The organism is Thiocapsa sp. C2-2m (assembly GCF_041903745.1).
Classification (GTDB): Bacteria; Pseudomonadota; Gammaproteobacteria; order Chromatiales; family Chromatiaceae; genus Thiocapsa; species Thiocapsa roseilacustris.
Genome location: NZ_JBBWVD010000033.1, coordinates 1 through 55,658 on the forward strand (window position 1 = coordinate 1; position 55,658 = coordinate 55,658).

57 protein-coding genes, 1 tRNA gene and 2 pseudogenes (1 of these 60 running past the window's edge) are annotated in these 55,658 nt (G+C 64.4%); 26 read left to right on the forward strand and 34 right to left on the reverse strand.

Annotated elements, in window-relative coordinates; all coding sequences use genetic code 11:
* The first annotated feature begins 383 nt into the window (after positions 1-383).
* Genes AADX97_RS21845 through AADX97_RS21855 form a run of 3 tightly spaced genes read left to right on the forward strand, consistent with a single transcriptional unit; the run spans position 384 to position 1,450 of the window.
* On the forward strand, positions 384-512 hold the full coding sequence (locus AADX97_RS21845; RefSeq protein ID WP_374238729.1) for a twin-arginine translocase TatA/TatE family subunit: 129 nt from the start codon (positions 384-386) through the stop codon (positions 510-512).
* A gap of 11 nt (positions 513-523) precedes the next feature.
* Positions 524-1,252, forward strand: a complete 729-nt coding sequence (locus AADX97_RS21850) for an FAD:protein FMN transferase (protein WP_374235379.1) — start codon at positions 524-526, stop codon at positions 1,250-1,252.
* Positions 1,253-1,261: 9 nt separating this feature from the next.
* Positions 1,262-1,450, forward strand: coding sequence for a hypothetical protein (locus tag AADX97_RS21855; protein WP_374235380.1), 189 nt, complete (start codon positions 1,262-1,264; stop codon positions 1,448-1,450).
* A 473-nt stretch (positions 1,451-1,923) separates the two neighbouring features.
* Here AADX97_RS21855 and AADX97_RS21860 read toward each other — a convergent pair whose 3' ends face one another.
* The 6 genes and pseudogenes from AADX97_RS21860 to AADX97_RS21885 all read right to left on the reverse strand — a co-directional run bounded on the left by AADX97_RS21860 (position 1,924) and on the right by AADX97_RS21885 (position 6,623).
* Entirely contained in the window at positions 1,924-2,325 is a 402-nt protein-coding gene (locus AADX97_RS21860) for a hypothetical protein (protein ID WP_374235381.1), read from the reverse strand.
* An 86-nt stretch (positions 2,326-2,411) separates the two neighbouring features.
* A pseudogene (locus tag AADX97_RS21865) lies at positions 2,412-3,067 on the reverse strand (ATP-dependent RecD-like DNA helicase); the annotation flags it as partial.
* 291 nt (positions 3,068-3,358) lie between these two features.
* Positions 3,359-4,099 carry an acetoacetyl-CoA reductase gene (phbB, locus tag AADX97_RS21870; protein ID WP_374235382.1) on the reverse strand — a complete coding sequence of 247 codons (741 nt, stop codon included), beginning with the start codon at positions 4,097-4,099 and terminating at the stop codon, positions 3,359-3,361.
* Positions 4,100-4,279: 180 nt separating this feature from the next.
* Positions 4,280-4,645, reverse strand: a complete 366-nt coding sequence (locus AADX97_RS21875) for a phasin family protein (RefSeq protein WP_374235465.1) — start codon at positions 4,643-4,645, stop codon at positions 4,280-4,282.
* Between the two features lie 154 nt (positions 4,646-4,799).
* Positions 4,800-5,324: a polyhydroxyalkanoate synthesis repressor PhaR gene (gene phaR, locus AADX97_RS21880; RefSeq protein WP_374235466.1), complete on the reverse strand. Its 525-nt coding sequence runs from the start codon at positions 5,322-5,324 to the stop codon at positions 4,800-4,802.
* Positions 5,325-5,438: 114 nt separating this feature from the next.
* Positions 5,439-6,623 carry an acetyl-CoA C-acetyltransferase gene (locus tag AADX97_RS21885; protein ID WP_374235383.1) on the reverse strand — a complete coding sequence of 395 codons (1,185 nt, stop codon included), beginning with the start codon at positions 6,621-6,623 and terminating at the stop codon, positions 5,439-5,441.
* A 202-nt stretch (positions 6,624-6,825) separates the two neighbouring features.
* Here AADX97_RS21885 and phaE point away from each other — a divergent pair, with 202 nt between their 5' ends.
* The 7 genes from phaE to AADX97_RS21920 all read left to right on the forward strand — a co-directional run bounded on the left by phaE (position 6,826) and on the right by AADX97_RS21920 (position 16,201).
* Positions 6,826-7,902, forward strand: coding sequence for a class III poly(R)-hydroxyalkanoic acid synthase subunit PhaE (gene phaE / locus AADX97_RS21890; RefSeq protein WP_374235384.1), 1,077 nt, complete (start codon positions 6,826-6,828; stop codon positions 7,900-7,902).
* 97 nt (positions 7,903-7,999) lie between these two features.
* The gene (locus AADX97_RS21895) at positions 8,000-9,070 is read left to right on the forward strand and encodes a class III poly(R)-hydroxyalkanoic acid synthase subunit PhaC (RefSeq protein ID WP_374235385.1); all 1,071 of its coding nucleotides are present in this window, start codon (positions 8,000-8,002) and stop codon (positions 9,068-9,070) included.
* A 309-nt stretch (positions 9,071-9,379) separates the two neighbouring features.
* On the forward strand, positions 9,380-11,554 hold the full coding sequence (locus tag AADX97_RS21900) for a transglutaminase family protein (protein ID WP_374235386.1): 2,175 nt from the start codon (positions 9,380-9,382) through the stop codon (positions 11,552-11,554).
* Positions 11,551-12,522: an AAA family ATPase gene (locus tag AADX97_RS21905; RefSeq protein ID WP_374235387.1), complete on the forward strand. Its 972-nt coding sequence runs from the start codon at positions 11,551-11,553 to the stop codon at positions 12,520-12,522. The genes AADX97_RS21900 and AADX97_RS21905 overlap by 4 nt, the downstream gene beginning before the upstream one ends.
* Before the next feature lie 21 nt (positions 12,523-12,543).
* On the forward strand, positions 12,544-13,911 hold the full coding sequence (locus tag AADX97_RS21910) for a DUF58 domain-containing protein (RefSeq protein WP_374235388.1): 1,368 nt from the start codon (positions 12,544-12,546) through the stop codon (positions 13,909-13,911).
* 240 nt (positions 13,912-14,151) lie between these two features.
* A complete protein-coding gene (locus AADX97_RS21915; protein WP_374235389.1) occupies positions 14,152-15,660 on the forward strand; it encodes a hypothetical protein in 1,509 nt (502 codons plus the stop codon).
* A 16-nt stretch (positions 15,661-15,676) separates the two neighbouring features.
* Positions 15,677-16,201, forward strand: a complete 525-nt coding sequence (locus AADX97_RS21920; protein WP_374235390.1) for a hypothetical protein — start codon at positions 15,677-15,679, stop codon at positions 16,199-16,201.
* Positions 16,202-16,279: 78 nt separating this feature from the next.
* Here the strand turns inward: AADX97_RS21920 and lipB are convergent, their stop codons facing one another.
* From lipB to AADX97_RS21990, 14 genes are all read right to left on the reverse strand, one after another.
* Entirely contained in the window at positions 16,280-16,903 is a 624-nt protein-coding gene (gene lipB, locus AADX97_RS21925; protein ID WP_374235467.1) for a lipoyl(octanoyl) transferase LipB, read from the reverse strand.
* 220 nt (positions 16,904-17,123) lie between these two features.
* Positions 17,124-17,414: a YbeD family protein gene (locus tag AADX97_RS21930; protein WP_374235392.1), complete on the reverse strand. Its 291-nt coding sequence runs from the start codon at positions 17,412-17,414 to the stop codon at positions 17,124-17,126.
* Positions 17,415-17,505: 91 nt separating this feature from the next.
* Positions 17,506-18,648 carry a D-alanyl-D-alanine carboxypeptidase family protein gene (locus AADX97_RS21935; RefSeq protein ID WP_374235393.1) on the reverse strand — a complete coding sequence of 381 codons (1,143 nt, stop codon included), beginning with the start codon at positions 18,646-18,648 and terminating at the stop codon, positions 17,506-17,508.
* 127 nt (positions 18,649-18,775) lie between these two features.
* The gene (mltB, locus tag AADX97_RS21940; RefSeq protein ID WP_374235394.1) at positions 18,776-19,780 is read right to left on the reverse strand and encodes a lytic murein transglycosylase B; all 1,005 of its coding nucleotides are present in this window, start codon (positions 19,778-19,780) and stop codon (positions 18,776-18,778) included.
* 255 nt (positions 19,781-20,035) lie between these two features.
* Positions 20,036-21,178 carry a rod shape-determining protein RodA gene (gene rodA / locus AADX97_RS21945; RefSeq protein WP_374235395.1) on the reverse strand — a complete coding sequence of 381 codons (1,143 nt, stop codon included), beginning with the start codon at positions 21,176-21,178 and terminating at the stop codon, positions 20,036-20,038.
* On the reverse strand, positions 21,168-23,033 hold the full coding sequence (mrdA, locus tag AADX97_RS21950) for a penicillin-binding protein 2 (protein ID WP_374235396.1): 1,866 nt from the start codon (positions 23,031-23,033) through the stop codon (positions 21,168-21,170). The genes rodA and mrdA overlap by 11 nt, the downstream gene beginning before the upstream one ends.
* A gap of 305 nt (positions 23,034-23,338) precedes the next feature.
* A complete protein-coding gene (gene mreD, locus AADX97_RS21955) occupies positions 23,339-23,827 on the reverse strand; it encodes a rod shape-determining protein MreD (protein WP_374235397.1) in 489 nt (162 codons plus the stop codon).
* Positions 23,824-24,753, reverse strand: a complete 930-nt coding sequence (gene mreC, locus AADX97_RS21960; protein WP_374235398.1) for a rod shape-determining protein MreC — start codon at positions 24,751-24,753, stop codon at positions 23,824-23,826. Before mreC ends, mreD begins: the two co-directional genes overlap by 4 nt.
* Complete coding sequence (locus tag AADX97_RS21965; protein ID WP_374235399.1) at positions 24,719-25,765, reverse strand: rod shape-determining protein; 1,047 nt, start codon at positions 25,763-25,765, stop codon at positions 24,719-24,721. The genes mreC and AADX97_RS21965 overlap by 35 nt, the downstream gene beginning before the upstream one ends.
* A gap of 484 nt (positions 25,766-26,249) precedes the next feature.
* A complete protein-coding gene (locus AADX97_RS21970; protein ID WP_374235400.1) occupies positions 26,250-26,522 on the reverse strand; it encodes an oxidative damage protection protein in 273 nt (90 codons plus the stop codon).
* Positions 26,519-27,625 carry an A/G-specific adenine glycosylase gene (gene mutY, locus AADX97_RS21975; protein ID WP_374235401.1) on the reverse strand — a complete coding sequence of 369 codons (1,107 nt, stop codon included), beginning with the start codon at positions 27,623-27,625 and terminating at the stop codon, positions 26,519-26,521. Before mutY ends, AADX97_RS21970 begins: the two co-directional genes overlap by 4 nt.
* A 43-nt stretch (positions 27,626-27,668) precedes the next feature.
* Positions 27,669-27,995: a DUF2007 domain-containing protein gene (locus AADX97_RS21980; protein WP_374235402.1), complete on the reverse strand. Its 327-nt coding sequence runs from the start codon at positions 27,993-27,995 to the stop codon at positions 27,669-27,671.
* A gap of 55 nt (positions 27,996-28,050) precedes the next feature.
* Positions 28,051-28,124 (reverse strand) — tRNA-Gly (locus AADX97_RS21985).
* A 153-nt stretch (positions 28,125-28,277) separates the two neighbouring features.
* The gene (locus AADX97_RS21990) at positions 28,278-30,095 is read right to left on the reverse strand and encodes a long-chain fatty acid--CoA ligase (RefSeq protein ID WP_374235403.1); all 1,818 of its coding nucleotides are present in this window, start codon (positions 30,093-30,095) and stop codon (positions 28,278-28,280) included.
* A 389-nt stretch (positions 30,096-30,484) separates the two neighbouring features.
* On the opposite strand from AADX97_RS21990, the gene AADX97_RS21995 reads away from it, so the two are divergent.
* Complete coding sequence (locus AADX97_RS21995) at positions 30,485-31,558, forward strand: efflux RND transporter periplasmic adaptor subunit (RefSeq protein ID WP_374235404.1); 1,074 nt, start codon at positions 30,485-30,487, stop codon at positions 31,556-31,558.
* Positions 31,551-34,796 carry an efflux RND transporter permease subunit gene (locus AADX97_RS22000; protein WP_374235405.1) on the forward strand — a complete coding sequence of 1,082 codons (3,246 nt, stop codon included), beginning with the start codon at positions 31,551-31,553 and terminating at the stop codon, positions 34,794-34,796. The genes AADX97_RS21995 and AADX97_RS22000 overlap by 8 nt, the downstream gene beginning before the upstream one ends.
* Positions 34,797-34,864: 68 nt before the next feature.
* On the opposite strand, the gene AADX97_RS22005 is transcribed toward AADX97_RS22000, so the two are convergent.
* The 3 genes from AADX97_RS22005 to AADX97_RS22015 are packed head-to-tail and all read right to left on the reverse strand — an operon-like array spanning position 34,865 to position 36,248.
* Entirely contained in the window at positions 34,865-35,206 is a 342-nt protein-coding gene (locus tag AADX97_RS22005) for a glucosamine--fructose-6-phosphate aminotransferase (protein ID WP_374235406.1), read from the reverse strand.
* A 33-nt stretch (positions 35,207-35,239) separates the two neighbouring features.
* Entirely contained in the window at positions 35,240-35,626 is a 387-nt protein-coding gene (locus AADX97_RS22010; protein WP_374235408.1) for a thioredoxin family protein, read from the reverse strand.
* Positions 35,627-35,672: 46 nt separating this feature from the next.
* Complete coding sequence (locus AADX97_RS22015; protein WP_374235409.1) at positions 35,673-36,248, reverse strand: Uma2 family endonuclease; 576 nt, start codon at positions 36,246-36,248, stop codon at positions 35,673-35,675.
* A gap of 202 nt (positions 36,249-36,450) precedes the next feature.
* Here AADX97_RS22015 and hemB point away from each other — a divergent pair, with 202 nt between their 5' ends.
* The 4 genes from hemB to AADX97_RS22035 all read left to right on the forward strand — a co-directional run bounded on the left by hemB (position 36,451) and on the right by AADX97_RS22035 (position 40,326).
* Complete coding sequence (hemB, locus tag AADX97_RS22020) at positions 36,451-37,464, forward strand: porphobilinogen synthase (RefSeq protein WP_374235410.1); 1,014 nt, start codon at positions 36,451-36,453, stop codon at positions 37,462-37,464.
* A 154-nt stretch (positions 37,465-37,618) separates the two neighbouring features.
* Positions 37,619-38,440, forward strand: coding sequence for a shikimate dehydrogenase (gene aroE / locus AADX97_RS22025; protein WP_374235411.1), 822 nt, complete (start codon positions 37,619-37,621; stop codon positions 38,438-38,440).
* 5 nt (positions 38,441-38,445) lie between these two features.
* A complete protein-coding gene (locus AADX97_RS22030; protein WP_374235468.1) occupies positions 38,446-39,321 on the forward strand; it encodes an NAD(P)-dependent oxidoreductase in 876 nt (291 codons plus the stop codon).
* 318 nt (positions 39,322-39,639) lie between these two features.
* Positions 39,640-40,326, forward strand: coding sequence for a hypothetical protein (locus AADX97_RS22035; protein ID WP_374235412.1), 687 nt, complete (start codon positions 39,640-39,642; stop codon positions 40,324-40,326).
* Between the two features lie 162 nt (positions 40,327-40,488).
* Here the strand turns inward: AADX97_RS22035 and AADX97_RS22040 are convergent, their stop codons facing one another.
* A complete protein-coding gene (locus AADX97_RS22040) occupies positions 40,489-41,559 on the reverse strand; it encodes a helix-turn-helix transcriptional regulator (protein ID WP_374239319.1) in 1,071 nt (356 codons plus the stop codon).
* 50 nt (positions 41,560-41,609) lie between these two features.
* Here AADX97_RS22040 and AADX97_RS22045 point away from each other — a divergent pair, with 50 nt between their 5' ends.
* The 7 genes from AADX97_RS22045 (at position 41,610) to AADX97_RS22075 (ending at position 47,184) form a co-directional block, all read left to right on the forward strand.
* Positions 41,610-42,035: a hypothetical protein gene (locus AADX97_RS22045; protein ID WP_374235414.1), complete on the forward strand. Its 426-nt coding sequence runs from the start codon at positions 41,610-41,612 to the stop codon at positions 42,033-42,035.
* Between the two features lie 2 nt (positions 42,036-42,037).
* The gene (locus tag AADX97_RS22050; protein ID WP_374235415.1) at positions 42,038-44,197 is read left to right on the forward strand and encodes an AAA family ATPase; all 2,160 of its coding nucleotides are present in this window, start codon (positions 42,038-42,040) and stop codon (positions 44,195-44,197) included.
* 332 nt (positions 44,198-44,529) lie between these two features.
* Positions 44,530-44,781, forward strand: coding sequence for a DUF433 domain-containing protein (locus AADX97_RS22055; protein WP_374235416.1), 252 nt, complete (start codon positions 44,530-44,532; stop codon positions 44,779-44,781).
* Positions 44,778-45,128, forward strand: coding sequence for a DUF5615 family PIN-like protein (locus AADX97_RS22060; protein ID WP_374235417.1), 351 nt, complete (start codon positions 44,778-44,780; stop codon positions 45,126-45,128). Before AADX97_RS22055 ends, AADX97_RS22060 begins: the two co-directional genes overlap by 4 nt.
* A 347-nt stretch (positions 45,129-45,475) precedes the next feature.
* Entirely contained in the window at positions 45,476-46,036 is a 561-nt protein-coding gene (locus AADX97_RS22065) for a hypothetical protein (RefSeq protein ID WP_374235419.1), read from the forward strand.
* 3 nt (positions 46,037-46,039) lie between these two features.
* Complete coding sequence (locus tag AADX97_RS22070; protein WP_374235420.1) at positions 46,040-46,654, forward strand: hypothetical protein; 615 nt, start codon at positions 46,040-46,042, stop codon at positions 46,652-46,654.
* 407 nt (positions 46,655-47,061) lie between these two features.
* Positions 47,062-47,184, forward strand: coding sequence for a hypothetical protein (locus AADX97_RS22075; RefSeq protein ID WP_374235422.1), 123 nt, complete (start codon positions 47,062-47,064; stop codon positions 47,182-47,184).
* Between the two features lie 302 nt (positions 47,185-47,486).
* Here the strand turns inward: AADX97_RS22075 and AADX97_RS22080 are convergent, their stop codons facing one another.
* Entirely contained in the window at positions 47,487-47,846 is a 360-nt protein-coding gene (locus AADX97_RS22080; RefSeq protein ID WP_374235423.1) for a hypothetical protein, read from the reverse strand.
* A gap of 159 nt (positions 47,847-48,005) precedes the next feature.
* Between AADX97_RS22080 and AADX97_RS22085 the strand changes: the two genes are divergently transcribed.
* Positions 48,006-48,293 carry a hypothetical protein gene (locus AADX97_RS22085; protein WP_374235424.1) on the forward strand — a complete coding sequence of 96 codons (288 nt, stop codon included), beginning with the start codon at positions 48,006-48,008 and terminating at the stop codon, positions 48,291-48,293.
* A 225-nt stretch (positions 48,294-48,518) separates the two neighbouring features.
* Here the strand turns inward: AADX97_RS22085 and kdsB are convergent.
* The 5 genes and pseudogenes from kdsB to AADX97_RS22110 all read right to left on the reverse strand — a co-directional run.
* Positions 48,519-49,040: pseudogene (kdsB, locus tag AADX97_RS22090) on the reverse strand (3-deoxy-manno-octulosonate cytidylyltransferase); the annotation flags it as partial.
* 69 nt (positions 49,041-49,109) lie between these two features.
* Positions 49,110-49,595, reverse strand: coding sequence for a DUF3368 domain-containing protein (locus tag AADX97_RS22095; RefSeq protein ID WP_374235425.1), 486 nt, complete (start codon positions 49,593-49,595; stop codon positions 49,110-49,112).
* Positions 49,585-49,839 carry a UPF0175 family protein gene (locus AADX97_RS22100; RefSeq protein ID WP_374235426.1) on the reverse strand — a complete coding sequence of 85 codons (255 nt, stop codon included), beginning with the start codon at positions 49,837-49,839 and terminating at the stop codon, positions 49,585-49,587. Before AADX97_RS22100 ends, AADX97_RS22095 begins: the two co-directional genes overlap by 11 nt.
* A gap of 122 nt (positions 49,840-49,961) precedes the next feature.
* Positions 49,962-50,246, reverse strand: a complete 285-nt coding sequence (locus tag AADX97_RS22105; protein ID WP_374235427.1) for a type II toxin-antitoxin system Phd/YefM family antitoxin — start codon at positions 50,244-50,246, stop codon at positions 49,962-49,964.
* A 151-nt stretch (positions 50,247-50,397) separates the two neighbouring features.
* Positions 50,398-50,724 carry a hypothetical protein gene (locus AADX97_RS22110; RefSeq protein WP_374235428.1) on the reverse strand — a complete coding sequence of 109 codons (327 nt, stop codon included), beginning with the start codon at positions 50,722-50,724 and terminating at the stop codon, positions 50,398-50,400.
* 127 nt (positions 50,725-50,851) lie between these two features.
* Between AADX97_RS22110 and AADX97_RS22115 the strand changes: the two genes are divergently transcribed.
* Positions 50,852-51,844, forward strand: a complete 993-nt coding sequence (locus tag AADX97_RS22115; protein ID WP_374235429.1) for a hypothetical protein — start codon at positions 50,852-50,854, stop codon at positions 51,842-51,844.
* Positions 51,845-51,900: 56 nt separating this feature from the next.
* Here AADX97_RS22115 and AADX97_RS22120 read toward each other — a convergent pair whose 3' ends face one another.
* From AADX97_RS22120 to glpK, 4 genes are all read right to left on the reverse strand, one after another.
* Positions 51,901-52,233 carry a PP2C family serine/threonine-protein phosphatase gene (locus AADX97_RS22120; protein WP_374235430.1) on the reverse strand — a complete coding sequence of 111 codons (333 nt, stop codon included), beginning with the start codon at positions 52,231-52,233 and terminating at the stop codon, positions 51,901-51,903.
* A 63-nt stretch (positions 52,234-52,296) separates the two neighbouring features.
* Complete coding sequence (locus tag AADX97_RS22125) at positions 52,297-52,479, reverse strand: hypothetical protein (RefSeq protein ID WP_374235431.1); 183 nt, start codon at positions 52,477-52,479, stop codon at positions 52,297-52,299.
* A 102-nt stretch (positions 52,480-52,581) separates the two neighbouring features.
* Positions 52,582-53,337 carry a hypothetical protein gene (locus AADX97_RS22130; RefSeq protein WP_374235433.1) on the reverse strand — a complete coding sequence of 252 codons (756 nt, stop codon included), beginning with the start codon at positions 53,335-53,337 and terminating at the stop codon, positions 52,582-52,584.
* 292 nt (positions 53,338-53,629) lie between these two features.
* On the reverse strand, positions 53,630-55,141 hold the full coding sequence (gene glpK, locus AADX97_RS22135) for a glycerol kinase GlpK (RefSeq protein WP_374235469.1): 1,512 nt from the start codon (positions 55,139-55,141) through the stop codon (positions 53,630-53,632).
* A 405-nt stretch (positions 55,142-55,546) separates the two neighbouring features.
* Between glpK and AADX97_RS22140 the strand changes: the two genes are divergently transcribed.
* Positions 55,547-55,658, forward strand: partial view of a cupin domain-containing protein gene (locus AADX97_RS22140; protein WP_374235434.1) — the beginning only. 284 nt of this gene lie beyond the right edge of the window; 112 of the gene's 396 nt are visible here — the first part of the coding sequence; it begins with the start codon at positions 55,547-55,549; its stop codon lies beyond the right edge, outside the window.

Genomic DNA, 55,658 nt, shown 5'->3' on the forward strand with positions numbered 1-55,658 from the left:
AGGCCCCAGGTGACCGGCACGAGAAAGAGGTGCAGAACCCGGTAGCTCAGGAACAAGAGTCCGATCAAGAACGCGGTGAGTGCGATCCGTCCGCCGAGTGCTCCGGTAAACCCTTTGTCGGACATGGCACGAGGACGCCCTCATTGCGCGAAGAAATGGTGATGGTCTCGAACGATACGCGATATCGAGCTGTGGAGCCGACGCCGTTCGCAGCGCAGTTGCGGTGTTCGCAAGCGGCGCCTGATCCGTAGAGCGAGTCGACACGTCATTCGGAGCGGCTGCTACAATCGCGCCTTCGCTCCGATGTCGATGGAGTTTAGGTTCAAGGGGCGGCGGTCGCGCCCGTCTTCATGAGCAGTGCTTCATTCACGAAGTGATTCGACATGGGTGTTTCCGGCATGGGTGTCTGGGAGCTTCTACTGGTGCTGGTTGTGGTGCTGCTCCTGTTCGGATCCAGGCGACTTCCAGGTATCGCGTCGGAACTGGACTCCGCCTCCGCTCGGCAGCCGTGAAGGAGGTATGGATGTCCTCGTTCCGGTGTGCTCGGCGCGGTCCGGCTGCTGTCGAAGCCCAAAAGGCCGCGAGACGCATGGAGTCGATCCTCGATCAGGTCATCGCCGAGATCTCGACCTACGAGCCGACCTCCGAGCTGTCCCGGCTCAACGCGAATCCCGGCACGGATTGGATTCCCATCTCGCCCGAGCTTCATGCCCTAATCGCGGAAGGCCAGCGGATCGCTGATCTGAGCAACGGTGTCTTCGATATCACGGTCGGACCCCTGGTCAACCGCTGGGGTTTCGGACCCGAGTCCCGACCGGACGAGCTTCCCACCCCCGAGCAGATTCAGGCCGCGCGCGAACGCGTCGGCTGGCGCAAGCTGGAGCTGCGCGCCTCCCCGCCGGCCCTGCGCAAGGCCCGGGGCGATGTCTACATCGATCTCTCCGCGCTCGGGGAGGGGTACGATGCGGACCGCGTCGCCGCGGCGTTGGATGCGCTGGGAGCGACCGATTATATGGTCGCGGTGGCCGGCACGATCCGCGCGAAGGGGCTTAACGCCAAGGGTCAACCCTGGGCCATCGCGATCGAGGAGCAGCTGCCTGATCAGCGCGCCGTGCACCGCGTGGTCCCGGTATCCGACCAGGCGATCTCGACCTCGGGCGACTATCGCAACTTTTTTGAGAAGGGCGGCAAACGCTTTTCGCACGAGATCGATCCCGCGACGGGTGCTCCGATCGAGCGCAATCTGGGATAGGCGACCGTCGTGGGTGACCGCGCGACCGTCGTGGAAGGACTTGCTACCGCCTTCATGGTTCTCGGCGAGCAGCGTGCGCCGGCGCTTGCGGCATCCATGGGGATTGCTGCCTATTTTATCGTTCGCGAGTGCGACGCGCTGCGGGGGGTCGCGAGCCCGGCTTTCGAGGACGATCTCGCCCGCTCCAGGTCGGAATAAGCCGCTGCCACCGGCCGCGGGGCCAGGCGAGTCGGGGCATTCATCGCCGAGCCCAGGTACGCGCCGGCCGGTCGGGGAAAGCAGTCCCAACTGGGCGGGGTATTCCGGACCTTGATGGAGGCGGCCCAATCGCATGAAAATCATGATCCTCGGTGCCGGCCAGGTCGGTAGCTCGGTCGCCGAAAGCCTGGTCTCGGAGGACAATGCAGATCGTTTTCCACGCCCCACTAATCGCCCGTGGCGCGTCGGATGTCGGCCACACCGGTGCCGATGTTGCCGATGAAAAAGCGCGTTTCGCTCGCTCACCGACGAGACCATCGTTTACGAGTACGCCGTGCTGGTGACCTCGTTGCCCCACGAGTCACCATCAGCCATCCCCACGCCGAGGCGGCGTGGGTGGAGGCGACCTGCCGCGACATCGCGGCCTTCTTCAAAACGCTGCGCCGCACTGCGGAGCAGTTCAGTCCCCTGCACTACTGGTACCGGATGCTCTCGCGTGCGCTGGAAAAGCACCTCACCGGCCGCCAATTGGATTTGCCGGCCATGCTGCCGGCCCCGGCGTAGCCGCCGAACCGCCCGCATGGCGAAGAAAGAAACTTCTCCGATTCGTTCGCCGTGGAATCGGCGGCGGTGTCCGTCTCCCCAGTAACGACATACGATCCGAACAACTGCCCCACCAGGGTGCCGAAGGTCTTGGTCGAAGCATCATCGCGGCGCGCTGCACGGATTTTCTCCAGCGCATGCACGGACCCCGAGAGGTCGTGGTGCGCGACGATGACCTTCATCAGGCGCTCGTACTGCTGCAGGCGCAGCAGGCAGCGACCCAGTGAACGTTGAACATCGCGCTGCTGTGCTTGCAGTTCCTGATCGTTCACGGCGGGCTGGAAAGCGGCAGCCCGGGCCTCTTGAGCGTCGCCATACCCCCCCCGCGGGCTCTCTCGGTTGGACCGGCATACGGGTGTCAGTCTCCCTCCAACGGGTTCTTCGCCCCGGACACCCGCTCCCGCAGCCGTGTCAGCCTCCTGCACGAATCGGTTCGTTCTAACGCCATTGCAAGCGCGCGCGGTTGGGCAATCACCACGACCAGGCGCTTGCCGCGGGTCACGGCGGTATAGAGCAGATTGCGTTGCAGCAAAGTGTAATGCTGGGGCGACATTCAGGGCACAGGCGCCGAGGCCGCCGCGATTCATCGGAGTGAGGACCTGGATGTCGCGAACCGGGTCGAGCCCGAAGCGTGCTGGGATACGCTCGATCACCACCTTGAGCAGCCGTTCGTGAATCGCCTCGGGGGTGTCCGTGTGGATCAGATGGAAATTGCTTTCCGGGCCATTCGCACGGGAGACCTCCGGCAGCTGCCAGGCGTTGATGCGGTGGCGTTCACGACGATGCGCGAGGCTGCGGCCTGGCGGAAAATCTCCGTCAGGCGCACCGTCGGAATGCTCCCGGCATCGATCAGATTGGCGAGGACAGCCCCGGACCGACCGAGAGAAGCTGATCGACATTCCCCACCAGGATGACTGCAGCGTCGCTCCGAATGGCGCGCAGGAGCTGGTTCATCAACACGATGTCGACCATCGACGTCTCGTCGACCACCACCAGATCAGCCACTAAGGGATTCTAATTCTGACTGCCGGCGCGAGAAAGGGGGCTTAATGGAGATAAAAAAAAGCCCGGCGGGGAGCCGGGCTGGAAACGTCTCATGATGAGAGAGACGAGGAGGACACTGGTATCGATCTTTTGAGTCTCGGGCTCCGCGAATCGTCGGCAGGTCCGAGACACCGATGTTCTGAGCTTTAAAATGTTCGTTCTCTAAACCGCGTCTCGCCAAGGTTGCTCTCTGCAGCGAACCTGATCTCGAACGCTCCAGATTTTAAGCACACCGGACGCGGTTTAGACGTGACGAGCGCGTCAGTGCATGAAGAGACCGCCGTTGACCGGCAGGTTGGCGCCGGTGATGTAGGCGCTCTCGTCGCCGGCTAGGAAGGCGATCGCAGCGGCGATCTCCGCAGGCTGCGCCATACGGCGCATCGGTACGCCCGAGATAATGCTGTTGCGCACCGTGTCGTCCATTGCGAGCGTCATGGCGGTCTCGACATAGCCGGGCGAGACGGTGTTCACCGTGACACCCTTGGACGCACCTTCCTGGGCCAGGGCCATGGTGAAGCCGTGCATGCCGGCCTTGGCGGCGGAGTAGTTGGCTTGACCGAACTGACCGCGCTGCCCGTTGACCGAGGAGATGTTGATGATCCGACCGAAGCCGCGATCCAGCATCCCTTCCCAGACGTTGCGCGTCACGTTGAAGACACTGTCCAGGTTGACCCGCATGACGGCATCCCACTGCGCATGTTCCATCTTCTTGAAGGTCTTGTCGCGGGTAATACCGGCACAGTTGATCAGGATGTCGACCGGGCCGTGCTTCTCGGTGATCTCTCTAATCATGCGCGCGCTGTCTTCGAAGGACGACACGTCGGCGGCAATGGTGTCGATGGCGAAACCTTCGGCCTCGCGATCCTTCTTCCAGGCATCCGCAGCAGCGGTCTCGGAAGGATGATGATTGGCGACGACCGTGCAGCCGTCCTGTGCCAGTCTGGTACAGATCGAGGTGCCGATACCGCCGATGCCGCCGGTCACGAGTGCGATGCGAGCCATGTCTTTTTCCTCCGGGATATTATTGGTGTGTAACGATGGTCAAGGTCCGGAGCGATCAACGCGCGATCCGCTCATGGGGGTTCAAGATCTTCCGATCACGAACCATTCGCAAGCCTCCAATGTAGGGGACTTGCGAATGGCGGCCCATCCTTGGGCTGCCGGGACCAGCCGACTGTCGGGTTAGACAGCCGGGACACTCTTACGCAGGTCGGCGGACACGTCGGACATGTTCTTCTCGAACCAGGCGCGATAGTCGTCACGCACGTCGCTGACGGCCTGCATGCTGGTCTTGCCTTCGGCCAAAACACGCTCGCTCAGCTCCTTGGTGGCCTCGACCTGGCCCTTGAAGAACTCGTTGTAGCCCTTGGACTCGGTCGCGAGCTTCATCATGCGCATGGCATGCTCCATATAGAGGCTCATGGCATCCATTTGGCGCGCGGACATCTTCTCGAAAATGCGGACGTTCAGCTCGCCGAGGCTGGTCATACGCTCGACGGTCTTGTTGGTCATCTCGTTGACGGTATGCAGGGTATCGTTGGCAGTCATGGTCGTCATGGTCGTTGCTCCGGTGGGTTGTGCAGTGCAGCAATTGTTGCAGCGCACAATAGCCGCGAGACAGCCGCCTGTCAACCCCCAAGTTGCCAATCAAAGTGGATTGATCCAAACCGCCCCGATCGCCCGAGAACCGCCCGAGACCCTCTCAGTCGGGCTGATCGCGTCCTTTGTCGGTGCTGTTGTCGGTCGAAGCGGGCTCCTTGCGACCGGTCTTGTCACGTGGCTTGCCGCCGAGATCGAATCCAGCCGCGCGCATCAGCTCCCCTTGGATCTCTGACCACAGCTCGACATTCTTCTGGGTCATCCGTGTCATCGCATCGAACGGGGTCTCGCCCAGAGACCGAACCAGCTCGTGATGCTGTTTGGAGAAGAGATCCAGCGAACCCTCGAGGTAGCGCGCGAACATGCCTTGGAGGGTACCGCCGTAGAAGCGGATGATTTGGGACAGCATGGTCGCGCTGAACAGCGGCTCTCCGCCGCTTTCTTCTTCGAGCATGATCTGCAGCAGGATGGAACGCGTGATGTCGTTGTCGTTCGCCGTGTCGACCACCCTGAAGGCGGTGCAGCTCATCACGAGATCGCGCACATCGGCGAGCGTGATGTAGCGACTGACTTCGGTGTCGTAAAGGCGCCGATTCGGGTACTTCTTGATGATGCGCTCGTCTTTCATGGGCATCTGGGCCTTATCGTCCTTCAGTCCGAAGAAGTGTACCCCAGTCGAGACGGGGTACGACCTGCGAGGCCCGACGATCCCTCGCCGGGGGACTCCCCGCCCGGGTTCGGATCAGACTCGCTCGACGGCCAAAGCCACACCTTGCCCGCCGCCGATGCAGAGTGTCGCGAGACCCTTCTTGGCATCGCGCTTCTGCATCTCGTAGAGCAGGGTCACCAGCACCCGAGCACCGGAGGCACCGATCGGGTGGCCGATCGAGATGGCACCGCCGTTGACGTTCACCTTGCTCAGATCCCAGCCCATTTCATGATTGACCGACATCGCCTGCGCGGCGAAGGCCTCGTTGGCCTCGATCAGATCGAGGTCCTTGGGCGTCCAACCGGCCTTCTCCAGACACTTCATCGACGCCGGGATCGGGCCGGTGCCCATGATGGCGGGATCAACCCCGGCGCTTGCAAAGGCGACCAGGCGGGCCATCGGCTTCAGACCGAGCTCCTTGGCCTTGGACTCTTTCATGACCACGACCATCGCAGCGCCGTCGTTGATCCCCGAGGCGTTGCCGGCGGTGACCGTGCCGGCCTGGTCGAAGGCTGGACGCAGCTTAGCGAGCGTCTCGGCCGTGGTGCCGGGGCGCGGAAACTCGTCCGTGGCGAAGACGACCGGGTCGCCCTTACGCTGTGGAATGCTGACCGGAATGATCTCGTCGACGAAGCGCCCGGATTTGATCGCCGCCTCGGCTTTCTGTTGCGATGTGGCCGCAAACTGGTCTTGGGCCTCGCGGGTGAAGGCGTACTTCGTAGCGATGTTCTCCGCGGTCACGCCCATGTGATATTGGTTGAAGGCATCCCAAAGACCATCGACGATCATGGTGTCCTTCATCGACCAATCGCCCATACGCTGTCCTTCGCGCGAGCGCGGCAGGACATGCGCGGACTGACTCATGCTCTCTTGGCCGCCCGCGATCACGATGTCGGCGTCGCCGCAGGCCACCGCCTGCATTGCTAGATGTACCGCCTTGAGCCCGCTGCCGCAGACCTTGTTGATGGTCATGGCCGGCACCGTATGCGGAAGACCCGCGTTCAGGGTCGTCTGACGCGCCGGATTCTGGCCCACGCCGGCGGTGAGAACCTGGCCGAGGATCACCTCGTCGACCTGATCCGCGGCAATCCCGGTGCGCTCCATCAGCGCCTTGAGCACGGCGGCGCCGATGTCGGTCGCGGGGAGAGAGGCGAGGCTGCCGCCGAAGGTGCCAACGGCGGTGCGGCCCGCGTCGACGATCACGATGTTGTCGCTCATGGTGTGAATGCCTTATTGCCTTATGGATTTTGGAGTAGACGCCTAGTCGGAGTTGGCGAGTCGTGACGCAAAGCTCCGGGTGCGGGATCTAAAATGCCCCGCTCGCGCCGATTGATCAACTCCGATCTTACGCCGCTTTGTTGCAGTGCACAAATCGACGTGCTAACGTGTGTTGCAAAGTGACCCAAAGGAGGGCAAAACGATGAGTAGTGAAACCTTTTTCAACGACAGCTGGATGGATCTGCAACGCAAGTACTGGGACAGCTGGACCGAGATGAGCCGCAAAGCGATGGGCACGCAGGGCGGGATGGGCGAGCTCACCAACCCGTGGGAAGGTGCGCTCGACAATTGGTGGAAAGCGCTCGCGCCGGCCGCACCCGATGCATCCAAGGCGTTTATGGAAAAAATGATGGAGCAGGGCAAGGTCTTCTTCCGTTTCGGCGAGGCATTTGCCTCCGGGAAGCCTGGCGACACCGCCTCCCCGGCCGACGGCATGGCGTTCTGGACGAGAGCGATGGAGGACATCCAGAAGCGCTTCAGCGGCACGGTGGACGACGGCGACAACGTGATGCAACGCATGATGTCCTTCTGGGAGATGCCGCTCGACAACTGGCAGCGCATGATGTCATCGATGTCGCCGATGCCCGGCGATGCCTTGCGCTACATGCCGCACGATCAGGTCAAGGACGGTTTCAACCGCGCGCTGTCCGCGCCCGGGCTAGGCTATACCCGCGAGGAGCAGGGCCAGTACCAGGAGTTGATCCGCGCCTCCATGGGGTACCAGAAGGCGCTGCAGGAATACAACGGCTTCTATGCCCAGCTCGGCGTCAAATCCGTCCAGCGGATGGGTCGCTACGTCCAAGATGTCATCGACAGCGGCAAGAGCATCGATTCGGCCCGCGCCCTTTACGATCACTGGGTCATGTCCTGCGAGGCCGTTTATGCCGAAGAGGTCGCGACCCCGGAATACGCCCAGATCCACGGCCACCTGGTCAACGCCCAGATGGCCTTGAAGAAGCGCATGGCGGTATTGGTCGACGAGAACCTCGGCGCCATGAATATGCCGAGCCGCAACGAGCTGCGTACCCTGCAGGATCGTCTGCAGGAGACCCGGCGCGAGAACAAGAAGCTCGGCCAGAGCCTTCACGCGCTCGAGCGTCAGGTTGCAGCCATCGCCGGCACCCCGCTCGAGGCTCCCGCAACGGCCATCAAGTCGGTTGCGCCCGCCAAGGCGCCGGTGCGCAAAAAGACCGCGACCAAGACCGGCAGCACCGACTAGCACGGTCCGTCACCAGACAAGTCACGCGCCCTGCGGCCCCCGACGAACCGGGTGCCGCAGACGCGTATCCAAAGAATCCGCGAGGAACCGAACTGTGATGATGCCGATCGATATCCGGCCCGACAAGCTCACCCAAGAAATGCTGGACTATTCCCGCAAGCTCGGCCAAGGCATGGAAAACCTGCTCAACGCCGAGAAGATCGACACCGGCGTGAGTCCGAAGGAGCCGGTCTACGCCGAAGACAAGCTGGTGCTCTACCGCTACGACACGCCCGAAGGCGTGACCCCCGATCCGGTCCCGCTGCTGATTGTCTACGCCTTGGTGAATCGGCCCTACATGACCGACATCCAGGAAGACCGTTCGACCATCAAGGGTCTCTTGGCGACCGGGCAGGACGTCTACCTGATCGATTGGGGTTATCCTGATCAGGCCGACCGCGCCATCACGCTCGACGACTACATCAACGGCTACATCGACCGCTGCGTGGACCATATCCGCGAGGCGCACGGGGTCGAGAAGATCAACCTCCTCGGCATCTGCCAGGGCGGTGCCTTCAGCCTGATGTACACCTCGATGCATCAGGACAAAGTCAACAGCCTGGTGACCATGGTCACCCCGGTCGACTTCAAGACCCCGGGCAACCTCCTGTCCGCCTGGGTGCAGAACGTCGACATCGACCTCGCGGTCGACACCATGGGCAACATCCCGGGCGAGTTGTTGAACTGGACCTTCCTGTCGCTCAAGCCATTCAGCCTGACCGGTCAGAAGTACGTCAATATGGTCGATGTGCTCGACGACCCGGACAAGGTGAAGAACTTCCTGCGCATGGAGAAGTGGATCTTCGACAGCCCGGATCAGGCCGGCGAGACCTTCCGCCAGTTCATCAAGGACTTCTATCAGCGCAACGGTTTCATCAACGGCGGCGTCATGCTGGCGGGCCGGGAAGTGGATCTAAAGAACGTGACCTGCCCGGTACTCAACATCTATGCCTTGCAGGATCACTTGGTGCCGCCGGATGCGTCCAGGGCGCTGAAGGGTTTGACCGGCAGTACCGACTACACCGAGCTTGCCTTCCCCGGCGGCCACATTGGCATCTATGTCAGCGGTAAGGCGCAGAAAGAGGTCACCCCCGCCATCGGGAAGTGGCTGAACGCGCACTCCGCGTAACGCGACATGCGGAGGTCGCAGGAGTCCCATCGGACGCTTCTTCGACCTCCGCACGGACTGCCGCGGCTACGCGGCAGTCGACGCCACATCCGGACTCGCGGGGAAATCGATCTCCGCCTCCCGCCCGACCCCGCGGGACTGTCCCCGTCGCCTTCACCCGTGGCATGATCCTTTGCGAGAGCCACGGGGATCATTCCGATACCCCGACCTTACAGGGTTGTCGGGCATGCACTGCGAAATCACAGAGACCGCACACGGGATTGACGCGCCGCAGACCGGCCATGTCGGCGCCAGCGGCGAGGCCCGGCGATGAGCGGGCAGGATCGGGACACGACTGATCTCGACCACGCCGTGCGCGCACACGACGAGGCCGTCGCGGCGATGGGGCTCGCGATCTGGGTCGGCACCGAGCCGACCTTCACCGATCGTTTCTCGGAGGCGCCCGAGTGGCTCAGTACCGCCCTGGGCAAGGACAAGGAGACACGCGCCGAGCAGCTCCTGTGTGCGTTGCAGAGCCGCATGGGCGGCGTGGTTTTGCGCACCCGGGGCCGGCAGTATCCCGGCGAGGACCGGCCGCGCTGGAGCCTCGGGCTCTACGCCCGGCGCGACGGCACGCCGGTCTGGCACGGGCCACCCGACCCCGCACTCGGGACGACATCCGGCGGCGACTGCGATCTCAGCGTTCTGGAACGCGAGCTCTGTGCCAGCCTGCGGGGGCTCGGCTGTGGTGTGCGATCGATCGCCGGAGACGAAGGCTGTCTCCGTGTGGTCGCCTTGTTTCCGGACGACGACGGCGGCGCGCCTGTCGAGGACGACCGTTCCGGCCTGTCCGAGCCAATGCTCGTAGACCCGGCGCTCGCGGAACCGTGGCCCGACGACCTGAGGGCCGCGCACGGACTACCCTGTTTTGTTCTCGACCGCGTCACCTGGCAAGGTGCGAAGGTGCCCCGGATCGAGCTGCCCGACTGCGAGTCGGTCGAGCAGTTTGGGCGTTGTCTCGCCGCGATCGGCACGGCGGCCACGAACGCCGGTCTGCCCGCACTCATGCTGACCGGCCACCCGCCACCCGTCGATGCGAGCGTCTCCTGGACCACGATCACGCCGGATCCGGCGGTAATCGAGATCAACATGGCGCCCTATCCCGACGTGAACAGGTTGCTCGCCGCCACGCGCACACTCTATGCCGCCACCACCGAGCTTGGGCTCGCCCCCTACCGTCTCTACTACAACGGCTCGGTCGCGGACTCGGGCGGGGGCGGACAGATCACCTTCGGCGGACCCAGTCCGCAGGAGAGTCCCTTTTTCGTCGCGCCGCGCGTCTTGCCGCGCCTGGTGCGTTATCTGAACCGACATCCCGCACTCTCCTATCTCTTCGCCCACGACCATATCGGCGGCTCCGGGCAAGCGGTGCGGGCCGACGAGCGCGGGCGCGATGCCTTCCGCGAGCTGGGTCTCGCACTCGCATTGCTGGAGCGGGGGCCGCCCCCCGACGCCGAGACGCTGTGGTCTGGACTGTCGCAACTGCTGACCGATGCCATCGGGAACAGCCACCGCGCCGAGCTCAACATCGAGAAGCTCTGGAACCCCTATGTGCCCGCACGCGGAAAACTGGGGTTGGTCGAGCTGCGTGCGCTGCGCATGCAGCACACGCCCGAGCGTGCCGCGGCGCTCGCCGCCCTACTGCGCGCCATTATTGCGATGCTCGCCGTTCGTAACTTCGAGGCCCCGCTGTGCGATCACGGCGATGACCTGCACGACCGCTACGCCCTGCCCTACTACCTCGAACGCGACCTCGAGGAGGTGCTTGCCGATCTGAGCACGGCGGGTCTCGGCCTCGGGGCGCCATTGGCCGAGCTGCTGAGGCGCAGCAGCCTGCGGCTGATCGCCCGAGTGCGGCATCGCGACTGCGAGCTGACAATCCGTCGCGCGGTGGAATTCTGGCCCTTGATCGGCGATGTCGGTCGCCAGGATCAGGAAACCTCTCGGCTCGTGGATGCGAGCACGACACGCGTGGAGATCCGCCTGCGCGCCGTCGAGGGGACGGCCGCCGAAGACTTCGCCGACTGGCAGATGGCGGTCGGCGACGTGCGACTCCCCTGGCGCTTGGAGCAGGACGCGCAAGGTCCGGCGAAGGTCTTCGGCCTGCGCTATCGCAGCTTCGTGCCCTGGCAGGGTCTACACCCCGCACTGCCGGCCCAAGGCCCGCTGTCCCTGACGCTTTGGCATCCCGCGTACACCGATGCCCTTCACGCAACCCTGCACGATTGGCGACCGAGCGGAGGCGGCTATGAGGGTCTGCCCGCCGACCTCGACGACGCCGCAGCGCGACGGGCCGAGCGCTGCGTGGTCGAGTCTGCATCCCCGCCCGCACCGGAGACACTTCACACGCCGCCGCCCGAGTCAATCACTCCCTATGCGCTGGATCTGCGCTGGCTCGGGCTTGGAAACCGCGCACGCGAGCCGGCGTGGCGCAATCGGACATGACCCTCGCCGCAAACGTCCATCGCTGCGCCGATACGCTCGCCGCGCTCGAAGCCGCCATCGGCTGCGCCCTCGTGGGCCAACCGCGAGTCGTGCGCGAGTCCGTGGTCGCCCTGGCCGCGGCCGGTCACGTGCTGCTCGAAGGCGTGCCCGGTGTCGGCAAGACGCTTCTGGTGCGCGCGCTCGCGGCCGCCGTCGGCGGGCGCTTCTCGCGGATCCAGTTCACGCCCGACCTGATGCCGAGCGATGTCACCGGCCATGCGGTCTTCGACATGAAGAGCGAGGCGTTTCGGATCCGGCGCGGCCCGATCTTCTGCAACCTGCTGCTCGGAGACGAGATCAACCGGGCTCCCGCGAAGACGCAAGCCGCGCTGCTCGAGGCCATGCAGGAGCAACAGGTGACGATCGAGGGCACCCCGCTGGCACTGAGCCCGCCCTTCCTGGTGTTTGCGACCCAGAACCCGATCGAGCACGAGGGGACTTATCCGCTGCCCAAGGCGCAGCTCGATCGCTTCCTGCTCAAGGTCATCGTCGATCACCCGGAGGCGGACGAAGAGCTGGCCATGGTGCGCCAGGTGACGCACGATCGGGTCGGCGACCGGCTCGACGTCTCGGGCGTGCGCGAGGTCCTGAACGTAACCGATCTGCTGGATCTGCAGCAGGTGACCGCGCGGCTGCGGATCGACGACGGCGTCCTCGCTTATGCCGTGCGCTTGGTCCGCTCGGCGCGTGACTGGCCCGGTGTGGAGACCGGACCCGGCCCCCGTGCCGGGATCGCCCTGGTGCGCGCCGCGCGCGGACATGCGCTCGCCGCCGGCCGAGATTACGTCACGCCCGACGACGTCAAGGCAATGGCCCCCGCCGTGCTGCGCCACCGGCTCGCACTCGGCGCGGATCTCGAGATGGAGGGTCTCGGCCCGGAGGATGTTCTGCATGATCTCCTCGCCGGCGTGCCTGCCCCACGCACCTAAGCCGCGTCGGACCAGATCCGCATGCAGGCCGAGCAGCCCGCTCTCGCTCCACACGCACTCGGATCGCGGCAGAAGCGGCTCGCCCTGCGACCACGCACCCCGTTGGTTTCGGCACTCGGCGGCTGGACCGCAGTGGGCCTAGCCGCCGTCTGGCTTCCGGAGGCCGGCCTCGCCTGGCAAGGTCTCGGCATCCTGCTCGGGGTGCTCGCCGCAGCCGACCTGCTCGCGCTCCTCGGCCTGCCTTCGCCCGAGCTGCGCCGCGACGTGCAGGGCATCCTGTCGCTCGGTACCCCGGGCCGGGTCCGACTCACACTGACCAACCCCTCGGCCCGACACCTTCGGCTGCGTCTCCATGACCTGCATCCGAGCGCGTTCGCCGCGCAGGGCCTGCCGCGCGAGATCGCGCTCGGCGCCGGCACAAGCGCAAGGATCGACTATCGCCTGACCCCGTCGCAGCGCGGCAGTTTCGCCATCCCCGGCTGTGAGATCGCCTTGCGCTCGCCGCTTGGGTTCTGGATCGACATGCGCGCGCTGACCTTGTCGACGCGCTTGCGCGTCTACCCGAATCTTGCCCGAATCGGTCGCGCCGTCCTGCCTGCGATGCAGGATCGGCGCGCCGCTGCCGGGGAGCGACGCCGACCGAGACGGGGCGAAGGCGCGGAGTTTCATCAACTGCGCGACTATCATCAGGGCGACGGCCTACGACGGATCGACTGGAAGGCGACGGCGCGGATGCGTAAGCTTATCGCCCGAGAGTACGAGGACGAGCGCGACCGACATCTCGTCTTTCTGCTCGACACGGGCCGGCGGATGCGCCATCGCGACACCGAGCACTCGCACCTCGACGAGGCATTGAGTGCACTGCTCGCCGTCGCCTTCGTCGCCCTCGCGCACGGGGATGCCGTAGGCCTGATGACCTATGGCGGGCCGCGGCGCTGGTGTGCACCGCGCAAAGAGCCGCAAACCATGTCCCGGCTGCTCGAACGGGTCTACGACCTCGAGCCGAGCCTGGATGCCTCCGATCCGTTGCAGGCCGCACGCGAGCTGCTGCACAGGATGCCGAGGCGAGCCCTGGTGGTGATGATCACCAACAGTCGGGACGAGGACCAGTCCGGTGTGGAGCGGGCGGCGCGCCTGCTGCGACGGCGTCACCTGCTGATGATCGCGGACCTGCGCGAGTCGGCGCTCGACCGGAGTCTGGAGACCGAGATCAGGGACCTGCAGGGCGCGCTGCGTTTCCACGCCGTGCACGGCTGGCTCGCCACACGGCGACGGCATCGGGAGCGTTTGCGCCATCTGGGCGTCGAGATCCTCGACCTTCTGCCGGCGCAGCTGGCGGGCGCTTTGGTGGACCGGTATCTCGCGATCAAGCGAGCCGGGAGGCTTTGATCTAAACCGCGTCCCGAGCGAGATGCTCATTTTCGAGTGAGGGCGACGTCTGGTGCATCAACGATCCTTAGCGGGGACGCGGTTTAAAATGAGAGATTTTTTAATATCTTAAATCGCGCAGACTCCAGCGCTCTTAAAGTCTGCCGGGGCCGATCCCATCCAGGAACGTCTCATGTCCCGCTAGGCGCGGTTTAAGTGCGAACATCCGCACACCTACCCATCCATCTCAGGAGCCAAAGAATGCGTTATCTGCTCGGCGCCCTTGCGCTCGCCGCGTCCATCCCCGTTCAGGCGGCCATCCCGGCAACGCCGGTCATGACCCTCTACAAGTTCAACGGTCCGATGGAGGTGCCCTACTACAACGCAGACAGCTTCGCGCGCTCGGGTGCGAGCTCCCCCGCCGGAACCCTGACGCAAGGCACCTCCGTGATCCCCTGCCTGATGATCCGAGACGGCAAGCCCTTGACCGACGGCTCCGGGACGCCGTTCGTGGGATTCGAGGTCGTCGTCGATCCGAGGAAGGCCAGCCGCAGCGATACCGAGCGTTTCAAGAGCACCATTGCGGCGCGCAAGTCGATGAAGGTTCAAAACCATCACTGCCCCGCGAGCGTGAAGAATGTCATCAACGTGCGCGAGCTCTATGCGCTCGAGAAGGCACCCTTCTTCGATCCGCCGTCGAGCGGCCGTGCCGGCAGCCCAGGCGGTGCGACCGAGCTGGACCGCATCGTGCGCAGCTTCCACGCATCGAACCAATGCGAGAGCGCCAATCGCACCCTGACCGGCCGCCGCGCCGCACTCGACCGTGCCTGGGGCGACTTCATCCGCAGCAACGGGCGGCTCGGGTCGGACGCCACGCTGGCGCGTGCGAAGCATCTCGACTACGTCATGCGAACGGCCATCTACGAGGGCCATCTCGAGCGCGGCTGCAACGCCTACGGGGCCTGCGAGCGCAACATCATCGTGCTCTCGATCCGCAACCGCGCGGTCGGCCAGTGTCTGAGCCGTCAGGGATGCAAGTTTCCGGGCGACTTCCAGGGCGTCTCCTCCTCGGTATCTCAGTACAATATCTGGGACGAATACCTGACCCAGATCTCCGGACTCACCGCCTGCTACCTGCGACCGGACCTCGCGGACAATGACCGCTATGCCAAGCTCCAGGCCATGTACACTCAGTCGGTCGGGGATGCCGAGCGGATCCTCTTCGGCAGCGAGCGTGATCTACAGGCGATCTTTCCGGACAATCGGCTGGCCGATCTGACCTCGATGCGCCATTACTATCACGCGCCCGCCATGGGCAAGTGCTTCCCCACGCACGACCGCGTGGAGTACATGACGGGGGCGGTCGCGCGCAACGGGGACGATTTCGCCCTGATCGCCAACACGCGGATCAAGGTCGGACCCGCGAGCGGGGACGGCTATCGGTTCGAGGAGTTCCGCTTCGACGAGACCCCGGAACGCGATGTCGTGCGCACCGAGAACAACTATCCGGGCTTCGTCGTCGACGGGCGCAAGGTCTCGCTGCGCGCGCCCAAGTCCTGTCCGCCCTACGGGATTCCGAGCGGCTGCCGATCGGGCAATGTGGGACGCTACCGCACGACCCCGAGCTGGCTCTCCTCGGGAAAACCGGTGGAGATCACCTGCAGCATCCAGGACCGGGGCGAGTCCTGCCGCACCGCCGCCACGACCCGAACGGCCAGCGTCGGCGGCGTCTGCGACAAGGAGATGCGTCCGGTCGCGGGCGTGAATTGATGCGAGGCAGCACCCGATGAGCGCACTTCCCGCCACCTACCTCAAGATTGTCGGCCCGCTGATCGACACGGCCAGGGAGATCCTCGAGCGCGGCGAGAGCCTGAGCCCCTTCGCGTTCGTCGGAAACCTCTCGACGGGAGAGACCTTTCCGGTCCTGCTGAGCACGGCCACGGACGAGGAAAAGGACGCGGCGGCCGCCGTGATTCGCCGCCTCGCCGAGCTGCATGAGGCGGACTTCATCTTTATGATCATGGAGGCTTGGTCCTTGCCGCCGAGCAAGGTCGGTCAATTCCAGGAGATCATCGAGGAATACGGATCGATCGGCGCCTCGCCCTATCGGCTCGACGTCGCCTCCTTCGCACTCGAGACCCGTCACGGGCTCTGGGTCACGCAGATCCCGATCGAGCCGAAGGGCGCCTCGAAGACACAGCGCACCTTCGGCCGACCCGAGTTCCAACACTTCACCGAGGCCAAGGGGCGATTCGTCGATCTCTTGCCCTTGAAGGAGGACGAGCGGGAGACTCCCCGAACGCTGCATTAAACCGCGTCCCCGCTAAGGGTTGTGGATGCACCAAACGTCGAGCTCACTCGAAAATGAGCATCTCGCTCTGGACGCGGTTTAAACCGCACGCGGCGTCGCCGTTATCCCGAACGACGCGGCGAGCAACCGAACCAAGTCGGCCTCGATCTCGGGCATCGACACGCTCGGGACCAGGTCCGACAGCCGCGTCACGGCGAGGCCGGGATAGCCGCAAGGGTTGATCCGACCGAAGGGGGCGAGATCCAAGCTCACGTTCAGGGCGAGTCCGTGATAGCTGCAGCCGTTGCGGATGCGTAGACCGAGGGAGGCGATCTTGGCGCCCGCGACATAGACACCGGGCGCATCCGTGCGGCGCTCGGCCGCCACGTCCAGGGTTGCGAGCAGGTCGATCACGGCCTGCTCCAGGAGACCGACCAACCGCTTGACGCCAAGGCCGGCCCGACGCAGATCCAGCAGGACATAGACGACCAACTGTCCGGGACCGTGAAAGGTGACCTGCCCCCCGCGGTCCACCTTGATGACCGGGATGGGGCCGGGATCCAGCAGATGCTCCTCGCGGCCGGCTTGGCCGAGCGTGAACACGGGCGGATGCTCGAGCAGCCAGAGCTCGTCCGGGGTGTCTGGGCCGCGCAGATCGGTGAATCCGCGCATCGCCTCCAAGGTCGGAAGATAGTCCCGATAGCCCGGCAGGCGACGCACCAGGAGCGGACCCGAGCCATCGCTGTCCGCGCTTAGGCCGCATCCAGAGTGAAGTGCGCCATTTTCATGTTGTGTCGGGCTCAAGGATTTTTCCGACCTTTTTGGCGGCGCGGTTCTAAATCTAATATTTTTTAATACTTGAAACCGCGACAGCTCCGACAGTCGTCGGAGCTGGCGCGGCCAAGCCAGTCCAATACACGACGCATACCGCACCGGGCGCGGTTTAAATCACCCAGACGATCGACTCGTGTGCCGTCAGGTCGCAATAGATGGAGTCGAGCTGCGCGCGGCTTTCCGCCTGGATGGTCAGGGTCACCGAGATCCACTTGCCGCCGCTGCTCAGACGGGCGCTCACGTCCGCTGCCTCGGGTCGCGGTGCATGCCGGCTCACGATCTCGATCACCAGGGCCTCGAAGTGCGCATCCGCGAGCCCCATCGCCTTGATCGGAAAACGGCAGGGAAAGACGAAGACGGGTTCGGACGCGTTGGGGTCAGACCTGCCGGGATCGGGCATTGCCGGTCTCGGAGCCGGCACCCGGGAAGGATTCGGTCTCGACGGGGGCTTGGGTTCGGCCATCTCGCACCTGTGTTCGGGCCTGATCCGATCAGAACAATCTAAGGACGCTGTCCTTGGCCATCTGCCAGAGACCGCCTTTGCCGACATCTTCGAGTGCGACCAAAGGCACCCGATTGAGCTCCTCCTCGCCGAGCAAGACGACGATCTCGCCGACCTGCGCACCGCGCGCGATCGGGGCGGTCAGGCCATCCTCCGCCTTTTCCAGACGCGCTGCGAGCTCCGAATAACGCCCGCGCTGGAAGGTCGCGAAGACATCCGCCCCCGGGCCGACGGGAAGCATTTCCTTGTCGCCCATCCAAACGCGCAAGGTCTCGACCGCTTGGTCGGCCGGATACAGGCGATGGCTCTCGTAGAAACGAAAACCGTAATTCATCAGGGCAAGACTAGCTTCGGCCCGCGCATTAGGCGTAGGCGACCCCATCACCACGGAGACGAGCCGCATGTCCTCGCGTTTGGACGAGGACACCAGGCAGTAACCGGCGGCCTGGGTATAGCCGGTCTTCACGCCGTCCGCGGTCTCGTCGCGACGCAGCATGGGATTGCGGTTTTGCTGGGTAATCCCGTTGAAGGTGAACTCGCGCGTGCTGTACCAGGCATAGAACTCGGGAAATTCGCGGATGATCGCCGTGGCGACCCTGGCGATGTCGCGCGCGGTGATGTAGAGCTCGGGATCGGGCAATCCGTGCGGGTTGGTGAAGTTGCTTGCGGTCATCCCGAGCCGCTGCGCATGGGCGTTCATAAGATCCGCAAAGGCCTCGACGCTGCCCCCGACATGCTCGGCCAGCGCGACGCTCGCATCGTTGCCCGACTGCACGATCATGCCCATCAGCAGGTCTTGGATCGACACCTGCTTGCCCACCTCGATGAACATCTTGGAGCCGCCGGTGCGCCAGGCCCGCTCGCTGACATAAGCATTGTCGGTCAAGGCGACCTTGCCCGCCGCGATCTCCCGGAACACCACGTAGCCCGTCATGATCTTGGTGAGGCTCGCCGGCTCCAGACGCTCGTCCGCGTTCATCTCGGCGAGGATCTGCCCGCTGTTGAAATCGAGCAGCAGATAGCCCTCTGCGGCGACCTGAGGCGGGTCGGCGACGGGTTGCCGGGTTTGCGCCGCCGCAAGCGGCAGCGCAAAAACACAGATCATCAACAACAGCTTGGAAACTAACTTCATGTGGGATATCCGGAGGTCGGGAAGAATGGCGCTTGACCGGACGCATTCTAACCGCCGCCCGCCGCATTTGGCATCCGCATCGGGCGAACCCGAGCCACACAGGTGTCAGATCGACCAAGGCTACGATCTAACGCAGCTGCCCCGACGCCTCGTAGCCTTCGCGGATCGCTTCGCTGAGCTGGTAGACCGCCATCGCGTAGAGGTTGCTGCGGTTATATCGGGTGATGGTGTAGAAGTTGTCCAACCCGACCCAGTATTCGTCCTCGCCCGCGTCGAGCCGGATCAGGCTCGCGGGGACCTCGGCCGGCACAGGCTCGCCCCACTCGACCCCCGCCGACCGTAGGTCGCCCGCGGTCGTATCGGGCGGGGCGGGTGTCTTCTCGAGCACACTGATCCCGGCCGGGACGCCGGAGGGCAGCGTCGCAGCAAAGACGACGGGCTCGCCGGAGCGCCAACCGTGCTGTTTGAAATAGTTGGCGACGCTCCCGATGATGTCCGCGTTGTTGCCCCACAGGTCACGCCGACCGTCCCCGTCGTAGTCGACCGCAAATTTACGATAGCTCGACGAGATAAATTGGGGCTTGCCCATCGCCCCTGCATAGGAGCCGACGGCCCGCAACGGATCCAGCTGCTCGTCGCGGCTCAGCAGGAGAAACGCCTCCAGCTCACGACGGAAGAAGTCGGCCCGCCGCGGATAGGCGAACCCGAGCGTGGTCAGCGCATCGATCACCCGATGCTTGCCCACATTGACCCCGTAGTTGGTTTCGACCCCGATGATGGCGGCGATCATCTGCGGAGCGACGCCGTAGTCGGCCTCGGCACGCGTGAGCAGATCGGCATTGTCGCGACGGAAGGCCACGCCACCGGCGATCCGCTCGGGCGTGACGAACAGCGCCCGATAGTCGCGCCAGGGCTTGGCCTCGTACGGGCGATCCATGGCATCGACGATGGCCTGACGGTAGCGGGCATCCGCCAGCACGCCTTGCAGCTCGGCGGAATCGAATCCGTGCCGCTCGACCATCTCGCGCGCGAACACATCGGCCTCGGTTGCATAAACGGCAGGCTCGGCGTTCAGGTGCGACGCGACGAGTGCCGCACATCCGGTAAAGAGAAATCGGTGGGCAACGGTCATGGGGCGTACCTCGTTGGATGTTCCGGAGCTCGGATGCGGGACGCAAGACGATTGCGCCGCGGCTTCGGTAATCGACGCCTCGAAAAGGGTGTGCCGCGGCCGATACTCCTCGCATCTTCGCACGCATCATCCCAGAGGTGCAGTGCAGAGATTCCGAAACCGTCCGAGATCATTTTCGTTGTCGTTGTCGTTGTCGTATCGATGGTCGATGACGACAACGACAACGAACGGTCTCGACACATCTGCCGTGCTGCACTAGGACGCTCCGCGCGAGCGGATCCGATGGGTATGGATCCCCATGATAATACCGAATCCGGCCATCAGGGTTACCATCGAGGTCCCGCCGTAGCTGATCAGGGGCAGGGGAACCCCGACGACCGGAAGCAAACCGGTGACCATGCCGGTGTTGACGAAGACATAGACGAAGAACACCAGGGTCAGAGCGCCGGCCAACAGACGCCCGAAGCGATCCTGCGCCCGCGCGGCGATGACCAGACCGCGCAGGATGATGAAGAGATAAAGGGCGAGCAGGGCCAGGATCCCGGTAAACCCGAACTCCTCGCCGATCACCGCGAAGATGAAGTCGGTATTGCGCTCGGGCAGGAACTCCAGGTGCGACTGGGTGCCGTTCAGCCAGCCCTTGCCGTCGATCCCGCCCGAGCCGATCGCGATCTTGGACTGGATGATGTGATAGCCCGACCCGAGGGGGTCGGACTCCGGATTCAGGAAGGTCAGCACGCGATCACGCTGATAATCATGCAGACCGATCCAGACGAGCGGGGTCACAGCCGCAACGACGGCTGCAAGCGAAAGGATCATGCCCCAACCCATGCCGGCCACGAAGAGCACCATCACGCCCGCGCTGGCGACCAACAGCGATGTTCCCAGATCCGGTTGCATAGCGATCAGCACGACCGGGATCAGGGTCGCCAGGGCGGCGAGCACCACCCATATGGGCTTAGGCGGCAAGGCGCGCGCACTGAGCATCCAGGCGAGCATCATAGGCACCGAGAGCTTCAGGATCTCCGAGGGCTGAAAACGAACGACACCGAGATCCAACCAGCGCTGCGCCCCCTTGCCGACATCCCCGACCAGGAGCACCGCAATCAGCATCGCCACGCCGACCCCGTACAGCAGCGGGGACCAGCTGCGTAACCGCGCCGGGGAGACCTGCGCAACCGCGATCATCAGGCCGAATGCCACGCCGAGCCGAACCAACTGTCGCTCGACCACGGCCGGATCCTGGTCGCTCGCACTGAAGAGCACCATCAGACCGAAACCACACAGGGCCAGCAGGGCCGCCAGCAACGGGGCGTCCAGGTGGGTCCGTTGCCAAAAGCCCGGAGACCCCTGGTCCAGGGCATCGTCCGAAAAATAACTGCTCGATCTAGTTGCCACGCTCGTCTCCTGCATCGTTCGGTACGCTCGCGCCACCGAGGTAGGCATCCATGATGCGACGCGCCACGGGTGCCGCCGTGGCGCCGCCCCCGCCGCCGTTCTCGACGATGACCGCAAGCGCGATGCGCGGATCCTCGACCGGCGCGAAGGCGACGAACAAGGCGTGGTCATGCAGGTGCTTGGGGAGCGTCGCGGCGTTGTAGCGCTGATTCTGGCCGAGGCTGAAAACCTGCGATGTCCCGGTCTTGCCGGCAATGCGGTAGTCCGTGCTGCGGATGCGGCGGGCGGTGCCGGATTCGACGACCTTCGCCATCGCGTCGATGATCAGCTCCCATTGATGTTCCTCGGCGAGAGCGATGGTGTGCGAGACCATCGGCAACTGCTCCGCAGCAGATGCACCGGGAGTCTGTGCCGCACGCGCGACCTGCGGGCGAATCACCTTGCCGTGATTGGCGATCGCCGCCGTGGCGACGGCCAGTTGCAGCGGTGTCGCCAGGAAGGAGCCCTGCCCGATGCCCACGATCAGGGTCTCGCCCGGATACCAGGATTGCTTGCGAACCCGTTGTTTCCATTCGCGCGACGGCATAAGTCCGCCCAGCTCGCCGGCAACATCGATCCCGGTCAAGGCGCCGAAGCCGAAGTCCGAGAGAAAGCCCGAGAGTCGATCGATCCCCATGCGGTGTGCGAGATCGTAGAAGTAAACGTCGCAGGACTGAACCAGTGCCTGCTCGAGGCTCAAGGCCCCGTGACCGCCGCGGCGCCAGCAGCGAAACCGATGGGAGTGTCCGGGCAGACTGAATGCGCCAGAACAATAGGTCGCGCGCCGCGAGGTCGTCACACCCGAGGCAAGGCCGGCGAGGGCGACGAACTGTTTGATGGTCGAGCCCGGCGGATACTGTCCGCGCACCGCTCGGTTGTAGAGCGGCTTGTCGGGCGAGCTGAGCAGGGCCTGATAGTCGCCTTGACTGATCCCTTCCACGAAGAGATTGGGATCGAAGCTTGGGTTGCTCACGAGGGCCAGGACCCCGCCGTTGCGCGGATCGATGGCAACCACGGCCCCGCGCTCCTCGCCGAGCGCTTCTTTCGCCACCTGCTGCAGGCCGATGTCCAAGTAGAGATGCAGATCCTTTCCGGAGACCGGCGGTCGGCTCTCGAGGGTCCGGATCACCCGACCGCGGGCGTTGACCTCCACCTGCTGATAGCCGACCTGACCGTGCAGCAGCGCCTCGTGGGCCTTCTCCAAACCGCCCTTGCCGATGAACTGGCTCCCCGCATAGTTGCTCTTGTCGATGCGGGCGAGCTCCTGCTCGTTGATCCGCCCGACATAGCCGAGCACATGAGCCGTGTGCTCGCCGAGCGGATAGGTGCGCACCAACTCGGCGCGGATATCCACGCCGGGGAAGCGGTGCCCGTCGACCGCGAATCGCGCGACCTCGATCTGGGTGAGATTGAGCCTGATCGGCACGCCCTGGAATCGCGTGCGCTGTCGGTTCTGACGCTCGAAGCGGCTGCGATCCTGCGGCTCGATCCTGATCAATCGGGATAGCCCCTCGATCGTGGCATCCAGGTCGCCGACCTTCTCGATGGTGATCTCCAAGGAGAAGGACGGATGGTTGTCGGCGATCAGCACGCCCTTGGCGTCGTAGATGAGTCCGCGTGCCGGCGGCAAGGGCTGGACCTTGACCCGATTGTCGCGGGACAGCACCGTGAAATGGTCGTGTTGATCGACCTGCAGATGCACCAGACGCACCACGACGAGCGAGAAGGCGGCGATGGCGAGCAGCCCGGCGATCAGCGCTCGGATCGAGACCAGGCGGGCCTCGCGTTTGCGGTCCTCGAGATTCGCTTCGAGCATTAAACCGCGCTCGGAGTGACGGTCGAGGTCGGGAGGTGAACCGTGCCTTTGCGGGTCCCCTCGGCCTTCGAGTCGGCGCGGTTTAAGTATAAGGAATTCAAAATTCTACACCGCGCCAACCTGCGTCCGGCGTTACATGCTTCATTGTCATTTTGTGTCGGGCTCAAGGATTTTTCCGACCTTTGTGGAGACGCGGTTTAAATTTTAACCCTTTTAATCCTTTAAACCGCGCCAGCCCCGACAGTTGTCGGAGCTGGCGCGACCAAGCCAATCCAACAAACGACGCATACCGCACCTGGCGCGGTTTACACCAAACCGGCGCGGCGACCGAGATCGCTCAGGATGACGAAGAGCCAAGGCCACAGCAGCAGACCCAACAGGGTCGATACCCAGTAGACCAAGGAGGGTATCGGCTGGCCGGTGGCCGCCAGGACCCACAGGTTGAGCAGCCGCTCGACCAACAACAGGATCCACACGAAGAGCGACTGTTGCCACAAGGGGAAGAGTCGGATCCGTTGATGGAGTACGACCGCGACATAGGCGACGAGCGAGAGACCCAAGGCATGCTGTCCGAACAGGGATCCCGAGGCGACGTCCAAGGCCAAACCCGTAGCGAAGGCCGAAAAGACCCCGAAGCGTTCGGGTACGGCCAGGCACCAGTAGAGCGTCACGAGCGCGATCCAGGGTGGCCTGTAGGCATCGATCCCGGCAGGCATGGGCAGGATCGCAAGGAACAGTGCGACCAGGAGACTGGCGACGATCAACCAGCCGCCGCGCGGCGTGGCGTCGGTCATCGCGCAGCGCCTTCACTGGTGTCGGCGCCCGGTCCTGCATCGGTGAGGGCCTGCTGGCGCATCTGCGGATCGAGGGTCCAGACCAACAGGACCTCGCGGCTGCGATCGAGCCGGGCGGTCGGCTCGGCCAGCACGGTGGTAAAGGGGTTGTCCGGATCCTGGCGCACCGTCGTGACCCGCGCGACCGGGTAGCCCGGCGGAAAGCGCTCGCCCATCCCGGATGTCACCAGCAGATCGCCCTCGCGGATATCGGCATTCTTGGGGATGTAGAGCAGCTCCAGCTCCTGCCCCACGCCTGACCCGGCGGCGATACTGCGCAGCCCGTTGCGATTGACCTCCACCGGGAGCGAATGATCCGAGTCGGTGATGAGCAGCACGATGGACGAGAAGGGGTTGGCTCGGATCACTTGCCCCATCACGGCATTGGCATCCAACACCGGCTGCCCCACGAAGACGCCCGAGCTCGTCCCCTTGTTCACCATCACCTGCTGACGTGAGGGCGTGAGATCGACCGCAAGGATCTCCGCGATCAGCACCCGCTCGCCGATGTTGAACGACGAGCCGAGCAAGTCGCGCAGTCGCATGTTCTCGGCCTCGAGAGACTCGAATTGCTGCAAGCGAGCCTTCAGCAGCAGGTTTTGGCGATTCAGTGCAGCATTCATGTTCCGCAGTTGTGTCGCGTCCGTGAGCTGCTCCTGCACGGAGCGGATGAGTGCCGAGGGGACGTGCACGGCCAAATGCAGCGGATAGGCCATTACGGACAAGAACGAGCGCACACGGTCGAGATGGCCGAACCGATGATCGGCGATGATGAGGCCCAGCGCACATACCACCGCCAGGATCACCCGGAGGGTCGGCGACGGCCCGCGAAGGAAGAGCGGTTTGATGGGATCACTCGGTCGTGAAGAGATCGATCCCCCGTGCATCGAGCATTTCCAGCGCCTTACCGCCGCCGCGCGCGACACAGGTCAAAGGGTCTTCGGCCAGGACCACCGGCAGCCCCGTCTCCTCTTCGATCAACCGGTCGAAATCGCGCAGCAGCGAGCCGCCGCCGGTCAGCACGATGCCGCGCTCGGCCACGTCCGATCCGAGCTCGGGCGGGGTCTGCTCCAAGGCCATCTTCACCGAGCCGACGATCGCCGCCAGCGGCTCCTGCAGGGCTTCGAGGATCTCGTTGCTGTTGAGCGTGAAGCTGCGCGGGATGCCCTCGGCGAGGTTGCGCCCGCGCACCTCGATCTCCAGCACCTCGTTGCCCGGAAAGGCCGAGCCGATGCCGTGCTTGATCCGCTCGGCCGTGGCCTCGCCGATGAGGGTGCCGTAGTTGCGCCGGACGTAATTGATGATGGCGTCGTCGAAGGTGTCGCCGCCGACCCGGATCGATGCCGAATAGACGATACCGTTGAGCGAGATGATCGCCACCTCGGAGGTGCCGCCGCCGATGTCGATCACCATACAGCCGCGCGGCTCGTGGACCGCGAGCCCGGCACCGATCGCCGCCGACATGGGCTCCTCGATCAAAAAGACCTCGCGCGCCCCGGCGCCGGCCGCCGACTCCTTGATGGCGCGACGCTCCACCTGGGTCGAGCCGCAGGGTACGCAGATCAGCACGCGCGGGCTGGGGCGAATCAAGCGCGACTCGTGAACTTTATGAATAAAGTACTGGAGCATCTTCTCGGTAATCGTGAAATCGGCGATCACACCGTCCTTGAGCGGGCGAATCGCCGTAATGCTCTGCGGAGTGCGCCCGAGCATCATCTTGGCTTCCTCGCCGACGGCGACCACCGTTTTGCCCCCGCCTTTGCGCTCATGGCGGATCGCGACCACCGACGGCTCGTTGAGGACGATCCCCTGATCACGCACAAAGATGAGCGTGTTGGCGGTACCCAAATCGATCGAGAGATCGTTCGAGAAGATTCCACGAAGACTTCTGAAGAACATCAGGTGCGTACCTTGCGGGAGATAGAGGAGATCGCCGGCTCTCCCGCGGGCATCCTGGACAAGGATCCGTCGGGAAATCCATCGGAAAACGGCGAGCTAATCTAACAACGCAAGGGAGGATCGGCAAGGCGAGTGTTCACGCCGTGCATCCCGGCGACACGCTGCTAGCGCAGCACGGCAGATGTGTCGAGACCGTTTCTTGTCGTTGTCGTATCGATGGTCGATTACGACAACGACAACGACAACGACAACGAATATGATCTAGACCGCGTCCAGAGCGAGATGCTCACTTTCGAGTGAGCTCGACGTTTGGTGCATCCACGATCCTTAGCGGGGACGCGGTTTGAATTTTAAGATTTTTAGTATCTTAAACCGCGCCGGCTCCGACAGTTGTCTGAGCCGGTGCGGTCAAACCAATCCAACAGACTACGCATATCGCACCTGGCGCGGTTTAAGACGGTCGCGGATTCTCTGCACCGCTCCGCTAGCTTTTCGGCGGGATGTAACCCGCGGGCATCTCGGCGCCTTCGCCGAAGAAGTATTTGTCCATCTGCTCTTCGAGAAACTTGCGCGATTTGGGATCCATCGGGCTCAGACGGTTCTCGTTGATCAGCATGGTTTGGTGTCGAAGCCAGTCCTGCCAAGCCTGCTTGGAGACGTTGGCGTGGATGCGCTTGCCGAGCTCGCCCGGATAGGGCGCCCGATCCAAGCCCTCGGCCTCGCGGCCAAGCTTGACACAGTAAACCATGTGGGTCATGAGACGTCTCCGTGTGGTTGCGCAGGAACGGGCGGTTGCGCTCGGCCGGCTTGAAAGTGATCCAGGATCCCTTTGACAGGCGCAGGCGTGCCGAGAGCGGCGAGATCGGCCAGGTTCAGCCAGCGCCGATCGGCGTCGTCGGCAACCCGAGAGGGCGTCACTTCGAGCTGCACGAGCGCGATCCGGATATCGAGATGAAAGTGGGAGAAGGTGTGACGGCGTGCCCCGATCATTTCAACCCGCGCGGGCGGAACACCGAGGCGGGCGAGACACCAGTCGCGCGGATCGGCGCCCGGCGCAATCTCGGGCAGACTCCAGAGTCCGCCCCAGATCCCGCTCTTGGGCCGACGCTCCAGCAGGATCTCGCCGTCCGGATCGACGAGGAGCAGCATCAGGGTCTCGCGCTGCGGCGAGCTGCGGCGCGGACGCGGTGTCGGGAGCTCGGCCTGACGGCCCGAGCGGCGCGCGACACACCGCTCCGAGACCGGGCAGCGCTCGCAGGCCGGGGCACGACGCGTGCAGAGCGTGGCGCCCAGATCCATCATGCCCTGATTGTAGGCGCCGACCCGACTCGGCGGCGTGAGCTGTTCGGCCAGCGTCCAGAGCCGCTTGAGTACGGCGCTTTGGCCGGGCCAACCCTCGACCCCGAAGGCGCGCGCCAGCACCCGCTTCACGTTGCCGTCGAGGATCGGATGGGGTTGATCCAAGGCGAGCGAGAGCACCGCACCGGCCGTGGAGCGGCCGATGCCGGGGAGTGCGAGCAAGGGCTCGATCGTCACGGGGAAGACCCCGCCGTGCAGGTCGCGAATCAGACCGGCGGCACGATGGAGATTGCGGGCACGGGCGTAATAGCCGAGCCCGGACCAGAGGGCCATCAGACGATCCTCCGGCGCCTCGGCAAGTTCCGCCACCGTCGGAAACTGCGCGACGAAACGCTCGAAATAGGGGATCACGACCGCGACCTGCGTCTGCTGGAGCATGATCTCCGAGACCCAGACCCGGTATGGCGTCGGGTCGCGTTGCCAGGGCAGATCCTTACGCCCGTGCCGATCGAACCAGCCGAGCACGGCCTCCCCGAACCACTCCGAGGGGTCTGCACTCATGCACTCGCCCCGTCCTCGGTGCGCGAAGCCGGACGTACGGCCTTCACGATTCGGTCTCGGCGCGCGGCTGCCCGCAGTTCCAGCAGAGGTCGAAATCACCGTCCACCGACTCTCCGCAACCGCTGCAAAGCCAGGTCGCGGCATGGCTCGGACGCTGCGCATCGGCCTGAAACCGACCGAGAAGCTCCCGACCACGCTCCAGGTCGTCATCGTCGACGACCCAGAGCGTGGGGCCGATGTCGGCAGGCAAACCGCCCGCGGCACCCGAGAGATAGTCTCCCAAAATGACGGACTCCACGAGATGCCGATCCAAAAAGTCCAGCAGGAGCTGGGCCTCGATGCGATCTCGAGCCTGATAGAGACGTTGCATGTGGCTAAGCCAACGGCACGATTGCCGCGGCAGAGGGGTGCGGAGCAGGGGAAGATGGAGCGGGTGATGGGAATCGAACCCACGCTATCAGCTTGGGAAGCTGAAGTTCTACCATTGAACTACACCCGCGTTGAGTTGTTAGTGTAGGCGCTGCACGCCGCGCAATCAAGATCGCGACCGGATTCGCCCCTGGTTAAACCGCGCCCAGCACCGTATGCGCTGTTTTTTGAATGGGATCGGTTCCGGCAGAGTAGAGGGTCGCTGGAGACCACACGGTCTAGATCAGGCATCCATCCCGTACATCTCCTCGATCGCGTCGCAATAGCGCGTGACGACCATGGCACGCTTGACCTTCATGGTCGGTGTCAGCAGTCCGTTGTCGATGGACCAAGGCTCAAGCGTCAGGGTCGCGCGTCGGATCTTGGCATACCCCGGAAAATCGTGGAGTGCCGAGCGGATCCGCTTGAGGATTAGTCTGTTGAGATGAGGATCGCGCAGACTTTCCGGGCGCTCGGGATCCAGACGATGCTCACGCGCCAACCCCGGCCAGAGATCTGCATTCAACACCAGCAACACTGTAAGATAGGAGTGCCCCTCGCCGAGTACAACCACCTGCTCGAACAAAGGGTCCATTGAGATCGCCATCTCGAGGTCGGCGGGCGGGACCTTCTCGCCGTTGGACAAGACCAAAATGTCCTTGAGACGTCCGGTGATGTAGATGTGTCCGTGCTCCAGACGCACCTGATCGCCGGTGTGCAGCCAACCATCCTGTGTTAGTACCCGAGCGGTGGCCGCGTGGTTGTTCCAATAGCCGAGCATCACGTTCTCGCCCTTCACGAGCAGCTCGTCCTGCGCCCCGATGCGCAACTGGAGCCCGCGCAGCGGCACACCGACGCTTTCCGGGAAATTGTCCTTGAGCGGATTGAAGCTGATGACGGGACTGGTCTCGGTCAAGCCGTAGCCCTGCAGCAGGGGCAGGCCCAGACCGATGAAGGTGTGCGCGACCGCGCACGGCAGGGGCGCACCGCCACTCACTGCGACACGCAGCTGTCCGCCGAGCTTGGCGAGGACTTGACCGGCGACCTTGCGGCGCAACAAAGGCCAAAGCAGCATTAAAGGGTGCCAGCCGCCGCGCCCTTGCTCACGCAGAAAGGACCGCCACCCCGCGGCGACGGCAAGCCGGAACAGCCACCGCGCCGGCACCGGGCGGGTCCGGAGCTGTTCCTGGATGCGCTGGTGGACCCGCTCGAAGACCCGAGGAACGGCGATGATGACGGTGGGGCGAATGCTCTGCATGTCCTCGGCGAGCTGCGCGACCGAGCGTGCAAAGGCGACCGTCGCCCCGGCCATCATCGGCAGATAATAGCCACCCGTGCGCTCCAGCATGTGCGACAGAGGCAGGAAGGAGAGAAACCGATCCTCCTGGTAGCAATCGATGACGGTCAATGCGCCGTGGGCGTTGGCCAGGATGTTGCGGTGGCTGAGCATGACACCCTTGGGGCGCCCGGTGGTGCCCGAGGTGTAGACGATGGTCGCCAGTGTATCCGGATCGCCGACACGCTGTCCAGGGTCCGGCGCCGCGTCCGGCAGCCAATCCTCGGCGACCAGGATCCGAGGATCCTCCGCCGCCAGCTCGCGCGCGGCGGGGCTCGGCTCAAGGATCACGACGCGCGTCGGAAATGGCGCATCACCGAGAACCTCGGCCAACCGCTTCCATCGCCCGGCATCGTGGATCAGCAACAGCTTGACCGCCGCATCCTGCAGGACATAGGCCGCGTTCTCCGCTCGGTCGTCCGTGTAGAGGGGCACCGTGACCAGCCCGAGCGACAGCACCGCCTGATCGAGCACCACCCAGTCGGGGCAGTTGCGCAGTAGGATGGCGACCCGGTCCCCGCTTTCGAGCGCCTCGCCCGCGAGAGCCCGATGCCATCGGGCCACCCGCTCGCTCGTCTCGGCCCAGGTCAGCTCGGCCCACCCGCCGTCGCGCTCGAAATGGCGATAGGCGACCCGCGTCGGCGAGCGTTTGACGCGTTGAACGAAGAGCCCGTCCAGGGTCTTGGCATGGTCGATCGGGATCAGGTCCTCGGACCATCGGCTCACGGGGTTCTCCTCCTGGTCTCGCCGACCTATGCAGAGAGGCGGCGTCTCGATTCTCCGGCGCGGGCCCGCAATCGGGACATGGACGCCCGCATCGGGACGGGCGAGCAGGGCCGGATGATTGTTGTTCGCCCTATTGTCACTGTGCAGCGCCTCCTGTACCAGTATCGACTTCGACGTCGGAGGGCAACGCGTACGGGGCGAGATCGGATAATCGCCGACAAGCCCGAAGCCTCTGGTATCTTCGTGCCTTGGTCGCGGCAGCCTGCTGCGGCCGCTGCGCCGGTGACGCGCCGCCCGGCTACAAGACCCGGAAAAACCATTAACTACCTTGTTTTACAGACAAATTCTGTTAATATAAGTAAAACCTAATGCTTTAGAGGACCGCCACCATGCCCCTCGTCCACTGGCTCATACCGGCCCTCGCCGGCCTCGCGGCGCTTGCGGCGCCGACCCTTCATGCCGCCGAGACCGCCGCGCTGGACACCGCGCCTGCCAAGTACCAAACCCTGCCGCGCGAGTATCGACTGGACGGGGTCGTCGAGGCCATCAATCGCACCACCGTCTCGGCGCAGACCACGGGACAGGTCCAAGAGATCCTGTTCGATGTCGAGGATTTCGTCGAGAAGGACGCGATCGTCGCCCGCTTGAAGGATACCGAGCACCGCGCACGGGTGGCCCAAGCCGCCGCCGATTTGAGGTCCGCCTCGGCGCGATTGGAGCAGACGCAGGAGGAATACACGCGCGTCCTCGGTCTGTTCGAGAAAAAGAATGTCTCCGAGTCCGCCATGGACCAAGCGAAGGCGGATCTTGCCGCGGCCCAAGCCGAGCTCGAATCCGCCACCGCGCGGCTCGAGCAGGCGCAGGAGCAGTTGGAGTACACCCAAATCCGCGCCCCTTACTCGGGCATCGTCACCCATCGCCACATCGAGGTCGGCGAGACGGCGAGCCCCGGTCAGCAGGTCATGAGCGGGATCTCGCTCGATCAGCTGCGTGTGATTGTCGACGTCCCTCAAAGCGTCATTCCGTCGGTGCGCGATGGCGGGACCGCTCGTGTCTATCTGGGCCCCGAGAAGATCGTGCAATCGGATCAGCTCACCATCTTCCCGTTCGCGGACATGGGCTCCAACACCTTTACCGTGCGGCTCGATCTTCCGGAAGGCACGAAGGGTCTCTTTCCCGGCATGTTCGTGAAGACCGCCTTCGAGATCGGGGCCAAACAGGAGCTGACGATCCCGTCGAAGGCCGTTGTGCATCGCTCGGAGGTCACCGCCGTCTATGTGGTGGACGATGATGGGCGAGTCGGATTTCGCCAGATCCGGCTCGGACGCGCCGTCGACGGCGGCATCGTCGTGCTTGCCGGGCTCGGCGAAGGCGAGCGGGTCGCGCTCGACCCGATCGCCGCGGGCGTCGCCCTGAAGTCGCAGTCGAGCGTCGGCGCCGAGGCAGGACAAGACCATGGCTGAGCAGCTCGGCATCTCGGGCAGCATCGCCCGGCGTTTTCAGAACACCGAGATCACGCCGCTTCTGGCCATCGTCGGCCTGCTGCTCGGCTTGTTCGCGATCCTCGTGACGCCGCGCGAGGAAGAGCCGCAGATCAACGTCACCTTCGCGGACATCTTCATCCCCTTCCCGGGCGCCTCGGCAAGCGAGGTGGAGCACCTGGTCGCCGGACCGGCCGAGCAGGTCTTCTCCGAGATCAAGGGGATCGAGCACGTCTTCTCGGTGTCGCGCCCCGGCATGGCCGTGGTGACCGTCCAGTACAGGGTCGGCGAAGACAACACGGACGCCGTGGTGCGGCTCTTCAGCAAGGTACTCGCCAATCAGGACTGGCTGCCGCCGAACCTGGGTGTCGGCACCCCGATTGTCAAACCGAAGGGGATCGACGATGTTCCCATCATCACCGCGACACTCTGGTCCAAAGACCCGGACGTCGGCGCCTTCGAGCTGGGGCAGGTCGCCCACGCCCTTGAGCAGGAAATCAAGCGCGTCCCCGGCACGCGCGACGTTTACACGGTCGGCGCGCCGTCCCAGATCGTGCGCGTGCGGTTGGACCCCCAAGCGCTTGCCGGCTACCAAATCGACCTGAGCGATCTACGACGTTCCCTGCAGGCGGGCAATGTCATCAGGGACAACCTCACGGTGACCGCCGACAACGAGGAGATCCTTGTCCAGGCCGGCACCTTCCTCACCTGCCCTGAAGAGCTTCACCAGCTGGTCGTCGGCCTGCACGGCGGGCGACCCGTCTATCTCAGCGATGTGGCGACCCTGGAACGCGGCCCCGAACAACCTTCAGCCTATGTGCGAATGGGTTCCGGCGCGGGCGCGGTCCACACGGATCTCGACCTGTCCGGCAGCACCCCGGCCGTCACCATCGCGGTGGCCAAACAGGAGGGTGTGAATGCCGTCGCGGTGGCCGAGCAGGTCATCGAGCGTTTCGCGCAGCTCGAAGGGACCTTCATCCCAGACAACGTCCAGGTCACGGTCACCCGCAACTACGGCGCCACGGCCGACTACAAGGCGCAGAAGCTGATCACCAAGCTGGTCTTCGCGACCGCCTCGGTGGTGCTGCTGGTCTGGCTTGCCATCGGCTGGCGCGAGGCCCTCATCGTCGGCGCGGCCGTGGTTGTGACCCTGGCCCTGACGCTCTTCGCCTCTTGGGCGTGGGGCTTTACGCTCAACCGGGTCTCGCTGTTCGCGCTCATCTTCTCCATCGGCATCCTGGTCGATGACGCCATCGTGGTGGTGGAGAACATCCACCGACACATGGCGATGAGCAAGGCCAAGCTGCTCGACCTCATGCCCAAGGCGGTCGACGAGGTCGGCGGACCGACCATCCTCGCGACCTTCACCGTCATCGCCGCGCTGCTGCCGATGGCCTTCGTCAGCGGACTGATGGGGCCCTACATGAGCCCGATCCCCATCAACGCCTCGATGGGGATGCTGATCTCGCTGGTCGTCGCCTTCGTCTTCACGCCCTGGATGGCGAACGCCATGCTCGGCAAACGCCACGCCGCCGGCGCCGCACATGCGCAGCATGGCGACGATCCGGATGCGGCCCATGCGGGCGGGCGTCTCGACCGCCTGTTCAACACCGTCATCGGGCCTTTCCTGGTCGGGCGTAAAGGGATCCTCAACCGCTGGCTGCTGCTGGCCGGGATCCTGGTCCTGATTGCGGGCTCGATCTTGCTCGTCACCAGCCGGGTCGTGATCCTCAAGATGCTGCCCTTCGACAACAAGAGCGAGTTTCAGGTCGTGCTCGACATGCCGGAAGGGACCAGCCTGGAGCAAACGGCGCGGGTGCTGGGCGAGATGGGCGATTTTCTGGCCGGCGTCGACGAGGTCACCGACTTCCAGATCTATGCCGGCACGGCCGCGCCCATCAACTTCAACGGCTTGGTGCGCCAGTACTATCTGCGCGAGGGCGCGCACCTTGGCGATATCCAGGTCAACCTCGTCGACAGCCATCACCGCGATCTTCAGAGCCACGCGATCGCCGCCGGCATGCGCGCGCCGCTGCAGGAGATCGCCTTGCGGCACGGCGGCAACGCCAAGATCGTCGAGATCCCGCCCGGCCCGCCGGTGCTCTCGCCCTTGGTCGCGGAGATCTACGGGCTGGACTACGACGGACAGATCCGCGTCGCCCGCGAAGTCCGCGAGGTCTTCGCGTCCACGACGGACATCGTCGATGTCGACGACTCGGTCGAATATCCGTCGCGCAAGCTGGTCGTGGTCGTGGATCGCACCAAGGCATCGCGCTTGGGCGTGCCGCAAAGTACCGTCGCTCAAGCGCTGTCCACGCTCATCGACGGCGAGGACATGAGCTATCAGCACTGCGCCAACGTCAAATATGCCGTGCCGATCCGCGTCGAGTTGAGCGAGGCCGACAAGGCCGACCTGGATCAGGTGCTGGCGTTGCGGGTGCTCTCGATGTCGGGTGCACTGGTGCCTCTGTCCGAGATCGTCGAGGTCCAGGAGACCGAGCGTACGCACAGCATCTATCACAAGGATCTGATGCCCGTGGTCTATGTCACCGCCGATATGGCCGGCGAGACCGACAGCCCGCTCTACGGGATGTTCGAGATCTCGGATCGGCTCGCCCAAGAGCAGGGCCTGGAGCAGTGGTTCATCCAGCAACCGGCCAACCCCTACGAGTTCAGCCTCAAGTGGGACGGCGAGTGGCAGGTGACCTACGAGACCTTCCGCGACATGGGCATCGCCTACGGGGTCGGACTGCTCCTCATCTATCTGCTGGTGGTCGCCCAGTTCCGCAGCTATCTGGTACCGCTGGTCATCATGGCGCCGATCCCGCTGACGATCATCGGCATCATGCCCGGCCATGCGCTCTTGGGTGCACAGTTCACGGCGACCTCCATGATCGGCATGATCGCGCTCGCCGGCATCATCGTGCGCAACTCGATCCTGTTGGTCGACTTCATCAATCAGCAGGTGCGCGAGGGCAAAGGGTTCGAGGAGGCTGTCATCAACTCGGCCGTGGTGCGCGCCAAGCCGATCGCACTGACCGCCGCAGCGGCCATGGCAGGGGCGCTCTTCATCCTGGATGACCCCATCTTCTCGGGGCTCGCGGTGTCGCTGCTCTTCGGTCTGTTCGTCTCGACCGTCTTGACCCTGGTCGTTATCCCGGTGGTTTATTACGGCGTGATGCGCAAGCGCGTGGAGTGGATCCGGACCGCGACGGGCTGATCCTATCGGAAAAAGGGTCGGGATCCGGGGCGTCCTGCCCCGGATCCCGATCTATTCGAAATATCTGCTCAATCTCCCCGAAGCAGGATTACGGCCGCACCATCCGTCCGCTCGATCCGCAAGCTCAGCTCCATATAGCCGTTCACGCTTAAGGGCTCGTCGCCGCAGCTGCAGCCGCCGACGATCTCGGTAAAGAACACACCGACCGCGACCTCGATCCGTTCGACATCGGCGCGACTCGACAAGAGGGTCAACCCGAGGCTCGCGGGATCGATCAGGCCGCCCTGCTCGCCCGCAATCGGCAGAACCCCTTCCGGCAGGGCCAGAAGCTCGCCCCTCAAGACCGCGGCAAAGGCCGGGGTTCCGAAGGCGCCGACCGAATCGACGAGCTTGAAGGCCGACCGAGACATCTCATCGCGGGACCGACGCTCGCCCGACACGGATCAGGACATCGCCAAGCCGGCAAGATCATCCGGCAGATGGATCCGCAGCCAGTCGAGGATCTCGTGGCGAGACCGCGCACCGCTGAAGCGTGCCAGCTCGGCACCGCGATAGAAGAGGATCACGGTCGGGAAGCCGCGCAGCTTGTACTGCCCTGCGAGCTTCATGTTCTCGCCCTCGTCGACCTCGATCTTGGCGAGACGAATCCGCCCGTCGAGATCTGCGACGACCCGCCCCAGGTGAGGCGCCAAGGCATGACAGGGCGCGCACCAATCGGCCCAGAAGTCCACCAGTACTGGTCGAGCCTCGGACGTGTCGATGACCTCGCGTTGAAAGCCGTCGAGATCGACGTCGAAGAGATGTGTAGACGGGTCGCCCGGGCTTGTCATGGAGAGCTTGTCCTTGTCGTTTTCAGTCTTCGAATCACCTGCGCCGCTACTCGGTCGGCGCCCACAGGTCGCTCAGGGCGATCGTCACCGCATCGAACGGCGTGACCGACACCGAGGCGCCGCCCGCGAACCGCCCGATCTTGCGCCAGTCGCCGCCCTCAAGGGCATAGGCTTCAAGCGTATGCGCTCGGGGATCGATCAACCAGGCGTAGGCGACCCCGAAGTGCGCGTAGATCGGCATCTTCACCTCGCGATCCTTGCTCTCGGTGGAGGGCGACAGGATCTCGCAGACCCAGTCCGGCACCACGGTGAAGCGATGATCCTGCGGAATCCGCGGCAATCGGTTGCGCCGCCAACCGGCCAGGTCAGGCACGTCGACCTCGGTGTCGTGGATGAAGTGCAGTTCGGGCTCGTCGATGATCCACCAGCCACCCGGGCCACCTCGCCCTCTTTGAAACGGGCCGAACAGCTCGTAGCCCAAAGCCGACGCAGTCACCAGGTGCGTACCACTCGGGCGCGGCTGGGTGTAGAGCTGGCCATTGAGAATCTCGCCCGTCAACCCTTCGGGCAGGGCTTCAAGCTGTTCGTAGAGTGTCGGGCGGACCTTCTGGTACGCGGACATGGCTCGGACTCCCATAACGGATTCATCGGTGAAGCATACTCGCCCGCCTGAAACTGTGCGGCTTTGGCGCAGGCTATCTCGGCGTTGAGTCATATGGTGATGCAGCCGCTGCACTGGAGCCATCCGAGCGCCTGAGCTATTGTAACGGCCCTGAGCGCCGGGGTGGTCCCGGCCGCGCCGGAGCCGACCCCGAGGCCATCCCATGCCCGATCGTGACACCCATCGTGCCGCCTTCCCCATCACCCGCATGCGCCGGATGCGGCGCGACGCCTTCTCGCGTCGCATGATGCGCGAGACCACCCTGACACCGGATGACCTCATTTATCCGGTCTTCGTGCTGGAAGGCTCCGGGCAGCGCGAGTCGGTCGCCTCCATGCCGGGGGTCGAGCGTCTGAGCATCGATCTCCTGGTGGAAGATGCGATCGCAGTCCAGCGCCTCGGCATCCCGGCCATGGCGCTCTTCCCGGTGACCCCGCCGGAGGTCAAGTCGCTCGATGCGCGCGAGGCGTTCAATCCCGCCGGTCTCGCCCAACGTGCCGTGCGAGCGCTGAAGGCCGCGGTGCCGGATCTCGGGATCATCACCGACGTAGCCCTCGACCCCTTCACCACGCACGGTCAGGACGGTCTGATTGACGAGACCGGCTACGTCATGAACGACGAGACGGTCGAGGTGCTGGTCCGCCAGGCGATCTCGCACGCCGAGGCCGGTGCCGACATCGTCGCACCCTCGGACATGATGGACGGGCGGATCGGCGCCATCCGTACCGCGCTGGAGGCCGATGGCCACATCCACACCCGCATCCTCGCCTACTCTGCCAAGTATGCATCCGCCTACTACGGCCCCTTCCGCGACGCCGTCGGCTCGGCCGGCAACCTGGGCTCGGGCAATAAATACAACTACCAGATGGACCCTGCGAACTCGGACGAGGCCCTGCACGAGGTCGCCCTAGACCTCGCCGAAGGCGCCGACATGGTCATGATCAAGCCCGGCATGCCGTATCTCGATATCGTACGACGCATCAAGGACCAGTTCGGCGCGCCGACCTTCGTCTACCACGTGAGCGGTGAATACGCGATGCTCAAGGCCGCCAGCATGAACGGCTGGCTCGACGAGCGCGCCGTCGTGCTGGAAGCCATGGTCTCGATGAAGCGCGCCGGTGCCGACGGTATCCTCACCTATTACGCGAAGGACGTTGCCCGCTGGCTTGGCCGTTAGGACGCCGTCGGCCATGTAGGGGCGACTTTAGTCGCCCAGGCCCGATGGCGACTCCTCTACCCGAAATCGCAAGAGCGCCGCTCGCTGGAGCCTGATGACCGGAAGCTCGCAGCCGACAGCTCCAGCCCGACTCACTCCAGAGGTCGCTACGCCCATGCCGGACCACTACGCCGTCATCGGCAACCCCATCGCCCACAGCAAGTCGCCGCTGATCCATGCCGCCTTCGCACGCGCGACCGGCCAGGATCTCGACTACGGGCGCATCCTCGGCGATCCGGATGATTTCCCCGGCGAGGTCCGGCGTTTCCTCGCGAGCGGCGGTCGCGGACTCAACGTCACGGTGCCCTTCAAAGAGGCGGCTTGGGCGCTCGCAGACGAGCGCTCGCAGCGGGCCGAGATCGCCGGTGCGGTCAACACCTTAATTCTGCTCGACGACGACAGACTCCGCGGCGACAACACCGACGGGGTCGGCCTCGTCCGCGATCTTGCCGAGAATCACGGTTTTTGCTTCCCGGGCACACAAGTCCTGCTGCTCGGGGCCGGCGGTGCGGCGCGCGGCGTGCTGGTGCCGCTGCTCGAGAGCGGACTCGCGCGCCTCGTCATCGCCAACCGAACCTCCGGCAAGGCCCGGCAGCTTGCCGATCTCGGCGCCCCCTTCGGACCTGCACAGGCACGCGGCTTCGATCAGTTGGAGGGCGAGCGGTTCGACCTCATCATCAATGCGACATCGGCCGGCTTGAGCGACGCCGTCCCTGCCATCCCCGAAGACTGTCTCGCCTCGGGCGGCTGGACCTACGATATGCTCTACGCCGACACGCCGACCGCCTTCCGTCGTTGGGGACAAAGACACGGCGCCGCCCGGTCGCTCGATGGATTGGGTATGCTCATCGAGCAGGCGGCCGAATCCTTTTGGTTGTGGCGCGGCGTTCGTCCGGATACCGCAGCCGTCATCGCAATGCTTAGACACCCGGAGTAAGGATGATGAAGACCGCCGTGTTGGGCCTGGGTCTGATGGGTTCGGAGATCGCCCTGAGGCTAAAGCGCCAGGGGCGGGAGGTCATCTGCTGGAACCGAGGCCAAGCCAATCGCGACGCGGCGTCGCGCCGTGGACTCGACCTCGCGCTGACACCCGCCGAGGCCGTCGCCGCCGCCGAGCGGATCCTTCTCGTTCTGAGCGACGCGGCGGCAATCTCCGACACCCTTTTCGATCCGACCAATCCGATCGCGTTGCGTGGTCGCGTCCTCATCCAAATGGGCACCATCGCACCCGCCGAAAGCCGAGCGATCGCCGAACAAGTCGCCTCGCTCGGCGGCAACTACCTCGAAGCACCGGTGCTCGGCAGTCTGCCCGAGGCACGCGAGGGCACCCTGATCCTTATGGCCGGCGGCGACCGGGATCTCTTCGAGCGCTGTCGCCCCCTCCTGCGCGACCTCAGCCGCGACCCCCAGTGGATCGGCCCGGTCGGACAAGCCGCCGCTCTCAAGCTCGCCATGAACCAGCTGATCGCCGGGCTGACCGCCAGCTTCGCGACAAGCCTCGCCTTGGTCCGCCGCGAGGCCATCGATGTCGAGCAGTTCATGACCCTGCTGCGCGGCAGCGCACTCCATGCCAAGACCTTCGACAAGAAGCTCGGCAAATATCTGAGCCACGACTACTCCGGTGCGAGCTTCCCGCTCAAGCACCTGCTCAAGGATGTGCGACTCTTCGCGCGCGTCGGCGAAGCCGCAGGCTTAGACACCCGAGTGATCACGGCGATCGAGGCGGTCTGCGCCGACGCGGTGGCCGCGGGTCTTGCCGATCAGGACTACTCCGCGCTCTACGAGGTGGTGAGCGCATCGACACCATCGAAGGGGTAACCGACGGCAGCGCCACACGAACCCTCGGGGCAAAGAGCGCGGAGGCTCGGCACCGGCACACGGTTCGCAACCACCCGCCGCGCTACGGATTTTCGGATTACAGGTTGCACGAACCCGATTTCCGACGACATCCATTCCTGTAGGTTGTGCTGACGATAGGAAGCACAACGTCCACCGTCGGTTGGTTGTGCCTCGCACGGCTCGGCACAACCTACGGCCCTCGGACAGTGCGGGATGCGTTGAGCCCAGCGAACCGCCTCCGACACAGCGATCGCGATCCTCCCGACCACATCACACCTTGCAAGGCGTCAGAATCCCATGGAGCTCCCCTTCACCCACAAACCCGGTCGGCGCGAGCGTCATTTGAGGCGCCGACACGAGAACCCGCTCTTCGCCTGGCCGCCGCAAGAGATCCCGCCCGAGGATCTGCTCGCCGCCCAACGGGCGGATCACGAGGAGATGGAAGCCTTCCGGACGGACTTTCGCGCACTCGTCCAAAAGGCCGTCGAGCTGCCGCCGGACGCCGGCAGCGAGATCGTCCTGGGTCTCAAGGAAGCGTTGGAGCGGCACTACGAGCAGTCATTCGGGCTGCCGGAGACCCACACCGAGGAACGCACGGCGATCCGTAAGCTCATCGCCCTCATTATGCAGGCCGTCAAGCGCGCAGCGGGTGTCGATCCGCTCGCCGGACAGGAGCTTGCCGAAGAGGAAGAGGCCCGCGAGATCCATTTTCGCCTGCTCGAGCATCCACTGGTGGCCGATCTGCTCCATCCCGAGTCGCCGATCGGACCGAACCAGCTCGCCCCGGCCGTCCTCTCGGCGACGCTCGAGGAGGTCGCCGCGGTGTTGCAGATCCTCGACCCCGAGCTATGCGCCGAGCTCGCGGATCAGGCGATCCGTCTGCTCGAAGAACGTGCCGCGCACGGCGTCGATGTCGCGCCGGCCCGCCAGCGTCTCGCCTTGCTCCTCGCCGGTGTCGGGATCGAGGACGCACCGCGCCATTGAGCCCGATGCCTTGGTCATAACCCGTTACCACATGGGCGGCCGACTGCGTCGTCAGGCCATCTTGGCCTGACAGAGGGCTGGAAGCCCTGACTACGCACGATTCGTCAGCGACTGGCCGGGACGATGATCAAGGCTAGCCCGGAGAAAGGCGCGGCCGAAGCCTCAATCCTCGCCGCTCGCTCCGGGCGAATCGGCATAGATAGCAGCCATCTTCCCCGCCTGCGCCGCCACCACATGGCGCAAGTCGGGCGGGGAGACCACCTCCAGATTGTCCCCCGCCCCGAGCAACCAGCGCAGCAGCTGCCCCGTGGAGGGGACCCGCGCCGACACCCGCAGATCGAACGCGGAGCCCTCCGGCTCGTCCTCGAACCACTGGCCGGGCTCAAGCGGACAGGCCGTCAACACCGTGGTCAGATACCCGCGGACCCGCAGCTCCAGATCGATCAGCTCGCCTCGACCGAAATCCGCCTGACCGCGCGCGATGGCCTGGTCCAGGTCGAACCCCGCGGCGGCCCGCGCGGGCGTGTCGCTCACGACCTCCGCCCGCACCATCCGGTGCAGGGCATAGAGCCGCAGCGGCGCGTCCTCGTCGTTCTTCAGCGCAAAGAGATAGGGGATCGGGCCGCGCTGAAGGAGCGCCTGCGGATGGATGCGCGCCGGTGCGCACAAGTCTTCGGCGTTGCGATAGGTGACATCCAGCGCACGGCCTTGCGCCAAGGCATCGATGACCGCGCTCAACACCTTCGGGTGGAGCTCCACGGGTTGCAGCCGCAGCGTATCCGGAACGATCCGCAGCCGGGTGCGATCCAGCACCGGACCTTCGACCTCGGTGAGCACGCGCTGCCAGAACCGATCGAGCTGGCGCATGGGCACATACTCGGCGATCAGGTCGCGGACCTGCTGCAGCGCGAACTGCAGGACCGGCGGGTCTTCGTTCACGTCATCCGTCAGGCGCCGATAGCGCAGCGGCTTGCCGCCGGGATTGACCGCCTCGATCCGCCCCTCCTTCACCAACTCGTCCAGATCGCGCTGCAGTGCGCGCCGACGCGCCTTCTCGTTCTGCGCGCCGTAGGCATCGCCGATGATTGCGAGCAGACGCGCGCCGTCCGGACAGGACTCGACGAAGGACACGTCCCGCGGCAGCAGAAACTCCAAGCGATCGAGACGGGCGACACGGGTGGTGTGGATTGCGCTCATGTGCCGAGTGTACGACAGGGTGTGACGCATGCCCATGGTTAAATGGATCTTGTCGCCGAATCCGCCCCACCGACGAGGTCTCCATCATGTCCCGACACGACCGCTCTCTCTCCTCGCGCGAGCTGCTCGCCCGCATCGGTCTGAGCGACGAGCATCCGCATGACCTGCTCGACAACGAGCCGCTCGACGATCTCGGCGGCGACATCGGCGCGGCACTCGCCGCCCGCTGCCGCGCCTTCCAGGAGCGTCACACCTTCGCGGTCGGCGATCTGGTGACCTGGAAAACGGGGCTGAAGAACCGCCGTATCCCGCGCTACGGTCAGCCCGCCGTGGTCATGGAGGTGCTGGATCCGCCCGTCGTCGACGGCGAGCGCGAGTCCGGGAGCACCTATTTCAACGAGCCGCTCGACCTGGTCCTCGGCCTCTTCATCGACAGCGGCCCGGCACGCGGCGAGCTGCTGACCTGGCACTTCGACGGTCGCCGCCTGCAACCCTGGACGCGGGAGGACTGAGCATGCCCCAACCCCGCACACTCTGGCGCAAGGACTTCGCCGCCGTGCCGGCCTCGGCGCGGCGGGCCGCGTGCTATGCCCTGCGACTGGTTCGCGCGTATCCCAAACTCGACGACCGATCCACGCTCGGCGCGCTCTGGACCCTGTGTCTGCCGCTGTTCGAGCCCGAGCAGGTGGCGGCCTTCCTGGCCAACGCCGTCGGTCGCGACCCGGACGACGCCTGGGCGGACGCCGACGACGACGCCGTGCAACCGGCCGACGATGCCGTCCTACGCGGGCGTCTGCGTCGGCTGCTCCAACGCATCCCGCGCAGCCTCCTGACCCGTCTGGCGTCAGCCGATGCGGCGGAGCCGGCGATACCCGCACTCGCGATCCTCGGCGAGAGTCTCGGACTGGATCCCACCGACCTGCAGATCCTCGCCTATCTCGTCGAGTGCGACGTCCACGAGCCGCTGCGGTTCGTCCTGCGTCGCTACGAGCAGGCCACCGCGCGCATCAATCGGCCGCGCCTGAGCGCGGCCCTCGCGATCCCCGAGCGCACCCTGCGCGAGGCCCTGACCCGCCAAGCCCCGCTGCGTCGCCTCGGTCTGCTCGACTACACGGGCGATCCCTGCGACCTGGAGGACTTCGTCCGCCCGACCAGCCTGCTGCGCGAGCTGATCGATGCCGAGCCGACGGATGCGGAGGCACTCCTCGCCATCCTGATCGAGCCGGCACCCCCCGCCGTCTGGCCGCCGAGCGCCTTTCCCCATCTCGCCGACGCCCTCGCGCACCTGCAAGCGATCCTCGGACGCGCCGCGACGACCGGCGCCGTCGGCGTCAACGCCCTGCTGCACGGCGCGCCCGGTACCGGCAAGACCGAGCTCGCCCGCACCCTGGCCGACGCCTGCGGGCTGCGCGCCTTCCAGGTGCGCAGCGCCGACGAGGACGGCGACGGACTCTCGCGCAAGGGCCGTCTCTCGGCCTATCTGCTCGCCCAACGCCTGCTCGAACGGCGTCGCGATGCCCTCCTGATCTTCGACGAGGTCGAGGACGTCTTCGAGACCGACGACGACTTTATCGCCTTGCTGCGCGGTCGGGCCGGTTCGGGACACCAGAAGGGCTGGATGAACCGCACTCTGGAAGACAACCCGGTCCCCGCGATCTGGATCACCAACAGCACCGACGGCATGGATCCGGCCTTCCTGCGCCGCTTCCTCCTGCCGCTCGCCTGCACCACCCCGCCGCGCTCGGTGCGCCGACGCATCGCCGAGTCACACCTCGGCGACTGCGGCCTGCCGCCGGCCCTGCTCGATGCACTGGCCGACGATGCCGCCCTGGCCCCGGCACAGTTGGGCGCCGCGCGCCGCCTGCTCGAGCTGCGCCCCGACACGGCCCCCGAGCCGACCGTGCGCCACGGCCTCGCCGCGATGCGCAGCCTCCTGCACGGCGCCCCGACCCCGCCGCGGCGCCGCCCCGGCATCGCCTTCGACGTCGCCTTCCTCAACCTCGCCGGCGGCATCGCCCCGAGCGCCATCGTCCAGGCACTCGATCGCACCGGCCACGCCAGCCTCTGCTTCTACGGCCCGCCCGGCACCGGCAAGACCGCCTTCGCCGAGATCCTCGCCGAGGCGCTGGATCGCGAGCTGATCGCCCGCCGCGCCTCCGATCTCATATCCCCCTACCTCGGCGAGACCGAGCAGAACCTCGCCCGGCTCTTTCGCGACTGCGACCCCGCCCACAGCCTGCTGCTGCTCGACGAGGTCGACAGCTTCCTCGGCGACCGACGCGAGGCCCGCTACAGCTGGGAGCGTACCCAGGTCAACGAGCTGCTCCAGCAGATGGAGCAGTACCCCGGCATCTTCGTCGCTGCGACCAACCTCATGTCCGGGATCGATCCCGCCGCGCTGCGGCGGTTCGACTTCAAGCTGCATTTTCGGGCGCTCGCACCGGCACAACGGCTTGCGCTCTTCGCGCGCGAGGCCCTCGGGGATGCCGCCGTCCCGGTTCCGGCCGATCTCGCGCGACACCTTGCGGCAATGGAGACACTCACGCCCGGCGACTTCGCGACCGTCGCTCGGCAGCGTACACTCCTCGGCGAGACGCTCACGCCGGAGCAGTTCCTGCGGCGGTTGTCCGGGGAGTGTCGGATGAAGGGGGAAGCTCGCCCGAGCGTGGCCTGACATCCGTGGGGAGCGGGAGCCCATCGTCACGATCAAGCGGGATCATGTCGGCGTGGAGCAGATCTCCGCAGCCGAATGTCGGACCCGACAGGTTCCGAGATGGGCGTGGCAACGGCCTCGACCATTAGACACGCGCCCCAAACCTGAAAGAACTCGTGACATCCGCTCCGCGGTGTCACGCATGCCCATGGCGCTCTGCGCCACGTGCCACAAAGGACGGAGAGTCACGAATGATGTCTCGGCAACCAAACCAACAACCGGAGAATGACGGCGATAAGACAGCACGCACGCGTAACCGGTCATCGACAATCAATCGATAAGAGTGCCTTACGATGAACGAAAACCAACTGTTGGAACGCATTACGGTCAATCCAGCCATCTTCGGCGGTAAACCGATCATCCGCGGCCGTCGACTGGCAGTAGAGCATGTCCTGGGAATGCTTGCGGCCGGTGATGATTTCGAGACCCTTATCGAAGGCTATCCCTGGTTGGAGCAGGAGGACATCCTCGCCTGTTTGGCTTATGCACATCGGTTGGTTGAGCATGAACGGATCGAGCCACTGATCGTCAACGCAGCGGCATGAAGCTCTTGCTGGATACCTGCGTCTGGGGCGGGGCGACCGCGGTCTTGACCGCGGCCGGGCACGATGTGCGCTGGATGGGTGAGACCGATCCGGACCCGGGAGACGAGGAGATCATGCGCAACGCTTATGACGAAGGCTGTGTTCTGATCACCCTTGATAAAGACTTCGGCGAGTTGGCCATTGTCTACGGCAAACCGCATCGCGGCATCGTCCGGCTGGTCAACATCCCTGGTCGCCAGCAGGCGCAATACTGCGTGACTGTGCTGGAACGCTTCGAGCTTGAGCTTGCCCTTGGCGCTATACTGACAGTCACGTCGGATCGGGTCCGGATTCGGCCCGCGGATTAAAACGTGCAGGGAGCAAAAAAGAGTCGTATCCAGCAATCGCGTACTGCGCGTTTGCAGGACCGGGTCACGATGCCGTGGCTCTGAAGAACGCGCCATTGCGGGCCCCACTGTCGCATTTTCGTTCTAGATGGCAGAAAAGCTATGGATCCAAACCTGAGAACTCTCTCGCAAGTGCCTAGAAAAAAATGGGATTCACGCCCCGTCTCCTGGTATTTCGATCTCTTGACCGATCGGGTCACGAGCGCCTTGCCTAGCCTGGGGCAGTGCCCGTGTATCCATGGGCGGAGCTCAAGCACGCAGTCAAATGCTTTTACGGCGACATCGAGTCTCCCGGTCACGCGTTCAGCATGGAACCGCTCGATTGGGGAGGCCGCTTACTGGAGCGACAGGTTACGGAGACCCTGTCCAGCTATCTCGATCCCACAAAGGACTCGCATGCGGCCGCCCGATGCGCGGTATTCATGCAAACGCTCTTCGACCTGAGTGGTGACCCACCGATCGATACCACCAAAGCGAATCGCACCGAGTTGCGAATCGTCGCGGAACATCAGATCGCTTGGCGAAAGAGAACGCGCCGCATCGATTTGCTGGTCGAGCTGATGCGGGAAGGAAGAACGCGGGCGGCGGTCTTGGAATTCAAATTCGAGCATCACGCAACCAAGGGTCAGCTCGACGACATCGAAAAGTGGACAAGTAAGAACTACGATGAATGTTCGCTGTTTTTCATTGCTCCAGACATCAGTGCGCACAAGAATATTCAGGATCAGTATCGCGCCTGGACGATGCTGTCGTGGCACACACTTCTGCGTCGCCTGGAAAAGAACATGCAGGCCGCTTCCGAGAAGCTCGATAACGAGCAATACCGAATTTTCCGCCGAAACATGCTTCGACGAGCAACAGGAGTCTAGACCATGAGCGTTGTCATTCCAGAAAGTGTCAGAAGTTATTGTGCTTCTCACGGTGTTCGCACCGCGATCAATACCCTATCCGAACAGGGCAAAAGCTACCTGCCGGATAATCTGGAGTGGGATGAGCTTCCCAGTTACTACCAGAGCGTACTAGCCGCAGCCACAGTAAAGACCGACTTCGCCCTTCTCTATCTCAGTATCTGGGATTCGGTCTGGAAACCGGCACTGGAAGCCTGCGGCGTGACCGAACCTTGGACCATTGATGACATGCAGCAGGAAGAATGCCCTCCATCTCTAGACACACTGTGGGACTCCGGTTTCTACCGTACGCATTATCATCCCAACGACCAAGAAGCCCGGATTGACACCTTAGTCCAAATCGCCATAGTCCAGAATCAATTACTGATTTACATTAGCCTGGCAACCTGGGATGCAGAGGAGAAGCCTCAGGAACTTGTTCTATCGACGGAATGGGAACGCTCGGCATCGGACAACGGCTGGTACAACACCGTTAAAGACGCCTTTCCGGCTATCGACCCCAAAACGAGCACCGAAATCGACTGCTCCCGAATGCGGAAAGCTGCTGAAGAAGCCTTGCGTCAGATGATGGGCTTCTGAATGCCTCCCCTTGCCAGTCTCGGGCGGTCCCCTTTGGCGCCCGAGTAGAACCGCAATGAGGAAAGGAGCCATGCTCGAATGGGACTAAAACGACGGACAAACCACGGTATTCCGGAAACCAAGAAAGAAGAATCGCCTAAGAGTTGAATTACCTGCGAGCCTGATCCGCCAGCGTAGCTCACAGCGAGACGTCGGGCACAGTGCTGGCGGGGTTCCGGTCGCGGTATGCATAACGTTAGGGCAGCAGGCACCAAATGACCATCGATTTCGAATGGGACTAATCGAAAGCGCAAGCAAGCAGCAAGAAGCATGGCGTCCCACTGCGGAAGGTAATGGAAGCATTCGGGGTCGAGCTCTTGTCCGCTGTCTCCGATCCGGACGATTCGCAAGGGTAAGAACGCTTCCTTTTGTTTGGTCGATCGCAGGGAGGCGAATATTCAGTAGTCTCTTTCACCGAACGCTCGGAGCTCATTCGAAGCATCTCCGCGCGGCGGATGACGCCTAAAGCGCGTAAAGCCCATGACCAATGATGATCAAGTGATCATGTGATCATGTGATCATGTGATCAAGAGATGCGGCCGGAATACCCTGCCGAGCTCATCAAATCCGGTGTTCGCGGGGAGTATGCAAAACGGTATTGCAAAGGCTCCAATGTCGTAACAATAGACCCGGAGCTCAATAAGCTCTTTCCAAATGCTTAAGCCGTAAGTCGTGCATTTCGACAGTATGCACGAGAACACAAACTGGTGCCCTAAGTGTCATTGACCGAGGCCAGATTAGCCGATTGTCAGGTTCCAGGGCGCATCGGATCCCTGCTTGATCGGGCAGACGCTCAATGGTCTCCTCGGTGACAACCCTGCCATCGGCGGTGAGAGGGCGGAACTGCAAAGCGGCTGCGTGGGACGCGGGCTTTTGTCGAGAAAAAATCCGCCGCATGCGCCTCCAGCGGGCGCTCGGTGCGAAACAGCGCTTCCAACGCCTCCTGCCCCAGCCTGTCGCGCAGACCGCCCGTGCAGATCAAAAAGGTATCGTTCGGCGACCGATCGCCCACCCGCCACTGGATTGCAAAGTCATCCTCGGCCTCGTCGGCAGTAAACATCTGCTCGAGATCCCGATAGAGCCGACCCACGGACTGGTCCGCGACGATCTCCCCGCGCTCGACGATGAACCGGAACAGGTGTGATCCCAACAAGCATGGGTGCAGCCGGGAGCCGTCCTTTCGTCGCAACGACAAACAGCGTCGGCCCGGGTGAAAAAGCGCCTTTCGATAGCCATTTAACGCTTGGGGGCCGCTCCGAGCTTAGGGGATTCGCCGGTTTTCAAGCCAACCGCAGGTATCCGGATGACAGAGATGCAATCCATCGATGCCGCTCTGATCGGGCGGCTGCGGGCCTTGATCGGCCGTCGCTGCGAACATGGCGGCCAGCTCTGGCACCTAATCGACATCTTGCCCGGCGAGGGGATCGTCGTGCTGGAATCGGATCGGGCAAGACCGCCGATTCAGATGGACCAGTACGGCCGCGCCAGCCACCGAGCCAGCGCGATCCTTCAGATCCGCATCAGAGACCAGGCAAGCGGCGATCTGACGCACGAGATGCAAGACCTCTTGGCCGGTCTGACCTCGACCCTGCCCGCCTGACGCGACGCCTGCGCGCGATGAGGCCCAGCCACTGCGGCACCGGCCGTAGCAAGGCGCAACGACGGAGCCTGTCCGACTTAGGATGAATCGGCTGCGGAAGTGGGAGGACGGCCCGTTTCGCCCCGCTTTTTCGTTACATAGACCCCACTATGCGCCTCAAAATCGGAACGAACCGGCCTCGCCCTCCCGCTCCCTCGCTTCGATCCCCCTAAGCCGGACAGGCTCCTAGACCAGATGCCGCTCGGCCTTGGCCAGATCCGACACGGTGTCGACCCCGGGTCCGGGCTCGGACTCGGCCATGGCCACGTGGATCCGTTCGCCGTGCCAGAGGACGCGGAGCTGCTCCAACGACTCGGCCAGTTCCAACGGCGAAGGCGTCCAACTCAGGTACCGCTTCAGGAAACCGGCGCGATAGGCATAGAGTCCGATATGCCGCAGGAAGGCGACGGATGTCGGTAGGGCCGCTCGATCGCCGAGGAATTCGTCGCGATGCCAGGGCATGGGGGCACGCGAGAAGTAGAGCGCATAGCCGCGGGCATCGGTCACGACCTTGACGACATGCGGATCGAACAGGGTCGCGCGGTCGGCGATCGGCGCGGCCAAGGTCGACATGCCGAGGCCGGGGATGGCCGCCAGATCGGTCGCGACCTGATCGAGCAGGGATGCGGGCATCGCGGGCTCGTCGCCCTGGAGGTTGACCACCACCGTATCCTCGTCCCAGCCACGCTGCGCGATCACCTCGGTGATCTAACCTTACGGGGTCGGGTCTTGACTTTTGCCTTATCAAAAGTCCGATCCCCGCACACCCGGCAGAAATCAGCGGTCCGATTCGGCCGCGAGGGCCACGATCAGATCCTCGCAGAGCCACAACCCCGCGCCTTGTAGCTGTCGGAGCGCATCTTCCACCGACGCGATCAAACCTTTGCGCTTGGCAAGCACAACGATTCCAGCGGTACCCATTGTTCGCACCCCCAGAACGCGAGCGCAGCGCCTTGCCGCGCGGTCGTCGACGATGGCCGTATAACCCGGGCTGTGCAAGGACAACGAGAGCACAGCGGTTTCGCCTGCACCCAGGCTCCATACGGCAACGGCCGGGTCGACCGTGGTCGCTGTCTTCCGTGCCCAAACTGACTGGGGTAGGCCACGCGTCGCCGGATCGTCATAGGTGCGGCTGACCACCTCGATCCAGACTGCCTCGGGAACCAGCAACTCCGAAAACAGTTTCGGAAGCAGCGGGTGAAGTCCCGCCCGAAATAGAGTGATCAAGGGCGATGCATTGATCACGACCCGATCAATCGGCATCGTTCAGCTCCGCCAAGACCTCATCCGCCGTGTACTGGAATGGACTGACCTTGTATTGACCGAGTGCCGTGATGAACTCGGCCCGTGTCACCCCTGCGATTTCCGCCGCGCGACCTTGCGAGACGAGTTCCAGCTCATACCACTTAACCGCGGCAGCAATCCGCAGCTCGCGCGTAAACTCCTCGGGGTCTTTACGCAGGGTCGCAAAGACCTCATTCGGCATGTCCAGGGTCAGTTGTGTCATCGTCAACCTCCGTCTGCAACCGATCGAGTACGGCAAGTGCATTGTCATTGCTGTCCGCAGCAATGCAATCAACGATGGCATCCAGGTCTCTCCGTGCGGCTTGGCTCCGCAGGACGCGTCGCTCAGTCATCGGCCGGATCGCCGGCTTCCAGCCGACGCCGAAAATCGGCGAAGACCTGCTCCTGCGGAATGACCCGATCTGCCTCCAAGTCGCGTTCGCCCTGCACCATCAGCTTCAGCATCACGAGTGCTCGCTGACGCGCCTGGTATTGCTCGTAGTCCTCGACCACGGCGCGCGCGCGCCCGTTCTGGGTCAAAACGAGTGTTGCCGGATCCGCGCGGAGCTGGTCCAGCAGCCGACTGGCGTCGGCCTTGAGCTCGCTGAGGCTCAGGATGGATTCGCTCATTGAAATACCCTTATTCGGTAGAAGCTTAGACTTACGTCAGGATGCTTGTCCAAGTCTGGGTCGTCAACCGTCATGATGATAGGGTCCGAAGGTTATACCTCCGATTTCGGACAAAGCGACGCGACAGCTTCGCGAACCCTGCCCCCTCCGCTCAACGATTCCGCAGGCAATAATCCCCGCTGCTCGACCAGCCCGACGGGCACCCGGCGCCGATCTTGGGCACTGCCGGCCGCGCCTGCGTGCCCGCCAGACAGTAGGCGCCGCTCGTTGAATAGCCGCTCGGGCAGGATCCGCGTTTCTCCAACGCCGCACGGGCCGTTGCGTCGGGTTTGCAATAGGCGCCGCTGGTGCTGTACCCGCTCGGACAATTGCCCGACTTGGCGATCGGCTGCTCCGTCAACGTCGAATCTGCCGACGCGGCGAGCGGCAACAGAGCCGCGCCGAGAAGCGCGCATCTGAGGGTCGCGATGAGGGACATGGATGCACTCCGGTGTCGTGGTGTCGAAACCTCGGACAATGCCGCAGGGATGCGACATGACCTGTCGTAAAATCCCGGATCATGCCCGGCATCAAACCCTTCAGATGCTCGTGAGGCCCGTCCAGCAATGAAACGCAGAACCTTCATCCACGCGATGGGCGCCGCCGGCGCGCTCGGGCTGTCCGGCCAATGGACCCTTGCCGAGGCCGTCGACCGTGCGGCGACGGTCCAACCGCTCACCCCGGTCTTCGACCGCCTGCCGAGCCTCCTTGCGGCGGCAGCTCGGGCGCAACTGTCCCCCGGTCTCGCCCCATGGCTCCCCGTCGGCACCGATCCAAGCCTCGCCGCGCGCGACCTCCTCGAGGACTGGGACACGCACCTTCACCCCTTGGTGATCGCCCTTGGTCCCGCGGCGGAACGCATCCTGGATCGCCTTCCCGAGCGGATCGCCATCCCCGCGGATTGCGCTCTGTACCGCACCGGATCCACCCAAGGTCATCAAGCGGCCGAAGCGCTGGCGCTGCGTCTGGACAGATGCGCCAGCGCCCTGCTGCTGATCGACCCCTCGGATGATCGGGCGCGACGCGATGCCCCGATCTGGACCCGGCACCTGGCCGCACCCGAGGTCTATCTGCGCGCGGCGGTCGTCCTCGACACCGCGGCCGAGGGTCTCGATCCCGATTGGCGCGCGATCCTGGACGGCCCGGTCATCGAGGTGGGCAGGGCGTGCGGCGATCTGGATGCCGCAGCGCTCATCGAGGCCATGCTGCCCGGTCTGCCCTTCGTTCAACCGGCGATGATCTGCTGCGACCCGGTCGATGTGCACACCATCCTCGCCTCGGGACCGCGCGCCCGGGCCACGGCAGTGCGCTGGACGCGACCCGACGAGCGCACCGCCGCCATTTCCGACGCCTGCGCCGATCTGGTGTCGACACGCAGCCAAGGCGCCCTGGGCTGGCTCCACACCGACCTGCAGTTCACGATCGACGAATGGGATGTCCTGAACACCCTACTGACCGACCGGCTTCCTCCGAACACCGATCTACTGCTGATTCCCTTTCCGGACCCGACGCGAGGCCACGGCGAGCGGCTGCTTAGCTTGACGGTGGTCGGGGATTAGGTGAAACCGCGCCCGGCGCCACATGCGCTGTTTGATGGCGTTCCTGACGACGGGTTTTAGACTGGCCTCGCGATTCGCACCAAGATCAGCGACACATTGTCGGGCGCACCCGCCGCCAACACCGCATCGAGAAAAACCGCTGCCTGCGCCTCCAGCGGGCGCTCGGTGCGAAACAGCGCTTCCAACGCATCCTGCCCCAGCGTGTCGTGCAGACCGTCCGTGCAGATCAGAACGGTATCGTCCGGCGTCCAATCACCCGGGCGCCAATGCAGCAGGGCCAAGGTGCACGCCGAGCCGCGGGTGCGCCGATCCCCGGCAAGCGCTCGGCACAACGCCGGATGGTCGTGCCGGCGAATCAGACGCGGACCGATCCAGCCGTCTTGCAGCAAATCGTCATGCTCCTGGCCGATTTCGCACAGGGCCTCGAGCACGGTGCGGCTTGCCCGCTGGGGCTAGGGGCTGATCGCGACGCCGTCGGCGACCGCGCAGAGTCCGTCCCGACTCTCGGAGACAACCGAGCGCGTGCGAAGATCGGGAGATTGACTCACAGCACCCGCGACCAAGAGCGCATTTTGTTGATCGCGGGCGAGCAGGCCACGGTGTTGCGCAAACGCGAGCCCGATACCGTGATTCACTTGCCGATCTCCGGTAGGCCGCAACTGAGAGGCGACTTTTCAAGCGGGGCCATGCGCGCGATCGACCGCGATGACGCGGCAGCAACGACCGCAGACCCATCGTCACGGCACGATCCTTTCATCCCAGGCCCGATTCCCGTCATCCGGAATATGCGCCAGCGCCCAGGCCGCGAAATTGAACGACGTGCCGGCGAAGGTCTGCACCGCCGCCGGATAAAGATAGGCCGTCGCCGCATCGTGAAAAACGGTCAGCTCGGCATAGTTTCGCCAATCCCGATACCCCGGCGAGCGCCGGTCGAACATCGCGTGAACGACACAACGTCGCAGGGTCGGATGCATCATCCCGTAAAACGCGTTCCAGCGGTCCTGAGACCTGAGCCACTGCCACTCCCAAGCCACCGCCAGCGCCTCCTCGTGCAAACGGTCGAAGGATCCGCCGACCAAGCGCCGAGAGAAGTCGCAAACGTAATGGAACCGTTCGTGCTGATAGACCGAGATGACCAGCAACCGAAGAACCCGCTCGGCATCGGTCCCGGTGATGAACGGAAAGCGACGTTGGGCATCGCGGATCAGACTCTTCCAAAATGCCTCGATATTTCCCCGGTAGAGACTGATGATGCCGGGGCTACCCATCCACTGGTAGGTGCCGAGCAGGGCGATCGACTCAGCATGATCGGGAAACTCCGGCCCGGTGTCGGGCTCCCTTTCCCGGAACACCTCCAGGTCGGGCGCGTCGTCGAAAAGTCCGGCAGGAAGCACACCGTCGTCCGGCGGCTCATCCACGGCCGGTGGAAGCTCCCTGCCGTGCATCGGCACCCTGCTGAGGATTTGCTTGATCAGGGTGTCGGCGATTGACATGGTGGGTTTCTGAGAGTTCTTAAGGCTCTACGATGCCGACGATTGAACAAACATCGCGCCTACAAAGTGATGATCTAATATCTCTTTACCCAACGCACAACGTAAAACTGAACCCTATGGCCCTTCGTTTAGCCCCATCGATGTCCGGCGAAATTGAGGAACGAGCTTGTTCGTCCAATAATGTCAGCGGCGGTCTCGCGGGGAGCAGTTGGGCACGCTGCGCTTTGCCCAACCTACGGCCTGCTCCGTCGGATGAATCGCGTCTGGTCTGGTCCGAACGCCGACGGCCGAATCAATCGTCATCGAGCGCCCAGCCCTTGGAGAGCTCGACGGCCTTGTGCCAGCGCTTGAACAGACGCTCGCGCTTGGCCGCGTCGAAGCGCGGGTGATAGCGCACATCCAACGCCCACTTCTCGGCGATCTCCTCGCGGCTCGCCCAGAAGCCGACGGCGAGGCCGGCGAGATAGGCCGCGCCGAGCGCCGTGGTCTCGGTGATCCGAGGGACCTCGACATTGACGCCCAGGATGTCGGCCTGAAACTGCATCAGGACATTGTTCTCCGCCGCACCCCCGTCGCAGCGGAGCTCCTTGAGCTGAATACCGGAGTCGCGCTCGATCGCCTCGATGACGTCGCGCGTCTGATACGCCATGCTCTCGAGCACCGCACGCGCGACATGGCCCCGGGTTGTCCCCCGCGTGATCCCGATCAGCAAACCGCGCGCATAGGGATCCCAATGCGGGGCACCGAGTCCCACCAGGGCCGGCACGAAATAGACCCCCTCGTTCTCCGGTACCGATCGCGCCAGCTCGCGTGTCTCGGAGGCATGACGAATCATGCCGAGTCCGTCGCGCAGCCACTGCACCGCGGAGCCGGTGACGAAGATCGCACCCTCGAGCGCGTATTCCACCGGCTCGTCCCCGACACCCCAGGCGATGGTCGTGAGCAGGCGCTCATCGCTCGCCACCGCCTCGGTCCCGGTATGCATCAGCACGAAGGAGCCGGTCCCGTAGGTGTTCTTCGCCATCCCCGGGCTGTGACAGGCTTGGCCGAACAAGGCCGCCTGTTGATCCCCGGCGATTCCTGCGACCGGGATGCCGCGGGTGCCGAAGAACATCTGCGGATCGGTCTCGCCGTAGATCTGCGAGGAGGGACGCACCTCGGGCAGCATGGCGGCCGGGACCTCCAATAACGCCAACAGCTCCGCGTCCCACTCCAGGTCGCGGATGTTGTAGAGCAGGGTACGGGAGGCGTTGGAATAGTCGGTGACATGCACCCGACCGCCCGTCAACCGGTACACCAGCCAGGAGTCGATGGTGCCGAAGCAGATCTCGCCGCGCTCGGCCCGCTCGCGCAGCCCCGGTTGGTGGTCGAGGATCCACTTCAGCTTGGTGCCGGAGAAGTAAGGATCGATAACCAGTCCGGTCTTGGCGCGAACCATCGCCTCCAGACCGCGTGACTTGAGCTCGTCGCAATAGCGTGCGGTGCGCCGATCCTGCCAGACGATGGCGCGCCCGACCGGACGGCCCGATGCGCGCTCCCACACGACCGTCGTCTCGCGCTGGTTGGTGATGCCGATGGCTTGAATCTCGTCGGGCGAGACACCGCCGGCACGCAAGGCCTCCGAGATCACCTTCATGGTGATCAGCACGATCTCGTCGGCATCGTGCTCGACCCAGCCCGGCTTGGGGTAATGCTGGGTGAGCTCGGAGTCGGCACGCGCGCGGACCAAACCGGCGCGATCAAAGATCAAGGCGGTCGTACCCGTGGTGCCCTGATCAATAGAGAGGATATAGCCACTATTCATCGCTCGACGCTCGCCTCCGGTGGTGGTGTGACGTCTGTACATCCCTGTCGTCGCCGCTTCTTTGGGGTCGGGGTTGCGGCCGCCCGATCGCTTCGGGCCGGAATCCGGGCCAATCGCCGGCAGGAGTGCCTGAATGATCTCGAGCTGCGCGAGGCCGATCATCCGACCCTGCCGCCCGGTCTTCGCGTTCGTTTGAGTCTAGTCCGCGCGGCGGCCGGCCGCTTGCCAGCAATCCCACGAGTCGCGAACCTATAGCCTGTCTCTTCCCGGGCGAGGTCATTTGGTGTACAACCCTTGCGCGACCCTGCGATCCATGTTCCTCGGCGACCTGCCCGCCTTCTCCCTGCAGGTCGCGAACCCAATGACCGACGTAACATCAGCGAACCACCAGAGGCAACCCAAGTGATGAACGCAAAGATCGTAACGGTCCGCCCCGAGTATCCCACCGACACGCTGCAGCGGCTGCCCAACTTCGTAGGCATCTCCGAGGCTACAGCCGGTGCCGCGGGGATCTCGA

What these genes read in the sequence shown, in the direction of transcription:
- AADX97_RS21845 (WP_374238729.1), top strand. Translation starts at nt 384, where the DNA reads ATGGGTGTTTCCGGCATGGGTGTCTGGGAGCTTCTACTGGTGCTGGTT.
- AADX97_RS21850 (WP_374235379.1), top strand. Translation starts at nt 524, where the DNA reads ATGTCCTCGTTCCGGTGTGCTCGGCGCGGTCCGGCTGCTGTCGAAGCC.
- phbB (WP_374235382.1), bottom strand. Translation starts at nt 4,099, where the DNA reads ATGGCTCGCATCGCACTCGTGACCGGCGGCATCGGCGGTATCGGCACC.
- AADX97_RS21875 (WP_374235465.1), bottom strand. Translation starts at nt 4,645, where the DNA reads ATGACTGCCAACGATACCCTGCATACCGTCAACGAGATGACCAACAAG.
- phaR (WP_374235466.1), bottom strand. Translation starts at nt 5,324, where the DNA reads ATGAAAGACGAGCGCATCATCAAGAAGTACCCGAATCGGCGCCTTTAC.
- AADX97_RS21885 (WP_374235383.1), bottom strand. Translation starts at nt 6,623, where the DNA reads ATGAGCGACAACATCGTGATCGTCGACGCGGGCCGCACCGCCGTTGGC.
- phaE (WP_374235384.1), top strand. Translation starts at nt 6,826, where the DNA reads ATGAGTAGTGAAACCTTTTTCAACGACAGCTGGATGGATCTGCAACGC.
- AADX97_RS21895 (WP_374235385.1), top strand. Translation starts at nt 8,000, where the DNA reads ATGATGCCGATCGATATCCGGCCCGACAAGCTCACCCAAGAAATGCTG.
- AADX97_RS21900 (WP_374235386.1), top strand. Translation starts at nt 9,380, where the DNA reads ATGAGCGGGCAGGATCGGGACACGACTGATCTCGACCACGCCGTGCGC.
- AADX97_RS21905 (WP_374235387.1), top strand. Translation starts at nt 11,551, where the DNA reads ATGACCCTCGCCGCAAACGTCCATCGCTGCGCCGATACGCTCGCCGCG.
- AADX97_RS21910 (WP_374235388.1), top strand. Translation starts at nt 12,544, where the DNA reads ATGCAGGCCGAGCAGCCCGCTCTCGCTCCACACGCACTCGGATCGCGG.
- AADX97_RS21915 (WP_374235389.1), top strand. Translation starts at nt 14,152, where the DNA reads ATGCGTTATCTGCTCGGCGCCCTTGCGCTCGCCGCGTCCATCCCCGTT.
- AADX97_RS21920 (WP_374235390.1), top strand. Translation starts at nt 15,677, where the DNA reads ATGAGCGCACTTCCCGCCACCTACCTCAAGATTGTCGGCCCGCTGATC.
- AADX97_RS21930 (WP_374235392.1), bottom strand. Translation starts at nt 17,414, where the DNA reads ATGCCCGATCCCGGCAGGTCTGACCCCAACGCGTCCGAACCCGTCTTC.
- AADX97_RS21935 (WP_374235393.1), bottom strand. Translation starts at nt 18,648, where the DNA reads ATGAAGTTAGTTTCCAAGCTGTTGTTGATGATCTGTGTTTTTGCGCTG.
- mltB (WP_374235394.1), bottom strand. Translation starts at nt 19,780, where the DNA reads ATGACCGTTGCCCACCGATTTCTCTTTACCGGATGTGCGGCACTCGTC.
- mrdA (WP_374235396.1), bottom strand. Translation starts at nt 23,033, where the DNA reads ATGCTCGAAGCGAATCTCGAGGACCGCAAACGCGAGGCCCGCCTGGTC.
- mreD (WP_374235397.1), bottom strand. Translation starts at nt 23,827, where the DNA reads ATGACCGACGCCACGCCGCGCGGCGGCTGGTTGATCGTCGCCAGTCTC.
- mreC (WP_374235398.1), bottom strand. Translation starts at nt 24,753, where the DNA reads ATGCACGGGGGATCGATCTCTTCACGACCGAGTGATCCCATCAAACCG.
- AADX97_RS21965 (WP_374235399.1), bottom strand. Translation starts at nt 25,765, where the DNA reads ATGTTCTTCAGAAGTCTTCGTGGAATCTTCTCGAACGATCTCTCGATC.
- AADX97_RS21970 (WP_374235400.1), bottom strand. Translation starts at nt 26,522, where the DNA reads ATGACCCACATGGTTTACTGTGTCAAGCTTGGCCGCGAGGCCGAGGGC.
- mutY (WP_374235401.1), bottom strand. Translation starts at nt 27,625, where the DNA reads ATGAGTGCAGACCCCTCGGAGTGGTTCGGGGAGGCCGTGCTCGGCTGG.
- AADX97_RS21980 (WP_374235402.1), bottom strand. Translation starts at nt 27,995, where the DNA reads ATGCAACGTCTCTATCAGGCTCGAGATCGCATCGAGGCCCAGCTCCTG.
- AADX97_RS21995 (WP_374235404.1), top strand. Translation starts at nt 30,485, where the DNA reads ATGCCCCTCGTCCACTGGCTCATACCGGCCCTCGCCGGCCTCGCGGCG.
- AADX97_RS22000 (WP_374235405.1), top strand. Translation starts at nt 31,551, where the DNA reads ATGGCTGAGCAGCTCGGCATCTCGGGCAGCATCGCCCGGCGTTTTCAG.
- AADX97_RS22005 (WP_374235406.1), bottom strand. Translation starts at nt 35,206, where the DNA reads ATGTCTCGGTCGGCCTTCAAGCTCGTCGATTCGGTCGGCGCCTTCGGA.
- AADX97_RS22010 (WP_374235408.1), bottom strand. Translation starts at nt 35,626, where the DNA reads ATGACAAGCCCGGGCGACCCGTCTACACATCTCTTCGACGTCGATCTC.
- AADX97_RS22015 (WP_374235409.1), bottom strand. Translation starts at nt 36,248, where the DNA reads ATGTCCGCGTACCAGAAGGTCCGCCCGACACTCTACGAACAGCTTGAA.
- hemB (WP_374235410.1), top strand. Translation starts at nt 36,451, where the DNA reads ATGCCCGATCGTGACACCCATCGTGCCGCCTTCCCCATCACCCGCATG.
- aroE (WP_374235411.1), top strand. Translation starts at nt 37,619, where the DNA reads ATGCCGGACCACTACGCCGTCATCGGCAACCCCATCGCCCACAGCAAG.
- AADX97_RS22030 (WP_374235468.1), top strand. Translation starts at nt 38,446, where the DNA reads ATGAAGACCGCCGTGTTGGGCCTGGGTCTGATGGGTTCGGAGATCGCC.
- AADX97_RS22035 (WP_374235412.1), top strand. Translation starts at nt 39,640, where the DNA reads ATGGAGCTCCCCTTCACCCACAAACCCGGTCGGCGCGAGCGTCATTTG.
- AADX97_RS22040 (WP_374239319.1), bottom strand. Translation starts at nt 41,559, where the DNA reads ATGGGCATGCGTCACACCCTGTCGTACACTCGGCACATGAGCGCAATC.
- AADX97_RS22045 (WP_374235414.1), top strand. Translation starts at nt 41,610, where the DNA reads ATGTCCCGACACGACCGCTCTCTCTCCTCGCGCGAGCTGCTCGCCCGC.
- AADX97_RS22050 (WP_374235415.1), top strand. Translation starts at nt 42,038, where the DNA reads ATGCCCCAACCCCGCACACTCTGGCGCAAGGACTTCGCCGCCGTGCCG.
- AADX97_RS22055 (WP_374235416.1), top strand. Translation starts at nt 44,530, where the DNA reads ATGAACGAAAACCAACTGTTGGAACGCATTACGGTCAATCCAGCCATC.
- AADX97_RS22060 (WP_374235417.1), top strand. Translation starts at nt 44,778, where the DNA reads ATGAAGCTCTTGCTGGATACCTGCGTCTGGGGCGGGGCGACCGCGGTC.
- AADX97_RS22065 (WP_374235419.1), top strand. Translation starts at nt 45,476, where the DNA reads ATGGAACCGCTCGATTGGGGAGGCCGCTTACTGGAGCGACAGGTTACG.
- AADX97_RS22070 (WP_374235420.1), top strand. Translation starts at nt 46,040, where the DNA reads ATGAGCGTTGTCATTCCAGAAAGTGTCAGAAGTTATTGTGCTTCTCAC.
- AADX97_RS22085 (WP_374235424.1), top strand. Translation starts at nt 48,006, where the DNA reads ATGCAATCCATCGATGCCGCTCTGATCGGGCGGCTGCGGGCCTTGATC.
- AADX97_RS22095 (WP_374235425.1), bottom strand. Translation starts at nt 49,595, where the DNA reads ATGCCGATTGATCGGGTCGTGATCAATGCATCGCCCTTGATCACTCTA.
- AADX97_RS22100 (WP_374235426.1), bottom strand. Translation starts at nt 49,839, where the DNA reads ATGACACAACTGACCCTGGACATGCCGAATGAGGTCTTTGCGACCCTG.
- AADX97_RS22105 (WP_374235427.1), bottom strand. Translation starts at nt 50,246, where the DNA reads ATGAGCGAATCCATCCTGAGCCTCAGCGAGCTCAAGGCCGACGCCAGT.
- AADX97_RS22110 (WP_374235428.1), bottom strand. Translation starts at nt 50,724, where the DNA reads ATGTCCCTCATCGCGACCCTCAGATGCGCGCTTCTCGGCGCGGCTCTG.
- AADX97_RS22115 (WP_374235429.1), top strand. Translation starts at nt 50,852, where the DNA reads ATGAAACGCAGAACCTTCATCCACGCGATGGGCGCCGCCGGCGCGCTC.
- AADX97_RS22130 (WP_374235433.1), bottom strand. Translation starts at nt 53,337, where the DNA reads ATGTCAATCGCCGACACCCTGATCAAGCAAATCCTCAGCAGGGTGCCG.
- glpK (WP_374235469.1), bottom strand. Translation starts at nt 55,141, where the DNA reads ATGAATAGTGGCTATATCCTCTCTATTGATCAGGGCACCACGGGTACG.